The organism is Acidovorax sp. SUPP3334 (genome assembly GCF_030159055.1).
Classification (GTDB): Bacteria; Pseudomonadota; Gammaproteobacteria; order Burkholderiales; family Burkholderiaceae_C; genus Paracidovorax.
The window spans coordinates 1-41,445 of the sequence record NZ_BQXQ01000037.1; the positions used below are offsets into that span (position 1 = coordinate 1).

General features: G+C 68.5%; 41 protein-coding genes and 1 riboswitch. Of the genes, 19 read left to right on the top strand and 22 right to left on the bottom strand.

Annotated elements, in window-relative coordinates; translation table 11 throughout:
* Positions 1-238: 238 nt before the first annotated feature.
* Complete coding sequence (locus AVHM3334_RS18580; protein ID WP_284414778.1) at positions 239-1,516, bottom strand: MFS transporter; 1,278 nt, start codon at positions 1,514-1,516, stop codon at positions 239-241.
* 65 nt (positions 1,517-1,581) lie between these two features.
* On the opposite strand from AVHM3334_RS18580, the gene AVHM3334_RS18585 reads away from it, so the two are divergent.
* On the top strand, positions 1,582-2,592 hold the full coding sequence (locus tag AVHM3334_RS18585) for an AraC family transcriptional regulator (protein ID WP_284414780.1): 1,011 nt from the start codon (positions 1,582-1,584) through the stop codon (positions 2,590-2,592).
* Positions 2,593-2,665: 73 nt separating this feature from the next.
* On the top strand, positions 2,666-3,298 hold the full coding sequence (locus AVHM3334_RS18590; protein ID WP_284414782.1) for a flavin reductase family protein: 633 nt from the start codon (positions 2,666-2,668) through the stop codon (positions 3,296-3,298).
* Between the two features lie 62 nt (positions 3,299-3,360).
* Here AVHM3334_RS18590 and AVHM3334_RS18595 read toward each other — a convergent pair whose 3' ends face one another.
* A complete protein-coding gene (locus AVHM3334_RS18595) occupies positions 3,361-4,617 on the bottom strand; it encodes an MFS transporter (RefSeq protein ID WP_284414784.1) in 1,257 nt (418 codons plus the stop codon).
* Between the two features lie 253 nt (positions 4,618-4,870).
* Here AVHM3334_RS18595 and AVHM3334_RS18600 point away from each other — a divergent pair, with 253 nt between their 5' ends.
* The 5 genes from AVHM3334_RS18600 to AVHM3334_RS18620 all read left to right on the top strand — a co-directional run bounded on the left by AVHM3334_RS18600 (position 4,871) and on the right by AVHM3334_RS18620 (position 8,399).
* A complete protein-coding gene (locus AVHM3334_RS18600) occupies positions 4,871-5,779 on the top strand; it encodes a LysR family transcriptional regulator (RefSeq protein WP_284414786.1) in 909 nt (302 codons plus the stop codon).
* Between the two features lie 328 nt (positions 5,780-6,107).
* Positions 6,108-6,326 (top strand): hypothetical protein, encoded by a 219-nt coding sequence (locus AVHM3334_RS18605; protein WP_284414788.1) that lies wholly within the window; start codon positions 6,108-6,110, stop codon positions 6,324-6,326.
* A 76-nt stretch (positions 6,327-6,402) separates the two neighbouring features.
* Entirely contained in the window at positions 6,403-6,708 is a 306-nt protein-coding gene (locus AVHM3334_RS18610) for a hypothetical protein (protein ID WP_284414790.1), read from the top strand.
* A 118-nt stretch (positions 6,709-6,826) separates the two neighbouring features.
* Positions 6,827-7,414, top strand: a complete 588-nt coding sequence (locus tag AVHM3334_RS18615) for a DUF6932 family protein (protein ID WP_502869939.1) — start codon at positions 6,827-6,829, stop codon at positions 7,412-7,414.
* Positions 7,398-8,399, top strand: coding sequence for a hypothetical protein (locus AVHM3334_RS18620; protein ID WP_284414793.1), 1,002 nt, complete (start codon positions 7,398-7,400; stop codon positions 8,397-8,399). The genes AVHM3334_RS18615 and AVHM3334_RS18620 overlap by 17 nt, the downstream gene beginning before the upstream one ends.
* An 88-nt stretch (positions 8,400-8,487) precedes the next feature.
* Here the strand turns inward: AVHM3334_RS18620 and AVHM3334_RS18625 are convergent, their stop codons facing one another.
* The 13 genes from AVHM3334_RS18625 to AVHM3334_RS18685 all read right to left on the bottom strand — a co-directional run bounded on the left by AVHM3334_RS18625 (position 8,488) and on the right by AVHM3334_RS18685 (position 20,384).
* A complete protein-coding gene (locus tag AVHM3334_RS18625; protein WP_502869940.1) occupies positions 8,488-8,913 on the bottom strand; it encodes a (2Fe-2S) ferredoxin domain-containing protein in 426 nt (141 codons plus the stop codon).
* Positions 8,910-9,914, bottom strand: a complete 1,005-nt coding sequence (gene cobJ / locus AVHM3334_RS18630; protein WP_284414795.1) for a precorrin-3B C(17)-methyltransferase — start codon at positions 9,912-9,914, stop codon at positions 8,910-8,912. Before cobJ ends, AVHM3334_RS18625 begins: the two co-directional genes overlap by 4 nt.
* A 13-nt stretch (positions 9,915-9,927) precedes the next feature.
* A complete protein-coding gene (locus AVHM3334_RS18635; RefSeq protein ID WP_284414797.1) occupies positions 9,928-10,602 on the bottom strand; it encodes an energy-coupling factor ABC transporter permease in 675 nt (224 codons plus the stop codon).
* Between the two features lie 67 nt (positions 10,603-10,669).
* Positions 10,670-11,155, bottom strand: coding sequence for a cobalamin biosynthesis protein (locus tag AVHM3334_RS18640; protein ID WP_284414799.1), 486 nt, complete (start codon positions 11,153-11,155; stop codon positions 10,670-10,672).
* A complete protein-coding gene (locus AVHM3334_RS18645) occupies positions 11,152-11,943 on the bottom strand; it encodes a cobalamin biosynthesis central domain-containing protein (protein ID WP_284414800.1) in 792 nt (263 codons plus the stop codon). Before AVHM3334_RS18645 ends, AVHM3334_RS18640 begins: the two co-directional genes overlap by 4 nt.
* The gene (gene cobI / locus AVHM3334_RS18650; protein WP_284414801.1) at positions 11,940-12,794 is read right to left on the bottom strand and encodes a precorrin-2 C(20)-methyltransferase; all 855 of its coding nucleotides are present in this window, start codon (positions 12,792-12,794) and stop codon (positions 11,940-11,942) included. The genes AVHM3334_RS18645 and cobI overlap by 4 nt, the downstream gene beginning before the upstream one ends.
* Complete coding sequence (cbiE, locus tag AVHM3334_RS18655) at positions 12,791-14,164, bottom strand: precorrin-6y C5,15-methyltransferase (decarboxylating) subunit CbiE (RefSeq protein WP_284414803.1); 1,374 nt, start codon at positions 14,162-14,164, stop codon at positions 12,791-12,793. Before cbiE ends, cobI begins: the two co-directional genes overlap by 4 nt.
* On the bottom strand, positions 14,161-15,285 hold the full coding sequence (locus tag AVHM3334_RS18660; protein WP_284414805.1) for a cobalt-precorrin-5B (C(1))-methyltransferase: 1,125 nt from the start codon (positions 15,283-15,285) through the stop codon (positions 14,161-14,163). The genes cbiE and AVHM3334_RS18660 overlap by 4 nt, the downstream gene beginning before the upstream one ends.
* Entirely contained in the window at positions 15,282-15,977 is a 696-nt protein-coding gene (locus AVHM3334_RS18665) for a precorrin-8X methylmutase (protein WP_284414807.1), read from the bottom strand. The genes AVHM3334_RS18660 and AVHM3334_RS18665 overlap by 4 nt, the downstream gene beginning before the upstream one ends.
* Positions 15,974-17,020, bottom strand: a complete 1,047-nt coding sequence (locus AVHM3334_RS18670) for a sirohydrochlorin chelatase (protein ID WP_284414809.1) — start codon at positions 17,018-17,020, stop codon at positions 15,974-15,976. The genes AVHM3334_RS18665 and AVHM3334_RS18670 overlap by 4 nt, the downstream gene beginning before the upstream one ends.
* Positions 17,017-17,859 (bottom strand): precorrin-4 C(11)-methyltransferase, encoded by an 843-nt coding sequence (gene cobM / locus AVHM3334_RS18675; protein ID WP_502869941.1) that lies wholly within the window; start codon positions 17,857-17,859, stop codon positions 17,017-17,019. The genes AVHM3334_RS18670 and cobM overlap by 4 nt, the downstream gene beginning before the upstream one ends.
* A 109-nt stretch (positions 17,860-17,968) precedes the next feature.
* Positions 17,969-18,202, bottom strand: a riboswitch (cobalamin riboswitch).
* 247 nt (positions 18,203-18,449) lie between these two features.
* Complete coding sequence (locus tag AVHM3334_RS18680) at positions 18,450-19,520, bottom strand: peptidoglycan-binding domain-containing protein (protein WP_284414811.1); 1,071 nt, start codon at positions 19,518-19,520, stop codon at positions 18,450-18,452.
* 108 nt (positions 19,521-19,628) lie between these two features.
* The gene (locus AVHM3334_RS18685) at positions 19,629-20,384 is read right to left on the bottom strand and encodes a class I SAM-dependent methyltransferase (protein WP_284414854.1); all 756 of its coding nucleotides are present in this window, start codon (positions 20,382-20,384) and stop codon (positions 19,629-19,631) included.
* Positions 20,385-20,632: 248 nt separating this feature from the next.
* Between AVHM3334_RS18685 and AVHM3334_RS18690 the strand changes: the two genes are divergently transcribed.
* From AVHM3334_RS18690 to AVHM3334_RS18725, 8 genes are read left to right on the top strand one after another with little or no spacing between them, the layout of a single operon-like run.
* Entirely contained in the window at positions 20,633-22,108 is a 1,476-nt protein-coding gene (locus tag AVHM3334_RS18690; RefSeq protein ID WP_284414813.1) for a UbiA family prenyltransferase, read from the top strand.
* Positions 22,102-23,415 (top strand): FAD-binding oxidoreductase, encoded by a 1,314-nt coding sequence (locus tag AVHM3334_RS18695; protein ID WP_284414814.1) that lies wholly within the window; start codon positions 22,102-22,104, stop codon positions 23,413-23,415. The genes AVHM3334_RS18690 and AVHM3334_RS18695 overlap by 7 nt, the downstream gene beginning before the upstream one ends.
* Before the next feature lie 51 nt (positions 23,416-23,466).
* A complete protein-coding gene (locus AVHM3334_RS18700) occupies positions 23,467-24,237 on the top strand; it encodes an SDR family NAD(P)-dependent oxidoreductase (RefSeq protein ID WP_284414816.1) in 771 nt (256 codons plus the stop codon).
* Between the two features lie 3 nt (positions 24,238-24,240).
* Positions 24,241-25,950: a hypothetical protein gene (locus AVHM3334_RS18705; protein WP_284414818.1), complete on the top strand. Its 1,710-nt coding sequence runs from the start codon at positions 24,241-24,243 to the stop codon at positions 25,948-25,950.
* 44 nt (positions 25,951-25,994) lie between these two features.
* Positions 25,995-26,933: an NAD-dependent epimerase/dehydratase family protein gene (locus AVHM3334_RS18710; protein WP_284414821.1), complete on the top strand. Its 939-nt coding sequence runs from the start codon at positions 25,995-25,997 to the stop codon at positions 26,931-26,933.
* The gene (locus tag AVHM3334_RS18715; protein WP_284414822.1) at positions 26,933-28,273 is read left to right on the top strand and encodes an NAD(P)/FAD-dependent oxidoreductase; all 1,341 of its coding nucleotides are present in this window, start codon (positions 26,933-26,935) and stop codon (positions 28,271-28,273) included. Before AVHM3334_RS18710 ends, AVHM3334_RS18715 begins: the two co-directional genes overlap by 1 nt.
* A gap of 9 nt (positions 28,274-28,282) precedes the next feature.
* Positions 28,283-28,693, top strand: coding sequence for a GtrA family protein (locus AVHM3334_RS18720; RefSeq protein WP_284414824.1), 411 nt, complete (start codon positions 28,283-28,285; stop codon positions 28,691-28,693).
* Positions 28,690-29,622 (top strand): lysylphosphatidylglycerol synthase transmembrane domain-containing protein, encoded by a 933-nt coding sequence (locus tag AVHM3334_RS18725; RefSeq protein WP_284414826.1) that lies wholly within the window; start codon positions 28,690-28,692, stop codon positions 29,620-29,622. The genes AVHM3334_RS18720 and AVHM3334_RS18725 overlap by 4 nt, the downstream gene beginning before the upstream one ends.
* 26 nt (positions 29,623-29,648) lie before the next feature.
* Here AVHM3334_RS18725 and AVHM3334_RS18730 read toward each other — a convergent pair whose 3' ends face one another.
* The 7 genes from AVHM3334_RS18730 to mnmG form a co-directional block, all read right to left on the bottom strand.
* Positions 29,649-31,568, bottom strand: a complete 1,920-nt coding sequence (locus tag AVHM3334_RS18730; protein WP_284414828.1) for a gamma-glutamyl-gamma-aminobutyrate hydrolase family protein — start codon at positions 31,566-31,568, stop codon at positions 29,649-29,651.
* Positions 31,569-31,781: 213 nt separating this feature from the next.
* Positions 31,782-32,705, bottom strand: coding sequence for a ParB/RepB/Spo0J family partition protein (locus tag AVHM3334_RS18735; protein WP_284414830.1), 924 nt, complete (start codon positions 32,703-32,705; stop codon positions 31,782-31,784).
* 156 nt (positions 32,706-32,861) lie between these two features.
* Positions 32,862-33,437: an RBBP9/YdeN family alpha/beta hydrolase gene (locus tag AVHM3334_RS18740; RefSeq protein ID WP_284414832.1), complete on the bottom strand. Its 576-nt coding sequence runs from the start codon at positions 33,435-33,437 to the stop codon at positions 32,862-32,864.
* A gap of 77 nt (positions 33,438-33,514) precedes the next feature.
* Positions 33,515-34,285, bottom strand: a complete 771-nt coding sequence (locus AVHM3334_RS18745; RefSeq protein WP_284414834.1) for a ParA family protein — start codon at positions 34,283-34,285, stop codon at positions 33,515-33,517.
* Positions 34,286-34,306: 21 nt separating this feature from the next.
* Positions 34,307-34,921 (bottom strand): LysE family translocator, encoded by a 615-nt coding sequence (locus AVHM3334_RS18750; RefSeq protein ID WP_284414836.1) that lies wholly within the window; start codon positions 34,919-34,921, stop codon positions 34,307-34,309.
* Positions 34,922-34,951: 30 nt separating this feature from the next.
* Positions 34,952-35,650: a 16S rRNA (guanine(527)-N(7))-methyltransferase RsmG gene (gene rsmG, locus AVHM3334_RS18755; RefSeq protein ID WP_284414838.1), complete on the bottom strand. Its 699-nt coding sequence runs from the start codon at positions 35,648-35,650 to the stop codon at positions 34,952-34,954.
* Positions 35,647-37,653: a tRNA uridine-5-carboxymethylaminomethyl(34) synthesis enzyme MnmG gene (gene mnmG, locus AVHM3334_RS18760; protein ID WP_284414840.1), complete on the bottom strand. Its 2,007-nt coding sequence runs from the start codon at positions 37,651-37,653 to the stop codon at positions 35,647-35,649. Before mnmG ends, rsmG begins: the two co-directional genes overlap by 4 nt.
* A 232-nt stretch (positions 37,654-37,885) precedes the next feature.
* Between mnmG and AVHM3334_RS18765 the strand changes: the two genes are divergently transcribed.
* From AVHM3334_RS18765 to AVHM3334_RS18780, 4 genes are all read left to right on the top strand, one after another.
* Positions 37,886-38,491 carry an NADPH-dependent FMN reductase gene (locus AVHM3334_RS18765; RefSeq protein ID WP_284414842.1) on the top strand — a complete coding sequence of 202 codons (606 nt, stop codon included), beginning with the start codon at positions 37,886-37,888 and terminating at the stop codon, positions 38,489-38,491.
* An 85-nt stretch (positions 38,492-38,576) separates the two neighbouring features.
* Entirely contained in the window at positions 38,577-38,843 is a 267-nt protein-coding gene (locus tag AVHM3334_RS18770) for a YkgJ family cysteine cluster protein (RefSeq protein WP_284414844.1), read from the top strand.
* 326 nt (positions 38,844-39,169) lie between these two features.
* A complete protein-coding gene (locus AVHM3334_RS18775; RefSeq protein ID WP_284414846.1) occupies positions 39,170-40,486 on the top strand; it encodes a DNA cytosine methyltransferase in 1,317 nt (438 codons plus the stop codon).
* On the top strand, positions 40,483-41,358 hold the full coding sequence (locus AVHM3334_RS18780) for an ApaLI family restriction endonuclease (protein WP_284414848.1): 876 nt from the start codon (positions 40,483-40,485) through the stop codon (positions 41,356-41,358). Before AVHM3334_RS18775 ends, AVHM3334_RS18780 begins: the two co-directional genes overlap by 4 nt.
* The last annotated feature ends 87 nt before the right edge of the window (positions 41,359-41,445 follow it).

Genomic DNA, 41,445 nt, shown 5'->3' on the forward strand with positions numbered 1-41,445 from the left:
CGCTCTTGCACTCGCTGCTGTTCATCTGGGGGCGTAAATTCGCAACTGAACTACGGCCACAGACCGGCTGCATCCTGAGCCAACGGCTGTGGGATAGCAACATTGAAATACCAATTTAGCAATCCCCAAAAAGGCTTGAAGCGCTCGCGAAGGCCGGCAGACCTGGCAAGGCCGAACCGGACCGCCCGCCAGCGCGGCCGCCGGTGCCTGCCCGCGTCAGACCGGCGTCATGCCGGCGTCAGGCCGCCATGGGCCGCGATGCGCGGGCCCGTGCCGCCACGCCCGCGCCGACCACGCCGGCCGAGGCCACGCCCAGCACCAGCGCTGCCGCAGACCCGTAGAAGATGCCATGGGCCGCGCCCCGGTCCAGCAGCGCCCCGAAGATCGGCGCCGCCACGCAAAAGCCCAGGTCCAGGCCCGAATACACCGTGCCGTACACCCGCCCCGTCGCTCCGGGCGGCGCGGCGCGCTTGATCAGCATGTCGCGCGAGGGGCCGGCCAGGCCGGTGCCCAGGCCGGCGATCGCGGCGAACGCCACCGCGCCCATGCCGGGCAGCCAGCCCGTGCCCACCAGCAGCAGGAGCACGCCCGTGGCCAGCAGGCACACGGTGATGATGCCCTCCAGCCGCGCCACGCGGCCGGCGAGAAAGCCGCCCACCACCATGCCCGCGGCGCCACACAGCATGTAGCCCGTGACCACCATCGACGTCACGGCCAGCGGCAGGCCGTACATCTGCTGCAGCGCGGGGCTGGCGAAGCTCTGGATCGCGCTCAACGCGCAGGTGGTCCAGAAAAAGAACGAGAAGCACAGCCACACCGAAGGCAGCTTCAGGAACGCCATGGGGTGCTCGGCCACGGCGGCGGCGCCGGCGGCCCCGGGCTTGGGCGCCGGGGCCCAGGCGCCCTGGCGGTCGTCGAGCGCGTCGCGCTGCCACACCATGACGGCCAGCACCACCGCCGCCAGCGCGGCACCGCACAGGCAGGCGATGCGCCACGACCCGGTGGCCGTGGCGATGCCGGCCATGAACACCGGTGCCGTGGCCCAGCCCAGGTTGCCCGAAATGCCATGCACCGAAAAGCCGTGTCCCAGGCGCTGCGGCGACACCCGCTTGTTCAGGATGGTGAAGTCCACCGGGTGGAAGGGCGCATTGCCCAGCCCCGCCAGCGCCGCCGCCAGCACCAGCCCCGCATAGCCGTGGGAAGTGCCGGCCACGAGCCCCGCCACCGCGAAGCTGGAGAGCGCGAAGAACAGGATCGGCCGGGCACCCACCCGGTCCACCAGGAAGCCCGACAGCGCCTGGCCCACCCCCGAGATGATGAAGAACACCGACACCAGCAGCCCGAGCTGCGAGTAGTTGAAGCCGAACTCCGCGATCAGGAACGGAAACAGCGGCGGCAGCAGCATGTGAAAGAAGTGCGAGGAACCGTGCGCCAGGCCGATGAGGCCGATGGTGCGGGCGTCCTGGCGCAGCGTGCCTGCGGGCGCTGCGGCGGGGGGATGTGCGGTGGAAGTCATGGCAGCGATCTTAGGCAGGCGCGCGGCGGCAGGTTGACGATAGACTGCCAACTTCTATCGCGAACATGCCAAGCACCCGATCTTCCGCACTGCCGCGCACCGCCCGCGCGGCCCACTCCGCTGCATCCGCGAGCGCAACGGCCGCGCCTGTCGCGCCTGCATCGCCTGCTTCGCGCGCCCGGCGCGCCGTCTCGTATGTCAGCTCGCTCACGCCCGACCTCTTCGTGCCGAGCGCGCAGCGACCGGTGCGCGCCAAGACCCGCTGGCTGCCGGCCGACACGCAGGTGCTGCCGCACAGCCACCCCTGGGCGCAACTGGCGATCTCGACCACGGGCGTGATCCACCTCACCGTGGCGCAGGGCACCTACATCGTTCCCCCATCGCGTGCGCTGTGGATTCCTCCGGGCGTGGAGCACGCGGTGACCCTGGTGCAGGACGCCGACCTGCGCACGCTGTACCTGCACCAGCCGCGCGGACGGTGCGGGCCGGGCAGGGCTGGGGGCGTGCAGCGCGAGGCGGACGACCCCGCCTGGCGCCAGTGCCGGGTGCTGGAGGTGTCGGAACTGCTGCGCGCCCTGGTGCGCGAGATGCCGTGCGAGCCCGACGGCGCCGAAGTGCCGCCCACGGCCGAGTCGCTGCGGCGCGAGCGTCACCTGAGCGCACTGATCTGCGACGAGGTGCGCCGCGCCGCCGCCCTGCGCCTGGGCGTGGACCTGCCGCGCGACAAGCGCCTGCTGCACCTGTGCGAGGCCGTGCTGGCCGACCCCACCCGCCACGCCACGCTGGAGGACTGGGCCCGCGACACGGGCGCCAGCCCGCGCACCGTGGCCCGCCTTTTCCACACGGAACTGCGCAGCACCTTCACGCAGTGGCGCCAGCAGGTCATCCTGTCCAAGGCCGTGGCGCTGGCGGCCACGCGCGTGCCGGTGGGGCAGATCGCCGCCGAACTCGGCTACAGCGCGAGCGCCTTCAGTGCCATGGTGCGGCGCGCGGTGGGGCAGACGCCGGGGCGGTTCCTGGGGCAGCAACAGCACCCGCAGCAGGGCCCGGGAACGGAGCCGAAAGAGCGGCATTGACGTCCTGCGCGCTCCCGCTTTCGGGCGCAGGCGGTGACCTGGGGGCCGGCGAGGCGGTGTATCGTCGCGCGACATGACCATGACCCAGCCCTCCGACATCCACAGCTACGAACCGCGCCGGGGCCACGGCCTGCCGCACGATCCCTTCAACGCCATCGTGGGGCCGCGCCCCATCGGCTGGATCAGCACGCAAAGCGCGGCCGGCGTGCGCAACCTGGCGCCCTACAGCTTCTTCAACGCCTTCAACTACGTGCCGCCCATCGTGGGCTTCGCCAGCATCGGGGCGAAAGACACTTTGGCCAACGTGCAGGCGACCGGCGAATTCGTGTGGAACCTGGCCACGCGCCCCCTGGCCGAGGCCATGAACCAGAGCTGCGCCGCCGTGCCGGCCGACGTGGACGAGTTCACGCTGGCAGGCCTGACACCGCTGGCCTCGCAGAAGGTGACGCCGCCGCGCGTGGCGGAGAGCCCCGTCACCTTCGAATGCCGGTGCACGCAGATCGTGCAGTTGCAGGGCGCCGATGGCGCCACCGTGCCGACCTGGCTGGTGCTGGGGGAAGTGGTGGCCGTGCACATCGACCGTGCGCTGCTGAAAGACGGCGTGTACGACACGGCGAACGCCGGGCACATCCTGCGCGCGGGCGGGCCGGCGGATTACTTCACGGTCGGGCCGGAGCAGCGGTTCAAGATGTTCCGGCCACGCTGACGGACGGACGCGGCCCCGCTGCCCCGCTGCCCCGCTGCCCCGCAAGGTGCCGGGGCCGCGCCTCAGCCGCCGGTGCGCCGCCCCAGCCGCCCCAGCCGCGCCACCCACGGCACCGCCACCACCGCCAGCAAGGCGACCGCAGCCCCCGCGAAGGCCACGCTGCCCACGCCCCACAGCGGAATGGCCGCGCCGCCCAGCACGGCGCCCAGCGCGATGCCTGCGTTGGCGGCCGATACGTTGATCGTGCCGGCCAGCGCCTGGGCCTGCGGTGCCGACTTCATCACGCGGATCTGGCAGACGGGGTAGAGCGCCGTGTTGGCCACGCCCCAGACCGCCAGCGCGGCGGCAAGCCCGGCCGTCCAGGGCGCCAGCACGACGGACGCCACCATGCCCACGGCCAGCAGCGCGCTGAACGCGGCGGTGGCGGCCAGCGGCCGGCGGTCCACCCACAGGCCGCCCAGCCAGTTGCCCGCCAGGCCCACCGCGCCGAAGCCCATCAGCCACCAGCCGACGTGCCCGGGCGCGATGCCGGCCACCTGCTCCAGCACCTCGGCCAGGTAGGTGTAGCCCGTGAACATGGCGGTGAACACGGCCACCGACAGCAGCGCGTTGCCGGCGAACGCCGGGTTGCGCAGAATGCGCGCCTGCTCGGCGAAGGGCACGCGGGTGGCGGTCCTGGCCATGGTGGGCATGGCGATCTGCAGCAGCACCGCCACCAGCAGCGACAGCGCGGCCAGCAGCCAGAACGCGCCGCGCCAGCCGATGGCGTCGCCCGCCAGCGTGCCCAGCGGAATGCCGAACAGCATGGCGCCCGAGATGCCCAGATAGACCCGCGAGACGGCCCGCCCGGCGCGCTGCGGCCCGGCCAGTTGCGCGGCGGTGTCGCTGGCCGTGCCCCAGAACACCGGCAGCGCCAGCGCGGGAATGACCCGCGCGATGGCGAGCGTCCACAGGTTGGGCGCCATCGCCGCCAGCGCGTTGGAGGCCGCGAACAGCACCAGCACGCCCAGGAACAGGCGCTTGCGCTCGATGTGCGCCAGCAGCGCGGTCAACACCGGCCCGCACAGCATGACCACCACGGCGAACAGCGTGACCAGCTGGCCCGCCGCCGACACCGACACGCCCAGGTCGCGCGCCAGCGCGGGCAGCAGGCCGACCATGAGGAATTCGGTGGTGACGATGACGAAGGCGGCGACGGCCAGCACGGTGATGGAGGCCTGGCCGCCACGGGCGGGGTGTGTGCCGGCGCCGGGCGCGGCTTCGGCCTGGAAGCCCTTGGCGGGGGCGGCCGGGGACGTGTGGGGAGGACGAGCGGACATGGAGCGGAAGGCAAAGAGCGGAGACAGGAGGGAAAGCAGCGGCCGGACAAAGACCAGCACGGATCGACGCAGTAGGTTATTGAAGACTGCGGTTCCGCTGTGTGATGTTTTTTCCTGATTGAATAGAATTTCATTCTCTAATCGGCAGCGGCGCAGGCCACCCACCGTGCCGACCCGGCATCCCCATCCCCTCCCCCTCTCCCTCTCCCTTCCGCCAGTTCGCCAGCCCCGCCATCTCCCGGACACCCCCTCCATGCACAGCTCCGAACGCCTCAAGGGCATCGACGTGTTCGTCACCACGGTGGCGGCCGGCAGCTTCACCGGGGCGGCGGACCGCCTGAACCTCACGGCGTCGGCCGTGGGCAAGAGCATCGCCCGACTGGAAGCGCGGCTGGCCACGCGCCTGTTCGAGCGCACCACGCGCAAGCTGCAGCTGACCGATGCCGGCGCCGCGTTCCACCGCGTCTGCGTGCGCGTGCTGGACGACATCGAATCGGCCGAGCGGGTGCTGGCCGAGGACGCCACCGAACCCTCGGGCCGCCTGCGCATCGACCTGCCCGCCACCTTCGGCCGCCGGCAGGTGATGGGCTGGCTGATGGACTTCGCGGTCGCGCACCCGGCCGTGCAGCCGCACATCTCGTTCACCGACCGCTTCGTCGATGTGGTGGACGACGGCATCGACGTGGCCGTGCGCATCGGCGGCCCCGACCTGTGGCCCGCGAACCTGGGGCACCGCTTTCTGGGCCACGAGCGGCTGGTGCTGTGCGCCGCGCCCGGCTATCTGGAGCGACGGGGCACGCCCCGCACGCTGGCCGATCTGCCGCAGCACGACGCCATCACCTACGGCCGCGCGGACGGCACCAGCAGCCCGTGGCTCATCGCCACCCCGGGCGGCCTGACCGAGCGCCGCGCGGTGGACGGCCGCGTCGTCGTCGGCAACGCCGAGGCCCAGCTCGACGCCGTCATCGCCGGACTGGGCGTGGCGCAGATGGCGACGTGGCTGGCGGGCGATGCGCTGCGCGCCGGCGCGCTGGTGCCGATCCTGGCCGTGCAGGACATCGACGGCCTGCCGCTGCACCTGGTGTGGCCGCTCGGCAAGCAACTGCTGCCCAAGGTGGACGGCTTGTTGAAGCACTTGGCGAAGCACCTGCGGATTCGCTGAGGCGATGGGTGCCGGCCCGCCTTCGGCCGGGAAGGCGGCGCCGCCTTGACCGCCTTGACTCAGCGGTAGCATGGGGGTCGTTCAGTGCTCCAGCGCTTGTTGGAAAAGCGCTAACAGCTATCATTTTCATAGCAATTCACGACCATGGAGCAGCGCCTACGGCCTGGCGCCTTGTCGCGCGCTTGCCGGCCCCTTCATCGGACGCGCTTGGGCTGGCCTGCAGCGCTTATGCTGCCTGCCGCGACTTGCTCGCTTTTTTTGACCTTGGCGCCGTGCCTGTCCTGCTTGAAAGCAGGCGCGCGGCGCCGCATGCGGAAAGCACGACACCATGAACTCCACCCGACTGATTGCCATCGTTTTGATCGTGGCCGGCGCCCTGGGCCTCGCCTATGGCGGTTTCAGCTACACGAAGGACACCACCGTCGTGAAGGTCGGCCCGCTGGAAATCTCGGCCAAGGAAAAAGAGACCGTCAACATCCCGCTGTGGGTGGGCCTGGGCGCCATCGCCGTGGGCGGCCTGCTGCTGGTGATGGGCGCGAAGAAGTGATGCGGCAGCAACGCACCTGCGGTGCCGGGTACGTTGCCCGGTGCGGGGCCGATGCGCTGAACGGAGCCCTGCGCGCATGAGCGCCGCCGCCACCGCGCGCCGCTTCATCGTGCGCTGCTGGTTCGGCCTGCTCTGCACCCTGCTGGGCCTGGTGCCTTTGCTGGTGCTGCTGGTGGGCTGGCCGTTGCTGCGCCTGCTGGGCTGCGAAGGCAACGAGGGCAGCGGCATGCAATGCGCCGGCGCGCCGGGGCTGTCGGATGCCGCGTACACGGTGCTCATGGTCGGCGCGTGGGGGTCGATGTTCACGCTGCCCTCGGCGCTGGGGCTGTACGTGTGCGGCGCCGTGGTGCGGTGGGTGATGCGCTCGCCGATGCAGCGGTAGGCGGCGGTTCAGCCGCCCACCATTTCAGGTCACTCATGGGACGTACCGAATCGGGGAAAATGATTGGCTGCAAAATCCTGCGCTTGCCAATTCTTAAGCACAGATAACCTGCTGCATCGTGATACCAGCTTTCAATCATTCTCACGTTTTGCCTCCTTTCGAGGGAGAGCGTTTGACCAGCGCGCACAGTTCGCCCTATGTGGTGACTACTGCAGAGTTCGTGCAGCGCTTTGCCACCAATGCGGTACGCTGCACAATCGTTGATGGGTTCATGCGCTACCGCGCCGAACTGCGCGTCCTAGGGTTTGTCCAAGGATTTCAGTGGCTCGACGGTAGCTTCGTTGAAGATGTCGAATCTCGTGAGGGGCGCGAACCTAGGGATATGGACATCGTGACTTTTGCTCATCCCCCCGCAGGTATGAGTAATGCACAGATCAGGGACATGATGCGGTCCCGCCCAGAACTCTTCGATCAAGATCAGTGCAAAGCAGTTTTCCGATGTGACACTGCACTCGTCAACCTATCCACCTCACCAGAATGGCTTGTGACGCAGACTCGGTACTGGTATGGCCTCTATTCTCATCGTCGAGGTGATGCATTGTGGAAAGGCATCTTGCAGTTGCCTTTGGACTCGAATGATCTCGAAGGGAATCAAATGCTAGCGGGACTGAATTTTGAAGGAGAGAACAATGCTGGCGCAGCTTGAAAGGCAATTCCTTCAGGCCGACCTTGCGCAAGCTCGGCAGCTACTCGTCGAAGCAGGAGCGCATGACGACCCTTTCGCAGAAAGCCAATATAGCCAGCGAGTGGCGCGACTTGAGCGGCAGTTGACCGAGCTTGCTGTACAAGCCGAAAGTGCTCCGACCGGGATTGCCTTGTTTTTTGGTGGAAGGCCGGTGATTGGATCGCATGGCATTAAGGCTGCCTTCGGAACGCAGGCAGTGGGCCAGTTTCAGAAGTTGATCAGCCAGCGTTACGCGGCAGCAGAAATGGGGCCTTTGGCGTCACGCGGGCGAGTGCCAATGAGTGAGGAAACGCAGCTTCTTGTCACTGATGTAGTTCGAGGATCTTTTGGATTTGTTCTGCAAGGGAATCAGCCAGAAGAAAGTGACTCGACGCTGAAACAGGTAGTGGATGAGGTCGCTGATACCCTCTGTCGAATGGCCAGTCTGGACGATGCTCTGTTTGATGAAGCCTCCGCCGGGGTTGACAGTCGGCAGCTCGGCGCATTAAGAGAGTTTTTCAAACTCCTAGACGATGAAGGGGCAAGCTTGCGTGTCGTGGAGGGTGAGCGGGATTTCGAGTTAACAACGCAAGCGGTACAGCGGGCTCGCCAACGTGCCGACGCCCTTGTGATCGAAGATCGTCTTGAAACATTTGAGGGCGAAATCATCGGATGGGCCGAATACTCCCTTCGCTTCGAAGTGCTCCTACATGCTGATAGAAACGTGATCGTCGGTTCGATGTTGCGTGAAGCAATGCAAAAGCTGCTTAACGAAGGAATTAATCCATTGCATCAGCATGTTCGCGCGAGCGTCAAGGTGCGCGAAGTTAAGCTACGCAATCGAGCTCCTCGGAAAACTTTTGTGCTGCAGTCAGCTGAGCGCATCGGAGCCCCACTAGACTGGGCGGTGAGGGCAACACAACCATCAATTCCTACGTTGTTGAACGATCACGACGCGAACTCTTAGTAGATGGTCAGCGGTGCGTAGTCGCTGAACTCACTTCGTCGTTTGTATGTGACGCCTCCGCCCTGGCCAAGCCAAGGGTTGCCAAGTGTTAACTGGTGTGCCAGCTGGTTTGGCCGCCGGAAGGCCCCTGGTGGAACACCAGGTCGTCCACCGGCTTGCCGCCCACCAGGTGGCTTTCGATGATGCGGTCCATGTTGGCGGGGGTGACGTCGTAGTACCAGGTGCCGTCCGGCTGCACGCACATCACCGGGCCACCCTTGCAGGCGGCAAAGCAGCTCACGCGGCTGCGTTTGACGCGCAGCTCGCCGTCGTTCAGCCCGGCGGCCTTGAACTTGTCGCCCAGGCTGTCGAACAGGGCCTGGGCCTGGCCGTCTTCCGCGCAGCGCGGGCCGGTGCAGATGAGGATGTGGCGGCGGTAGGCGCCGATTTTTGGCTTGATGGCCACGCGCACCCCTTCGGGCGCTGCGGTGGCGGTGTCAGCGGCGGTGCCGGTGGTGGGGTCTTGCTGGCTCATGCCTCTTCCTCGGTGGTGGCGACGGCCTCGGTGGCCAGGGGCTGGGCCAGGGTGTCCTGAATGTAATCGGCCGGCAGGCGGTGGCGCCGGGCCAGGGCCTCGATGCTTTCGCCGGCCGCGTGGTCGAGCTGCAGATTCTCCAGCCAGCCGTTGAGGCCGGTGGAGAGCGAGCGGCCCGGGCGCTCGCCGGCCAGGGTGGTGCCGCCGCCTTCCACGTCGTACTTGTTGGCGTAGCCGCGCGGCGTGACCATCAGGCCGTGCCGCACGATGGTGTTGCTGTTGCCGATGAGCACGGTGCTGAGCATGCCGATGTCGGCATCGCACATGGTGGCCAGCGTGGCGAACTCGATGCGCTCGCGGCGGCGGTAGGCGCTCTTGACGATGGCGACCGGCGTGTCGGGGCTGCGGTGGCGCAGGAAGAGGCGCTGGGCTTCCTCGATCTGGCGCGTGCGGCGGCCGCTCTTGGGGTTGTAGAGCGCGACGACGAAGTCGGCCAGCGCCGCTGCGTCGAGCCGGCGCGCGATGGTGGGCCAGGGCGTGAGCAGGTCCGACAGCGAGATGGCGCAGAAGTCGTGCGTGAGCGGCGCGCCCACGCGGGCCGCGCAGGTGTTGATGGCCGAGGCGCCGGGCACGATCTCCACCTCGATGCCGCCGGGCTCGACCACGCCGTGCTCGTCGAAGGCGGGCGGCGTCCAGCCGGCCTGGAACAGCACCTCGAACGTGGGGCCGGCCATGCCGTACACGCCGGCATCGCCCGAGGAGATGAGCGCGACCTTCTTGCCCTCGCGGGCGCGGGCCAGCGACTCGATGGCGCGGTCCAGCTCTTCGGTCATCGACTTGCGGATGATCTCCTTGCCCTCGATGAGATCGGCCACGAGCTTGATGTAGGTGACGTAGCCGATGATGGTGTCGGCCTCGGCGATGGCCGCGCGCGCGCGGGCCGTCATGTGGTCGGTGCTGCCGGGGCCGATGCCCACGAGCATGATTTTTCCTGCGGACATGTGCGCGGGCTCCTCAGGCGGCGGTGGTGCGTGCGGCGCCAGCGCCGGGGGCGGTGACGCGCTGCAGCGTGCGCTCGTCGATGCAGGCGGCCAGCCAGCGGCTGCCGCGCAGGCGGCGCGCGCCCAGCAGCAGCGCGATGGTGAGCAGCGGCTCGACGGCCACCAGGCTGGCGTAGGAGGCCGCGAACAGCGCCCAGTCGGCCACCGGGGCGGCATCGCTGCTGATCGACAGCCAAAAGCCCACCATCAGCGTCACGCCCGCGTAGTACACGGCGTCGAGCTTGAGCACGTTGGCCACGCTCAGGCGCTGCATGCGCCGGCCCAGCGCGTGGTGCGTGACCACCAGCGGCACGGCCAGGCTCAGGAAGTTGATGGCCAGGTGCGCCAGGTCTTGCGGCTCGAAGACCAGCGCCTGCACCAGCAGCCCCAGGCCGAACCCGAACAGCGTGGGCACGAAGCCGAACAGCAGGTAGATGGGCATGGCGCCCACCAGGTGCAGCTCCGATGGGCCCACGGGCAGGTGCCAGGCCTGCATGAGCAGGCTGAAGAAGAACGCGGCCAGCGCGGTGCGCAGCCAGGCGGTGGGGCTTTTGAGCAGGCCCATGGCGTGCGCGCCCAGCAGCGCCGACGCGGCGGCCGAGGCATAGGCGATCTTGTCTTGCGAGAGGATGCCGATTTCGATGTGCATGGTGTGAACCTTTCGGACGGGGTAGGAAGAGAAAAACGGGAATGAGAAAGAAGGTGGACAGGGGCGGTCAGCCGGTGCCCGCGGCGATGCGTGCGATCGACACCGTGGCGTTGCGTCCGTCGTCACCGCGCAGCCGGTGCTTTTCGACCAGCAGCGCCCGCGCATCGTGCGCGGCACCGGCCGCCAGCAGCGCCGCGGCTTCGCTGACCGAGGGCGTGCCCATGTAGCGCAGCACGGTGTCCGACGGGTTGGGCACCGGCACGGCGGCCAGTTGCGCAGCGCTGTACCAGCGCAGCGGCCAGCCGTGGCGCGCCGCCAGCGAGAGGAAGGCCGCTTCGTCGGCCTTGGCCTCGATGCTGGCCGCGACTGCCACCTGCGCGATGTCGGCGCCGGCCTGGGCCAGGGCCGCGCGCAGGCAGGCCTCGACCGTGGCCTCGGGCGTGCCCCGGTCGCAGCCCAGGCCCACGGCCAGGCGCACATCCAGAGGCTCCCCTGAGCGCGCAGCCGGGTACTCATCCGGGCGCAGGTCGGCGGCGGAATGCGCAGCGCTCATGCCGGGGCGCCGTCCACCGGCGGGCGATAGACCACCAGGCGCTCGTGCAAGGCTTCCCACTGCGCGGGTGGCACGTCGGCATGGGTGACCCACAGCACCGCGCGGTAGTGCGCCAGATCGACATCGGCCAGGCGGTCGAAGCAGGCGATGTTGGCGGGCAGCGGCGTGGGCCGGTTCCACCAGTCGCGGCGGCCGGCCTCCTGCACGACGGCGATGGGCTCGCCGTTGACGACGTGGGCCGACACGCGCGTGATGTTGATCTTGGGCGCCTCCACGCGCCAGCCCAGGTGGCGCCCGAGGATGTCCACGGGAATGGTCTTGCCCACGTCCGACGCGGTGGTGAGCACGGGTGTGGCGCCGATCAGCGCGGCGATGCGCTCGCTCCATTCGTTGGCGCCGCCCACATGGCCCGACAGCACGGGGATGACGAACTGGCCGGCGTCGTCCACCACCGTCACGCCGGGGTCCTCGTCTTTCGACTTCAGCACGGGCGCGATCAGGCGCACGACGGCGCCCAGCGACACGAAGAACACCAGTTGGTCGTAGCCCGCGAAGAGCGGCGCGATCTCGTCGCGCAGCGCGCCTTCGTAGGCCCGCACGGTGTTGGGCAGGCCCTCGAACGCGCTGGCGAATTTGGCGGCGGTGCACACATGGGCCTGCGGCACGTCGCGCGCCAGTTGCGCGGCCTGCGCGGCGCCGTGGCGCGTGATGGCGACGAGGCACACGCGCACCGATTCGGGCGCGATGGCCGGGGCGGAAAGCACCACGGGGGCGGTGGTTGGGGTCATTCGTTGGGCTCCATTGCGGCCGATGGGAAGTCCGCTGCGCCGAGGGGCGGCGCGGCGGGCGAGGTTTTCTTGAGGCAGCCCTTGATGCGCTCGCCCCGGATGCGGTGCGGGTTCTTCACCACCATGAGCGAGAGGTAGCTGACCCTGGTGCCGCGCAGTGCGGGCAGGTCCACGCCGTTCACGCTGCGCTCGTCGGGTGCGCCCACGCGCTCGATGAACTGGGTGTGCGGCAGCAGCTCGCGCCGGGCCAGCCAGTCGATCAGGTCGTCCATGAGTGGCTTGACCTTCATCAGCACCAGCGTGTCGAAATCGGTCAGCAGGCGGTCCACAGCGCTCACGCCGTAGGCGGCGGGCACGATGGCGATGGTGTCGTCCTGCTCGGCCAGGGGCATGCCGCGCGCGGCGCAGGCGGCGGCGAAGGCGTTCACGCCAGCGATCACCGGCGTGTCGATGCGCGCATCCAGCGCACGCACGGTCCGCGCCAGGTGGCCGAAGGTGGCGTAGGTGCTGGCGTCGCCCTCCACCAGAAACAGCACGTCCTGCCCGGACCGCAGCCAGGGCAGCACGGTGTCGGCCGCGCGCATCCACGCGCGGGCCAGCTTGTCGCCGTCGTGCGTCATGGGAAAGAGCAGCGTCTGGTGCGCGGCGGGCGGCACCAGGCCCGCTCGCTGCACGATGTCGAACGCGTAGCTGGGCGTCTTGGTGCTGCGCGCGGGATAGGTCCACACGGCGTCGGGGCGCTGCAGTTGCGCCCACGCGGCGCGCGTGATGAGGCCGGGGTCGCCCGGGCCGAGCGACACGCCGATCAGGCGGCCGAGCGTGGGGTGGGCGGGTGCGGTGCCGCCGGTCATGCCGCGCCCTCCCCGGCCGATGCTGCCGATGCAGCCGATGCAGCCGATGCAGCCGATGCAGTCTGCGGCGGGGCCGCCTGCGCGCAGACGATCCACACCGGGTTCTCGGCCGCCATGCGGTGCATGTGCAGGATGGGCTTGCTGCGCGCGGCCTGCAGCTGCAGCACGTCCCACGCGGCGCCCGCAGCCTGCAGCGCCTGCGTGGCGGCGGCCAGGTTCTCCAGCGTGACGAAGTTCATCACCAGCCAGCCGCCCGGGCGCAGGCGCGCCAGGCACAGGGCGATCAGCTCGGCCAGCTCGCCGCCCGAGCCGCCGATGAACACGGCGTCGGGGTCGTCCCATTCCGCCAGCCCTTCGGGCGCCTTGCCCTGCACCAGCGTGTGATTGGAAACGCCGAACGCCTGCACGTTCTGGCGCGCGATGGCCGCGTCGGCCTCGTTCTTTTCGATGGCCCACACATGGCCCTGCGGGCACAGGCGCGCGGCCTCCAGCCCCACCGAGCCGCTGCCCGCGCCGAGGTCCCACACACGGCTGTCGGCGCGCAGCTGCAGGCGCGCCAGCGACACGGCGCGCACCTCCTGCTTGGTGATGAGGCCCTTGTCGGGCTGGCGCTGGTGGTAGGCGGCATCGGCCAGGCCGAAGCGCACCGGCACGGGCCGCGGGCGCGTGCGCACCAGCAGCACCACGTTGGGGTCGGCGAAGGTCTGGTGCGCGGCGTCTTCGGGCGCGAGCTCGGTCCACACGCGTTCGTCGGCGGTGCACAGGCGCTCGGCCACGGCCATCTGGAAGTCGCCGCCCTGCCCTTCGGCCAGCAGCAGCCGCGCGATGCGGTCGGGCGTGTTGTCGGGGCTGGTGAGCACGGCCAAGCGGTCGTGCGCGCGCAGGGCCTGCGCCAGCGCATAGAGCCCGTGCGAGGGCGCCGCGCCCTGCTGCCACTCGCCCGCGTCCCTGGCGTGGACGGAGACGATGCGCGCGTCCTGCCAGGCCAGCCCCAGCCGGGCGCAGGCCAGCTGCAGCGTGGAGACGTTGGGAATGACCTCGATGGCCTCGATGCACAGGCGCGAGGCGAGGTAGCTGGCGATGCCGTGGCACAGCGGATCGCCGGTGGCCAGCACCACGCTGGTCTGCTGCGCCTCGCGCGCGGCGGCGATCCAGCCGGGCACGGCCGAGAGCTGGCCCGTCAGGTCGCGCCGCGTGGCGCCGGGGGCGATGTCGTCCTCGAACAGCGCCAGCGTGCGGGCCCCGCCGATCACGAGGTCGGCGCGGCGCAGCAGCGCGAGCGCGGTGGCGCCCAGGCTGGCCGCGCCATCGTCGAGCACGCCGATCACGCGGCAGGGCTGGGGGTCGGAAAGTCGGTCGGGCGGGATCATGCGATGGTGGCCGGGCCGCAGACGGCCTCGGTGATCTTGGTGCCGTCGAAATCGCAGACGAGCACGGTGAGGTGAAAGCGGTCGCCGTAGCGGTCGGGGGCGGTCAGGGTGCGCACCACGGCCTGCGCCAGCGCCGTGTGAAAGGCCGGCCCCAGGCCGATGGCCTGCATGCGCTCGGCGCCGAAGCGGGCGGTTTCGGCAGCGGCGATCTCGGCGCAGACCTCGGGCGGAGCGCCCACGCGGGCGGCCAGGCCGGCCAGCAGTTGCGTGTCGACCTCGGCCCGGTTGGCGTGGGTGATGGTCTCGCCCTGCGCTATTTTCGTGAGCTTGCCCACCATGCCGCCGATGACCACCTCGCGCAGGCCCTGCGCCACGGCCTCGTCCAGCGCATAGCGAAGGAAGTCGCCCATCTGCACGAAGCACGCGGCGGGCAGGCCGGGGCGCTCCTTCATGGCGAACTGCTCGGTGCGCCCGCCCGTGGTGAGCACCACCACGCCGTGGCCCAGCGTGGCCGCCACCTGCACGCCCTGCACCACGCTGGCACGGTAGGCGGAGGTGGAATACGGCTTCACGATGCCGGTGGTGCCCAGGATGGAGATGCCGCCCAGAATGCCCAGCCGCGCGTTGAGCGTCTTCTTGGCCATCTCCAGGCCCTGCGGCACGGAGATGGTCACTTCGAGGCCGGCATGCACCAGCAGCGGGCCGCCCACGGCGCGCACGTTGTCTTCGATGTTGCTGCGCGGCACCGGGTTGATGGCCGGGCCGCCCACCGCCAGGCCCAGCCCGGCCATGGTGACGGTGCCCACGCCGAAGCCGCCCGCCAGCCGCACCGCGCCGGCATCGCCGGGCAGGACGCGCACATCGGCGGTCAGGTGGGCCTTGTCGGTGCAGTCGGGGTCGTCGCCCGCGTCCTTGATGACCATGGCGTGCGCGCTGGCGCCGTCGCAGCGGCCGTCGTTCACGGCAAAGCGCACCACGTCGCCGTTGGGCAGCAGGCAGTCCACCGCGTCGGGCACGGCGCCGTGCACCAGCCCCAGCACGGCGGCGCGCGCGGCGGCCGCCGAGCACGCCCCGGTGGTGAAGCCGGTGCGCGTGCCGCGGCGCACGGTCTTTTCCATCATGGCGATGGCGCCTGCGGTGCGGCCGCCTTCTGGCGCGCTTCGGCCAGTGCCAGCAGCGCGTGCAGCGCGGCCACCACCAGCGTGGAGCCGCCCTTGCGGCCGCGAATGACGATCCACGGCACATCGGCCACGCCCGCCATCAGGTCCTTGGATTCGGCGGCGGAGACGAACCCCACCGGCATGCCCACCACCAGCGCCGGGCGCAGGCCCTCTTCGCGGATCAGCCGCACCAGCTCGATGAGCGCCGTGGGCGCATTGCCGATGCCCACGATGGCACCGGCCAGCAGCCCCTGCCGGTGCGCCTTGCGCATGGCCTGCACGGCGCGCGTGGTGTCTTCGGCCTGGGCCTGCGCGATCACGTCGGCGTCGCTGATGAACTGGTGCGTGCGCATGCCGAAGTGGCCCAGGCGCGGCTGCGACAGGCCCGAGCAGATCATCTCCACATCGGCCACCACGGGCGTGCCGCCGCGCAGCATGGCGGCGATGCCGGCCTCCACCGCCTGGGGGTGGAAGTCGGTCAGGCCGTTGAACTCGAAGTCGGCGTTGGCGTGGATCATGCGGCGCACGATGGGCCACTGCTGCGCCGTGTAGGGATGCGGGCCGGCCTCGGCGTCGATGACGGCGAAGCTGTCGTGCTCGATGGCCTGGCCGGCGCGCGTGAGCTGCTCGGTGACGGTGTTGACGGTGCTCATGCGGCGGCTTCGTGCGGGTGGCCGTGCGGGTGGCCGTGTTCGTGCCCGTCGTGGGCGTGCGGATGCGGATGCGGATGTGCGTGCGGGTGCGCAGGGGACGGTGGTTGCGGGTTCGCGGGTGGGTGCCGGTGCACGACCACCTCGGCGCTCGCCACCGCTGCCACCGTTGCGGGCACGGTGGGCTGCACCGCCGGCGCGTGGGCATGCGTGTGTTCGTGGCTGTGGCCGTGCCCCAGCTCGTGGGCGATCTCGCGGTACTTGCAGCCGTCGCATGGCAGCAGGCTGCCGGCCACGCCGCCCAGCAGGTCGTTCACGCGGGTGTCCAGCAACTCGAAGATCTCGCGCTCCAGCCCGAAATGCTGCGACTGGGCGAAGCGCACCTGCGGGTACTGCGCGCGCAAATGCTCCACCTGCCGGGCGATGCGCTGCATCAGCGTGCCGGTGTACAGGTAGTAGGGCAGCACCACGATCTGCCGCATGCCCAGCAGCACCTGGCGCTGCACCACGCGCTCCAGCCGCGGCCAGGTGATGCCGGTGAAGGCGATCTCGACCAGCTCATGGTGGCCGTCTTCCTGCAGCCAGCGCGCCATCTTGGCCACGTCGCCGTTGGCCTGCCGGTCGGACGAGCCCCGGCCCAGCAGCACGACGCCGGTGGTGGTCGGGTCGGGCATGTCCAGTGCGTTCATGCAGCGGCGCAGCTGGCGCTGCAGGATGGCCAGGATCGGCTCGCAGGCGGTGAGGTGCGGGCCGTAGAGAAATTCCACGCCCGGACAGTGCGCGCGCGCATGCTCGATGGCCTCCGGGATTTCCATCTTCACGTGGCCGGCCGCGTTCAGGATGAGCGGCAGCACCAGCACCCGGTCGCTGCCCTGCGCGGCCTGCAGCAGGCCGTCGTGCAGGCCCGGCGGCGCGAATTCGATGAAGCACACCTCGATGCGCCACGCGGGCTGGCGCACGCGCCACTGCGCCACGAAGGTGTGGATCTCGTCGTTGCCTTCGGGCTCGCGCGAGCCATGGCCGATCAGCAAAATGGTGTTTTTCATGGGGCGCGTTCGAGCGGGGGTTGGGGTTCGCGGGCAGGCTCGCTGGCCTGGCGGAAGCGGTGGGTGAAGCTGGCGTCGTACAGCTTGGACTTGGTCAGTTGCGGCCACTGGCGCGCGCCCAGCGTGGGGCTGGCGATCACCATGGCCTGGCTCACCACCTTGGCCTCGCGGCAGCGCTCGCGGATGTCGGCCAGCGTGCAGCGCACGATGAGCTCCTCGCCCGGCCAGCTGGCCTTGTGAACGACCAGCATGGGCGCGTCCTCGGCCCAGCCGGCTTCGCGCAGGCCGGCCTGCACCTTGTGCAGCAGCGTGATCGACAGGAAGATGCACAGCGTGCAGTGGTGGCGCCCCAGCTCGGCCAGCGACTCGCCGGGCGGCATGGGCGTGCGGCCCTCCACGCGCGTGAAGATCACGCTCTGCGTGACCTCGGGCAGCGTGAAGCTCTCCACCGCCGCCGCAGCCGACGCCATGGCCGAGGACACGCCGGGCACCACGCGCACCGGCACGCCCGCGGCGTCCAGCGGCTGCACCACCTCGATCAGCGCGCCGTACAGCGCAGGGTCGCCCGTTTGCAGGCGGATCACGGTGTCGTGCTTTTGCGCCTGCAGGATGAGCCACGCGGCCATCTGCGGCAGCGTCATGTCCTTGCTGTCGGCAATGGTGCAGCCCGGCGGCGCCCAGCGCGTGGCCGCTTCGTTCACGAGCGAGCCCGCGAACAGGATGGCGCCGGCGCGCTCGATGAGCGCGCGGCCCTTGACCGTGATGAGTTCGGGATCGCCCGGGCCGGCGCCGACGAACCAGACAGTGCCGGGCGTCATGGCCAACGGGCCGGCAGGCATGCCAGCGCAGAAAAGATTTGCATGGGGACCACAGGAATGCATTCGCCCGGACCCCTGCCTCCCCGCAGGTTCCGTGAAATGGTCCGCGCTGCCAAGGCATGAACCTTGGCAGCGCGGCCCCCTGTCGGCCGGTCTCCGGGCTGGCGAAAACCGATGGGCCCTTCCCAGATGCCGAGGCATCCAGTGGGCACGTTCCACCGGGTGAAGGCGAGGCCTTCTTTCGCTTACCGTTGCGGGGGCAGCCCAGGTTGGGGAGCATTCCTTGGCGGACGCGCCCTCCCTGGTTCCCGTTTAACTGCGCGGTCGCAATGACCGCGCGAGCACCAACGGGGCGCAGTATAGATCGATTGCAGGTGTTTTGGGCTGCTCGCCCTAGTGATACATGCGCTGACAGCTATTGATTTAATAGCACCCAACACAAGCCTGTTGAAGGATTCCGAAGAGATGTGACGATCGGTAACCCTGTCGCCAGCCCAGCGGGCAAGCACCCGCGGATGGCGGCGGACACGGCGAGCGGCGGCCGTGTCTGCCTGTGGCGCACCGGGTGCGCCGGGCGAGACGGTTCGCCGTCCCTCCCGGTGGCGCCGTGCTCAGCGCGAGAGCGCTTCGGACGTCGCAGCGTCCACGCGGCCCGTGATCGGCAGGCCCTGGCTCTTTTGGAAGCTGCGCAGTGCGGTGGCCGTGCGGGCGCCAGCGGCGCCGTCGGGCGTGCCCACGTTGTAGCCCAGGGCGTTCAGGCGCTCCTGCGCCTCGCGCACCGACATGGCAGGCGCCGCGCCGGCGCCGGCCGGGGCAGGCACGCCGGCACGCGTCTGCGATGGCGCGGCGCCGCCGTCCACGCCCAGGCGTCCACCGCCGCCCAGGCCCTGGCCCTGCACGCTTTGCGCCTTGTAGTTGCGCAGCGCCACGACCATCTGGTTGTAGGCGTCCATGAAGGCAGCGGTGAGCACCTTGCCCTGCGCCGTGTTCTGGTAGCCGCCCACCGCGCCGCCGGCCGAGCCGCCGAACAGGCCGCCGAAGCCGGCGAAATCGCTCTTGGAGGCGCTGCCTTCGGAGGCCGAGATCTGCACGCCCGAGCGGTTGTCCACCAGGGTCAGCATGGCGCTGGCTTCGCGCGTCTTGAGCCCGCCGCCCAGCGCGCCGATGGCACGGCCGCCGCCGCCGCCGATCAGGCCACCCAGCACGCCGCCGATGCCGCCGGCATCGCTGTTGGAGAACACGATCTCAGGCGACAGGCCGTAGTCGGAGGCGACCATCTGGCCCTTGCCGAAGTTGCTGCCGCCGCGCATTTCGCCGGACTGCATGAGCGCGCGCTCGCGGTCCATGGCGGTCATGCCGGAGGCGCTGCGCTCCACGACGATGAAGCAGTTGGATTGCTGGATCAGCAGGCGCAGCAGGTTGGCCGTGGGCGGCAGGCGGTATTCGTTGCGCAGGATGGTGTACCAGCCGGCCTGCTGGTTTTCCACCAGCGAGACGGTGCCCAGGGGCGCGGCGCACTTTTGCAGGTCGCTGCTTTCGTTGGCCGTGGCACCGCCGGCGGCCGCGCCGGTGGCGACCGTCTTGGACTCGGCACTGCCCATCTTCATGTTGGTGGTTTCGCATCCCGTCAGCAGGACGGCGGCGCAGGCGGCGGCCAGCAGTGGCAAGGTCTTCTTGGACATGGGAGGGTTCCTCTCAGGGAAAAGGGTGGAGGCGACGCCTCATGGGCAAGGCGGCACAGAACAAGGGGCAGCGGCCGCAACGCCAGACCTGCCAGGGAAGGCGACGGATCATAGCGCCGCGGCCGGGCGGCTGGCTACCGGCTGGCCGCCCATGCGATAGACCCACACAGCGTGCCCGCCATCCGGCTGCAGCCGGGCATGCGGCGTGGCGCCGGGAACCTCGAACGCCAGGCTGACCAGCCAGGTGCCGGCCGCCATCTCCGCCTGTGCCTTGGCTGCAGCCCGGGCCATGCTTTCGGGGCGCTGGAACAGGTACACCATGGCATACCCGCTCCAGTCGTCGTGCCAGAGATCGCCACGGCGCACCGTCGCCCAGGGGCAGCGCAGCGCGCACAGCAGGCGCAGCGGCACGCTCCACTCCACGCCCTCCAGCCGGGCCGCGGGGTAAACGCGGCGCAGGGCCAGCAGGCCGTCGCCCAGGCCGCACCCGGCATCGAGCACCCGTGCGCCCGTTGGCAGCGCCACCGCAGCGGACAGGCCGCGCAGCGCATCGTGCGGCGTGGGAAAGAGGGGCGCATCGCGCCAGGCGTTGAGCGGGTACACCAGCAGCAGCAGCGCCAGCGGCACCAGCCAGGCCCAGGCCGGCACGCTGGCCGCGCCCGACAGGGCCAGCGACAGCGGAAACCCCGTTGCGATCAGCCCGCGGCGCCACCAGCCCTGGCCCAGCACGCTGGCGGCCGTGCCGACGGCGCAGGCCACGACCAGTGCCGCCACCGGCACGACCCGGCCTTGCAGCCCGAGATAGACCAGCCATGCGGCGGCCCAGGCCAAAAGGGCGGGCAAGGGCCAGGGGAGTCGGGGCATGAGGGACAGGGCGTCGATGCGAACGGGGCGTGCGATCACGAAGAGACGATCACAAGGGAGTTTAGTGAACGGCCGACTGCGGCGTCTTCGCCACAAAGGCCACCGCAGGGTGTAACGCCGGGCACCCGGAACGGGCTGGACGGATACCGGCTTTTACAATGTTCCGTTGCCCTCGCGCACAGAACACGCGCAGAACCCCGTCAGCGCGCCTTCCGTTTCCCTTCATACCTTCCTGCCAAAGGCTTCTTTTGCGCTCGCCCCTCGATACGCCCTTGCCCGCACCGGGCCCGTCTTCGGAACCACCGCTGGTGGTGGACCTGGACGGCACCCTCATCCTGACGGACATGCTGCACGAATCGTCGCTGCAGCTGCTGCGGGACGGGCCGTGGCGCGTGTTCGCCATGCCCCTGTGGCTGGCGCGTGGCAAGGCAGCCCTCAAGCACGAAATCGGCCGGCGGGTGCGGATGGACGTGGCCACCCTGCCCTACAACGAGCCCTTCGTTCAGTGGCTGCGCGCCCAGCACGCGGCGGGCCGCCGCACGGTGCTGTGCACCGCCTCCGACCGCACGGTGGCGCAGGCCATCGCGGCCCATCTGGGCTGTTTCGATCAGGTGATGGCCAGCGACGGCGCCACCAATCTCGCGGGGCCGGCCAAGGCGGCGGCGCTGGTGCAAGCCTTCGGCGAGCGCGGCTTCGACTACGCCGGCAATTCCCAGGCGGACGTTCCGGTGTGGCAGGCCGCGCGTTCGGCCATCGTGGTCAATGCCCCGGGCGGCGTCACCCGCCAGGCCGAAGCGCACGGCAACGTCGCCGGACGCTTCGATCGTGCTCCGGCGGGCCTCAAACCCTGGCGCAAGGCGTTGCGGCTGCACCAGTGGCTCAAGAATCTGCTGCTGTTCGTGCCGCTGGTGGCCGCCCATCGCCTGGCAGACGGCGAGGCCTGGGGCAGCCTGCTGGTGGCCTTCCTGGCCTTCAGCCTGTGCGCGTCGTCGGTCTACGTGGCCAACGATCTGCTCGACCTGGAAAGCGATCGCCGGCACCCGCGCAAGCGGATGAGGCCTTTCGCCTCGGGCGCGCTGGCGGCCTGGCAGGGCGTGGCCCTGGTGCCGGTGCTCACGGCGGCGAGCTTCGTGCTCGCGTGGCAGGTGGGCGTGGGGTTCTTCGGCTGGCTGCTGGGGTATTTCGCCATCACCTGGGCCTATTCGCTGGCGCTCAAGCGCTGGGTGCTGGTCGACTGCATCGCGCTGGCGGTGCTCTACACGCTGCGCATCGTGGCGGGCGCCTACGCCATCATGCAGCCGCTGTCGTTCTGGCTGCTGGCGTTCTCGGGCTTTCTCTTCCTGTCGCTGGCGTTCGTCAAGCGCTATGCCGAGCTGATGGTGCAACAGGCCGCAGGCAAGACGCAGGCGCACGGACGCGGCTACCTCACGTCGGACGCGCCCATCGTTCAGAACCTGGGCATTGCCGCCGGCTACACGGCCGTGGTGGTGCTGGCGCTGTACCTGAACAGCGAATCGGTTCTGCTCATGTACCGCGCGCCCGAGATGATCTGGGCCGCCGTGCCGGTGATGGTGTTCTGGGTGAGCTGGATGTGGCTGCGCGCGGTGCGCGGCGAGATGCATGACGACCCGCTGGTGTTCGCCTTCAAGGACCGCGCCAGCCTGGCCGCCGGCGTGCTGTTCAGCGTGGCGATGGTCGCCGCGGCGCTGGGGCTGCCTTGGTAGCCGTCCGCTCCTGGGGCCGGCTGACCGCCGATGAGCACGACGTGCGCGTGCTGGCGGAACGCCCGCTGGCCCACCTGCCGCTCGCCGCGGGCCAGCACGGGCTGGCGTTCGGCATGGGCCGAAGCTACGGCGACGTGTGCCTGAACCCGGGCGGCGCGCTGTGGTCGCTGCGCGGCCTGGACCGCTTCATCGCCTGGGACGAGGCCACCGGCGAGCTCACCTGCGAAGCGGGCATGCTGCTGCGCGACATCCAGCGCACCTTCGTGCCGCGCGGCTGGATGCTGCCCGTCACCCCGGGCACCCAGCTGGCCACGGTGGGCGGCGCCATCGCCAACGACGTGCACGGCAAGAACCACCACGTGCACGGCTCCTTCGGCGACCATGTGCAGGAACTGCGGCTGCTGCGCACCGACGGGCTGTCGATCCGCTGCGGCCCGCAGCTGCACGCGGACTGGTTCGCCGCCACCGTGGGGGGAATGGGCCTGACCGGCGTGATCGCCCAGGCCACGCTGCGGCTCAGGCGTGTGCCCGGCCCGTGGCTGGACACCGAAACCCTGCCCTACGGATCGCTCGACGAATTCTTCGCCCTGGCCGATGCCTCCGAGGCCGGCTGGGAGCACACCGTCTCGTGGATCGACTGCCTCTCGGGCGCGCGGGCGGGCGCCACGCGCGGCATCTTCCTGCGGGCCAATGCCGCCCCGCCCGAATCCCAGAGCGGCGCCGCGCCGAAAGACCGCCAGCGCACCGTGCCGTTCGCGCCACCCGTCTCGCTGGTCAACCGGCTGAGCCTGCGCCCTTTCAACGCGGCGTACTACCACCTGAACCGGCGCCGCGCGGGCCGTGCCCTGCAGCACTACGAACCCTTTTCCTATCCGCTGGACAACCTGCAGGAATGGAACCGCATCTACGGCCGCCGGGGCTTCTACCAGTACCAGTGCGTGGTGCCCCGCACGCACGGCCCCGATGCCGTGGGCGCGCTGCTGCGCGAGATCACCGCGTCGGGACAGGGCAGCTTCCTGGGCGTGCTCAAGACCTTCGGCGACCGCGAAGCGGTGGGCCTGCTGAGCTTTGCGCAGCCGGGTGTCACGCTGGCGCTCGACTTTCCCAACCTCGGCGATCGAACGCTGCGCCTGTTCGACCGGCTCGATGCCGTGGTCGCCCAGGCCGGCGGGCGGCTGTACCCGGCCAAGGATGCGCGCATGCCGCGCGAGCTGTTCGAGGCCGGCTACCCGAAGCTCGCCCAGTTCCTTCCGTACCGCGACCCGCACATCCGCTCGGCGATGTCGCTGCGCCTCCTGGGCGACTGACCGGTGCGCGCCTTGTCACCACAAAAACGAACGAACGATTTCACCGCCAACATGCAAAACAACCACCACAACGGATCGCAGACCATCGCGATCGTCGGCGCCACGTCGCTGATCGCCCAGCACTGCGCACGCCAGTGGCTGCAGGCCGGCGGCATAGGGCGCATGGTGCTCATCGGCCGCGACGCGGCCCGCCTGCAGGGCGTGGCGGACGATCTGCAGGTGCGCCAGCCCCAGGCCCGCATCGAAGTGCTGGCCGGCGATGTCACGCAGGCGGCGTCCGTCGCCGCGCTGGTGCAGCATCTGGCGGCCCAGGGCGTGCCGGACGTGGTGCTCATCGCCCACGGCAGCCTGCCCGATCAATCCCAGTGCCAGAACGATCTGGCCAGTGCCGAGCAGGCCATGGCCGTCAACGGCCTGTCGCCCGTGCTGTGCGCCGAAGCCTTCGCCGGCGCGATGCTGGCGGCCGGCCACGGCACGATCGGCATCATCGGCTCGGTGGCCGGCGACCGCGGGCGCAAATCCAACTACGTCTATGGTGCCGCCAAGGGCCTGGTGGAGCGCTATGCCGAAGGCTTGCAGCACCGCCTGGCGGGCACGGGCGTGAAGGTGGTGCTGGTCAAGCCAGGGCCGACCGACACACCGATGACGGCGCACCTCAAGGCGCGCGGCGCCAAGCTGGCCAGCGTGGAGCAAGTGGCCCAGGCCATGGTGCGCGGCATGGCCCGTGGCACGCCCGTGGTCTATGCCCCGGCGAAATGGGCGCTGATCATGGCCGTGATCCGCAACCTGCCGCGCGCCATCTTCCACAAAATGGATATCTGAGCCATGCGGTGGACCCCTGAACGCCGCCGCCACTGGGCGGCGGTGGCCCTTGTGGGCTATGCGGCGCTGTTCGCACTGGCGACGGCCGTGGCGGCCTGGCGCACGTTCACCGCTGTCCCGATCTGGGACATGTGGGGTGCGGTGGACTTCTATGCCGACGTGCGCGACGGCGGCGGCTGGAGCGCCTGGTGGAGGCTTTTCAACGAGCACCGCCTCGTGCTGTCCAAGGCGCTGTTCTGGATGGAGTACCGCTGGTTCGGTGGTACTCAGGTCTTCCTGATCGCGGTCAACTACCTGCTGGTGGCGGGCAGCATCGCCACGTTCTGGGCCTTCCTGAAAGCGCGGCTGGGACCGATGCCCCGCGCCACCTCGGTGTCGGCCCTCGTGCTGCTCTCCGTCTGGCTGACGTCTTGGATCCAGCAGGAAAACCTGACCTGGGCTTTCCAGAGCCAGTTCTTCCTCGCCCAATGGCTGCCGCTGGCCGGGCTGTACTGCCTGTACCGCGCCACGCAGTCTCCACAGAGCCTGCGCTGGTTCATCGGCGGCTGCACGCTGGGCGTGTTGAGCATCGGCACCATGGCCAACGGCATCATGGCGCTGCCCATGATGGCGCTGTACGCCGCCGTCGCGCGCATGGGCTGGCGCCGTGTGGCGGTACTGGCGTTGCTGGCCGCGCTGGGCATCGGTGCCTACATGGCGGATTTCGTCGCGCCGACGCCCCGGCCCGGCCTGCTGGCAGTGCTCATGGGCCGGCCGCTGGGCATGCTGCAGTACACGTTGCAATACCTGGGCAGCCCGTTCCAGCACCTGGCCCGGCAGATGGAGGCGATGTGGATCAGCCAGGCCTTCGGCGTGCTGTTCACGGGGCTGACGCTGGCCCGGCTGGTGCCTGCGCTTCGGGCCCCGCGCGCCCATGCGCTGGAGCTGTCGCTGCTCACCTTCGTCGCCTTCGTAGCGGGCATCGCCTTCGCGACGGCCAGCGGCCGCCTGCAGTTCAGCATGGAAGGCTCGCTGTCCAGCCGCTACACCACGCCCACGATGATGGCGTGGGCCGCCCTTGGCGTGTTGTACGCACCCCGCGTGATGGCCCTGCGCGGTCTCGCCCGCGCCGGCTTTACCCTGCTGCTGGTGGCCGTGCTGGCCCAGATGCTGGCGATACAGATGCGCGAAACCAAGCGCAACGACGTGGCCCACCTGCGCATGACCGGAGCCCTCGCGCTCGCGATGGGCGTGCATGACGAACGCCGCATCGGCATGCTGATCTGGGACCGGAACCTGGGCGAGCTCATCGTCGCCAAGGCACAGCGGCACGGCCATTCGATCTTCGGCCAGCCTCCGCTCTCCGACGCCGCCACGGCCCTGGGCTCGCACGTGGACGTGCCGCCCGCCCGCTGCACGGCCTTCGTGGACTGGGTGCAGCGCGTGCCTGGCGACGCGCGCTTCGTCTCGGTGAGCGGCGCGCTGCTGCCCGATGGCGAGGGACCGCCGCCCGAATCGGTGCGCCTCGTCGCGCCCGACGGCACCGTGGTGGGCGTGGGCGTGCCCCACCGCTGGCGCAAGCTGAGCGCGCCGGGCGGTGCCCACGCGCCCGCGCGCTACCTGACCTTCACCGCCTACCTGAAGGCGACGCCCGAGACACTGCCGGCCACCGTGACGCTGACCGCGCCCGGCACCGAGTGCTCGGTGGCCCTCAAGGTGCCGCAGCCGCAATGAGCGTGCACACCGCCTCACCAGACATCGCTGAGAAAAAGACTCCCATGAAGAACGCCAAAATCATCCTGCCGGGAGGCGCCGGCCTCGTGGGCCAGAACCTCGTGGCCCATCTGAAGCTGCACGGCTATCACAACCTGGTCGTGCTGGACAAGCATGCGAGCAACCTGGCCATCCTGCGGCAGGTGCACCCCGACATCGTGGCCGAGGACGCCGACCTGGCCGAGCCCGGCGCATGGGAGCGCCACTTCGAGGGCGCGGACGCAGTGGTCATGCTGCAGGCGCAGATCGGCGCGCCGCAGGCCGACCCGTTCGTGCGCAACAACCTCACCTCCACCGGCCGCATCCTGGCGCTGATCCAGCGCCACCGCATCGCGCACACGGTGCACATCAGCTCGTCGGTGGTGGAGTCGGTCGCGCAGGACCACTACACCGAGACCAAGCGCGCCCAGGAAAAGATGGTGCTGGACAGCGGCATTCCCTGCGTGGTGCTGCGGCCCACGCTGATGTTCGGCTGGTTCGACCGCAAGCACCTGGGCTGGCTGTCGCGCTTCATGCGCAAGGTGCCCGTGTTTCCGATTCCCGGCAGCGGCCGCTACATGCGCCAGCCGCTCTACGCGGCCGACTTTTGCCGCATCATCGTGCGCTGCATCGAGGAGCGCCGGGTGGGCGGCGTCTTCAACATCACGGGGCTGGAGAAGGTGGACTACATCGACATCATTCGCCAGATCAAGGCCGCCACGGGCGCCGGCGCCTGGATCGTGAAGATCCCCTATGGCCTCTTCTCTCTGCTGCTCAAGGTGTGGGCGCTGTTCGACAAGGACCCGCCCTTCACCGCCGACCAGCTCAAGGCGCTGGTGGCGCACGACGAGTTCGAGGTGATCGACTGGCCCGGCATCTTCGGCGTGCGCGCCACGCCCTTCGCCGAGGCCATCCACGAAACCTTCAACCACCCGGAATACAGCCGCGTGGTGCTGGAGTTCTGATGAGCGCGCAAACCCCCTCTCCTTCCGAGGCCGCGGCCGCAACGCCGGGGCAGCGCATCGCCGTGCTGGGCGCCGGCCCCATGGGCCTGGCCGTGGCCTACCAGCTCGCGCGCGATGGCCACCGGCCCGTGGTTTTCGAGGCCGACGACCGCGTGGGCGGCATGACCGCGATGTTCGACTTCGACGGCCTGCCCATCGAGCGCTACTACCACTTCCATTGCACCTCCGACCACGCCTTCTTGCAGATGCTGGACGAACTCGGGCTCTCGGACAAGATGCGCTGGCGCGCAACGCGCATGGGCTACTGGTTCCAAAAGCGGCTGCAACCCTGGGGCAACCCCGTGGCCCTGCTGCGCTTTCAGGGCCTGGGCCTGGTCGCGAAATTCCGCTACGGCCTGCATGCCTTCCTCTCCACGAAGCGCACCGACTGGAAGCCGCTCGACGGCGAAGAGGCCACGGGCTGGATCCGTCGCTGGGTGGGCAAGGAAGCCTACGAAGTGCTGTGGCGCCGCCTGTTCGACTACAAGTTCTACGACCATGCCGGCAACCTGTCCGCCGCGTGGATCTGGAGCCGCATCCGCCGCATCGGCCGCTCGCGCTACAGCCTCATGCGCGAAAAGCTCGGCCATTTGGATGGCGGCTCGGTCACCTTGCTGGACGGCATGGTGGCGGACATTCGCCGCCATGGCGGCGAGATCCGCCTGTCCACGCCGGTCACGCGCGTGCGCATGGACGCCACGCGCGTGCAGGGCCTTGAAACCGCGCAGGGCTTCGAGGCCTTCGACAAGGTGGTGAGCACCATCCCCCTGCCCTACGTGCCCCGCACCATGCCCGACCTGCCGCCCACCCTGCTGGCGCAATATGCCGCGCTGCAGAACATCGCCGTGGTCTGCGTGATCGCCAAGCTGCGCCAGCCCCTGTCCGGCAATTTCTGGGTCAACGTGAACGATCCGGACATGGACATTCCCGGCCTGGTCGAATACAGCAACCTGCGGCCGCTGCAGGAGTCGGTGGTGTACGTGCCGTTCTACATGCCTGGCGAGCATCCCAAGTTCGCCGAGCCCGACGCGGCCTTCCTCGACAAGGTGCGCCGCTACCTGAAGACCATCAACCCGAAGCTGCAGGACAGCGACTTCCTGGCCCTGCGCGCCAGCCGCTACCGCTACGCGCAGCCCATCTGCCCGCCCAACTACCTGGACAGCCTGCCGCCCGTGCAGCTGCCGGTGCGTGGCCTGTGGGTGGCCGACACGTCGTACTACTACCCCGAGGACCGCGGCATCTCCGAGAGCATCGGCTTCGGGCGCCAGATGGCCGCGCAGGCCGCTGCGGCGCGGGTCTAGGGGCCGCTCATGCTGGCGCAGTTCCGATCCCGGCAGTTCGTGGCCTTTCTGGTGACCGGCGGCGTGGCCGCGCTCGCCAACTTCATCGCGCGCATCGTGCTCAACCAGTGGATGCCGTTTTCCTACGCCGTGGTGCTGGCCTACGGCGTGGGCATGGTCACGGCCTTTTTGCTGGCCCGCGCCTTCGTGTTCCAGGGCAGCCAGCAGCCGGTGCACAAATCCGCCGGGTTCTTCGTGCTGGTGAACCTGGTGGCCGTGGCGCAGACCTGGGCGGTGAGCCTGCTGCTGGCACGCCAGGTGCTGCCCGCGCTGGGCGTGACGGCCTTCGTGCCCGAGATCGCCCATGCCGTGGGCGTGGCCGTGCCGGTGTTCACCAGCTACCTGGGCCACAAGCGCTGGTCCTTCGCCGACCGCGCATGAAGCCGGGCCACGCCGTCGCTGCGGCCGGGGCCTGCACGGCGGCCTACGTGGTGGCCCTGGCCTGGGCCGATGCGCGCAACCAGGTCTTCGCGCAGTTGCCGCAGGTGCTCGCCTGGATGCCGTCCATGGCGGGCCTCGCCTTCGCTTCGTACCTGCTGCGCTACCTGCGATGGCGCTGGCTGCTGTCGCGTGCGGGGCACTCCGTGCCCTGGGGGCCGGGCTTTCTCGGGTACCTGTCGGGCTTTGCCTTCACCGCCACCCCCGGCAAGGTCGGCGAACTGGTGCGCGTGCGCTATTTCTCGCGCCATGGCGTGCCGACGGCGCGCACCGTCTCGGCCTTCGTGTACGAGCGCGCGTTCGACCTGCTGTGCGTGGTGCTGCTGGCAGCGCTGGCCATCCCCGCACTGCCGCTGTTCGCCGTGCTGGTAGCCTTCGTGGCGGGCATGATCGGCGCCGTCGTACTGGTAGCGGCACGGCCGGCGTGGCTGCTGCGCAGCGCCGCCTGCCTGCGCCGCTGCGGCTGGCCGCGCGTGTCGCGCGCGGTTAGGGCCTTGGCCATGGGGCTGGCGGGCTGCAGGGCGTGGCTGCATCCGCTGGACCTGGGCCTGTCCCTCGGCCTGGGGCTGATCGCCTGGGGCGTGGTGGCGCTTTCGTTCGCCTGGCTGCTGCGCGGGCTGGGCATCGATCTGCCCTGGCGCGATGCGGTCTCCCTCTACCCCACGGCCATGCTGGCCGGCGCCGCGTCCATGCTGCCGGCCGGCATCGGCACCACCGAGGCCACCCTGGTCGCCCTGCTGGCGCTGCAGGCCGTGCCGATCGGCCTGGGCACGCTGGCCGCCGTGGGCATTCGCGTGGCCACGCTGTGGTTCGCGGTGCTGTGCGGCTTCGCGGCGATCGCGGTGTTGGAGCACCGGCGCGGGCCGGCCTGAACACGACGCTCGATGCCCGCGCGGCATCACCCGACAGGGGCCTCCACGGCGGCTTGCACGGGCTTCAACGCCGCCTTCTGCGCCTGCAGCACGTCGGCCGTGATCGCCGCCTTGTGGCGGTGTGCGGTAGCGGCCTGCGACAGGATCTTCCACAGCGCATCGTTGCCGGGCGACATGTGGTCCAGGATGCCGCTGGCGATCAGGTCGGCCGGATTGCGCAGGCCCACGGCCTTCCGCTCCAGCGCCTGGTTGGATGGCGGGCTGCCGTCGCTGGCCAGGGCGGTCGCTGTCGATGCATCGAAAAACTCAGGATGGAACTGCAGGCCGATCAGCGGCGCCCGCGGCTGGGACGACTCCACCGCCATGACGGCGCGCCAGGCGGTGTCGCCCGTTTCGGAGGGGATCGTGCGGCGCAGGGCGGTGCGCAGGTCCGGCCGCGCCTGTGGATCGTCGATCACCGCCTGGTGGTGATAGACGGCCGCGCGGATGTCCTGCAGCGCGGTGCCGAAGACACCGATCTCGGTCTGCGCGGCCACCGGAGCGCTGGCCCCCTGCGACGCGGGGGCCCGGTCGTCGTCCAGGGTCCGGACGCCCACCTGGCTCCCCACATGCTGCTGCAGCGCCGCGCCGAAAAAGACGTTGGTCATCTGAAAGCCGCGGCAGATCGCCATCAGGGGCACGCCCCGGTGAAAGCACTGGTGCAGCAGGCCCAGTTCGAGCACGGACCGCCGGTAGTCGCCGCTCCAGTCGGTCTGCGGCGCGGCCGGCTGGGCATAAAGGTGCGGCGAAATGTCTTCGCCACCGGGCAGGACCACGGAATCGACATGGCGCGCGAGGACCTCGGCCTTCGCCAGAATCTGCGCGATCTTGGGCAGCGACTCAGGGTTCGCGAGGGCGTCGCTCACCAGGCGCTGGGCCAGCGGCCTGCCGCCGGACGGCTGCGCGGCCAGGCGATCGAGATGGGCATCGACCTCTGCGTCCACTGCCGCCGCCTGCAGCGAGGCCTCTCGCATCTCGACCCGCAGCGGCAGGGTGCCGGCCACGGCAGCGATCTTGGCGCCCACGCGCGGCACCGTGATGCCGCGCACATCGTGCGAGACCAGGGTGGCCGTGGTGGGCCGCGTGAGGCGGGCCGTCTTCTGCGACGCGGCATCGATGCGAAACCGTGCCTGGGTGCCCAGGAACACCGTGTCGGTCAGATCGGAGGCCTCGATGCGCGCATCCCCCACCGACGCGCAGAGGAAATGCGTTCCCGGCATCTTCACGCCCTTGAACACCGAGCCGTCCTGCAGGCGCGCGTCTTCGAAACTGCTGCCGTGCAGATGGCTGGCCTCGAAGCGGACACCGCTCAAGGTCGCATTGAGGAACATCGCCTCCTGAAAGCGGCAGCCGGTGAACTGGCTGTCGCGCAACTGGGCATGGGCCAGCGAAACCTCGTTGAACTGGCAGCCCTGGAAAGCGCTGCCTTCGATGCGCGTGTCCGCCAGCGAACTGCGGTCGAAGCGGCAGTCCTCGAAGGCCACGCCGGACAGATCCCAGCCGCGCAGCGATGGGCTGCCTTCCAGCAGTTCGGCGCCCCTGAGCCGGGGCGCATGGCCCGCAGCGGCCAGTGCCGCGGCCAGCGAGGGCCGGCCTGCATTCGCTGCTGCCGGGTGATCGATCGCCGCCTGCAGCAATTGGCGCAGCAGCGCCGTGTCGCCCGGCCCGCCGGGGCGGGCATTGCCGCCGGCATGGGCGTGACCGCCCGGCGCGAGCAGCGCCGTCAGCGCGGTGCGCAGCCGCGCCGTTTCTGCGCCGAAAGGACGGGGCTCGCGCGCCGGCAGGTCCGGATGGCCGGAGGGCCCCGGGGACGCCGGCCCGCTTTTGCTGGCCGCCGCTGCGCCGTCGCCGCTGGTGGGTTCGGATTGCCGATGCTGGAGCTCGGCAGCGTTCAATGACACTTTCATGGTGGGCCTCCCTGTTCGCCGGCCTTCCTGAGCAGCACAGCGCCGCGAGTGAAGCGATGCCGACGGGGGGTGATCTTTGAACACGGCGATGGCAGGGTCAACGCATGTTTTCGCATAAGGCCCAACGCAAAGCGCTGCAGCGGCGGCACGAGCCCGACCGCCACGCCAGCCCATCGGCCCACCAGACCACCGCCCCACTGACCCGCTGGCGCGTCAGTGGCCCCGCAGGCGCTCGATCAGCCCGTTCAGCGCGTCGACCGAACCGAACTGGATCGCCAGCTCGCCCATCTCTTCGGTGCGGCTGCCGCGCTTGACGCGCTTTTTCACCCGCACCTCGACCTCGGCCATGAGCAGGTCGGACAGATCTTCCTCCACCCGCTTGAGGTCGCGCGACTTGGCGTCCTTCTTGGGCTTTTGCGGCACCAGGCTGAACTCGGCGCCGATCTTCTTGACCAGGGCCTCGGCCTCGCGCACCGACAGCTTCTTGGCGGCGATCTGGTTGCCCGCCGTGATCTGCGCCGCCCGGTCCAGCGACAGCAGCGCGCGCGCATGGCCCATGTCGATATCGCCGGCCATCAGCATCGTCTGCACCGGGTCGGCCAGGTTCAAAAGGCGCAGCAGGTTGCTGGCGGCGCTGCGCGAGCGGCCCACGGCCTGCGCGGCCTGCTCGTGCGTGAGGCCGAATTCCTTGACCAGCCGCGACAGGCCCTGCGCCTCTTCCAGCGGGTTCAGGTCTTCGCGCTGGATGTTCTCGATGAGCGCCATGGCGGCCGCCGACTCGTCGGGCACGTCGCGCACCAGCACCGGCACGGTGTCCAGCCCCGCCAGCCGCGCCGCGCGAAAACGCCGTTCGCCGGCAATGATTTCATAGCGGCCCGCGTGGTCGCCCTGCGCCAGCCGGCGCACCAGGATCGGCTGCATGATGCCCTGCGCCTTGATCGACTCGGCCAGCTCGTACAGCGCGCCCTCGTCCATGCGCGTGCGCGGCTGGTACATGCCGGGCACCAGTTCGGTGAGCGCCAGCGTGCTGGGCGTGCCTTCGGGCGGCGTCGGGGCGGCATCGCCTTTTTCGGCGACCTTGGGGCCCAGCAGGGCTTCGAGGCCGCGGCCGAGGCCCTTGGGTTTCTTGGTAACCATGGAAAGTGCTTTCTGTTGTGCTTCGATAGAGGGGCCGGCCCGGTGGGGCGCTGGGTCTTGCAGCGGCCGGCCGGACAAAGGAATTCATCGATCAGCGGGGGATCGCCAGGACATGGCCAGAGCGGCGCGAGGGCGGCAGGCCCGCGTTGGCAGGCATCATGCCGACGGCCCAGGCGTGGGCGTGGGCGAGGGCGTGGATGAAAACAGCGACTGCAGCAACGCCCTGCCCTCGGCCCAGTCCCCCAGGCCCGACTCGGCATTGATGTGGCCGAGCGCGCCCGCATCGACGAAGCGCGCGCCCCAGTCGCGGCCCAGCCCCTGCACGCGCTCGAAGCTGCAATACGGGTCGTTGCGGCTGCCCACCAGCACGGCGGGAAACGGCAGCGGCTGGCGCGCGATGGGGGCCCAGCCGGGCAGCAGGGGCGCGACGTCGGGGTGCTCGACATCGCCCGGCGCGACCAGCAGCGCACCGCGCACCCGGTGGGCGTTCTTCGAGTGCGCCGCCCACCAGGCGGTGAGGATGCAGCCCAGGCTGTGCGCCGCCAGCACCACGGGGCCGTCGGCGTCCACCACGACCTCTTCCAGCCGCGCGGACCAGTCGCCGCGCAGCGGATGCATCCAGTCGTGCTGCTCCACGCGCCGGTCGCCGTGCAGGCGCTCCCAGCGGCTTTGCCAGTGGTCTTCCCCGGAGTTCTGCCAACCGGGTAGCAGCAGCACGTTGTCTGGTTTCATACTATGTTTTTGATAGCAAAAAGGGCAATGAATACGGCGGCAGAGGGGCGATTCGATTCAAAACCCGCTGCGGCTGGCTACATGCGCTTGACGCGCTTGACCATCTCGCGGGCGAAGTCCACGAACGCCTGGCTGCCCTTGGCGGACGGGTCGAACACCACGCCCGGCAGGCCGTAGCTCGGCGCCTCGGCCAGGCGCACGTTGCGCGGGATCACCGTGTTGAACACCTTGTCGCCGAAATGGTCCTTGAGCTGCTCGCTCACCTGGCTTTGCAGCGTGATGCGCGGGTCGAACATCACGCGCAGCAGGCCGATGATCTGCAAGTCCTTGTTCAGGTTGGCGTGCACCTGCTTGATGGTGTTGACCAGGTCGGTCAGCCCCTCCAGCGCGAAGTATTCGCATTGCATCGGCACGATGACGCCATGCGCGCAGCACAGGCCGTTCAGCGTGAGCATGCTCAACGATGGCGGGCAGTCGATCAGGATGAAGTCGTAGTCCGCGTCCACCTCGGCGAGGGCTGCCTTCAGGCGCCGTTCGCGGTGCTCCAGGGCCACCAGCTCGACCTCGGCGCCGGCCAGTTCGCGGTTGGCGCCCAGCACGTGGTAGCCGCACTTTTCCGACAGCACCGCCGCCTCCTTGATGGAAGACGACTCCAGCAGCACGTCGTACACGGTCAGCTCCAGCGCGCGCTTGTCCACGCCCGAACCCATGGTGGCATTGCCCTGCGGGTCCAGATCGACCATCAGCACCCGCTGGCCGATCTTGGCCAACCCCGCGGCCAGGTTGACGCAGGTGGTGGTCTTGCCCACCCCGCCCTTCTGATTGGCAATGCAAAAAATCTTGGCCATGGATGCTTTCGTTTCGCGAATTTATTTGGTGAGGGCCAGCTTGATGCCGAAGCCGATGAGAAAGACGCCGGCGATCTTTTCCAGCACGCGCGCGATGCGCGGGTTGGCGCGCATGCGCTCCGCCAGGCGGTGGGTGAGCAGCACGACGATCAGGCCGTACACGAAGGTGAGCGCCGCGATGGTGGCCGCCATGGCGCCGAAGGTCAGCAGGCCCTGATGGCGGGCCGGGTCCACGAAAAGCGGAAAGAACGCCATGTAGAACACGATGGCCTTGGGGTTGAGCAGCGTGATCCATGCCGCCTGCTTGAAGTAATGCCGTGGCTCGATGGCGATCACGGGCTGGCTGCCGGGCCGTGCGGTCAGCATCCGAAAACCCAGCCACGCCAGATAGGCCGCGCCCAGCCACTGCACGGCATGAAAGGCCGCCGGGTAGGACGCCAGGAGCGCCGCCACACCGGCCACCGCCATCCACATCAACACCTGATCGCCGGCCATGACGCCCAACGTGGCGGCCAGCCCGGCGCGGATGCCGCCCTTGCCCGTCGAGGTGATGAGCGCCAGGTTGCCCGGGCCAGGAATGGCGAGGAACAACACGATGGCCGCGACGAACGCGCCGTAATCTGCTACGCCAAACATGAAAGCCCCCCGAAAACTGGAGGAGCGAGTTTAAGCGACCGAAGGCGCCGCGCCATCCGTTCGCCGCATCCAGACGATGCAACGCTCTGCATCCAGCCCGGGCACTGCCAAGGGTTCCACGTGAAACACCTGCACATCCGGCGACAACGCGGCGATTTCGTCGTCGGGCCGCTTGCCCTTCATGGCCAGCCACACCGCATGCGGGGCCATCGCGCTGCCGGACCACGCGGTGAAATCGGGCAGCGATGCGAAGGCGCGGCAGCTCACCAGATCGTAGGGACCGGCAAGGTTTTCGACGCGGGCATGGATGCCATGCAGGTTGGGCAGCCGAAGCGTCACCGCTGCCTGCTGAATGAACGCCGCCTTCTTGGCCACGGTATCCACGCAGTTCACGTCGAGGCCCGGGCAGCAGATGGCGAACACCACGCCCGGCAGCCCGCCACCCGAGCCCACATCCAGCAGCCGCGGCGGCAGAGCCGGGTTCGCGTCGATGCCGGCAGGCACCAGTGCCAGCTGGCGGCGCAGCGGCGGCACGGCCGCCAGGCTGTCGAGCAGGTGGTGGGTCAGCATTTCCTGCGGATCGCGCACGGCCGTCAGGTTGTACACCTTGTTCCACTTCTGCAGCAGGGCCAGAAACTCCAGCAACTGCGTGACCTGCCCGCTGGTGAGCCCCAGCCCCAGGGCCTGAGCGCCTTCGGTCAACGCGCCCTGCAATGCCACAGCGCTCATGCCGGCACCTCGTCGGGGGCCGGCGCCGTGGTGAAGCCCTTGAACCCGCCCCGCTTCAAATGCACCAGCAGCAACGAGATGGCGGCAGGCGTCACCCCGGAAATGCGCGAGGCCTGGCCCAGGGTTTCCGGCCGGTGCTTTTGCAGCGTCTGGCGCACTTCGATGGACAGGGCCGGCACCTGCAGGTAGTCCAGATCGGCCGGCAAGCGCAGCGTTTCGAAATGCGCGGCGCGCTGCACCTCGTCTTTTTGGCGGTCGATGTAACCCGCGTACTTGGCGGCGATCTCCACCTGCTCCACCACCGGCAGCGCCAGCTCACCCAGTGTTTCACGTGAAACGTCCGCAGACGCCAGCCGGCCACCATCCATGCCCATGAGGTCGCCGTAGGCCACATCGGGCCGGCGCAGCAGATCGAACAGGTTGTATTCGTGCTCGATGGACTTGCCCAGCACGCGGGCCGATTCGGCCGCAGGCAGGCTGCGCGGGTTCACCCAGGTGGTCTTGAGGCGCTCTGTTTCACGTGAAACCGCATCGCGTTTGCGGCTGAACGACTCCCAGCGCGCATCGTCCACCAGGCCCAGTTGGCGCCCCACTTCGGTCAGCCGCATGTCGGCATTGTCTTCGCGCAGTTGCAGGCGAAACTCGGCCCGGCTGGTGAACATGCGGTAAGGCTCGGTGACGCCCTTGGTGATGAGGTCATCCACCATCACGCCCAGATACGCCTCATCGCGGCGAGGCAGCCAGGCGCCGCCGAAATCGTTGGCCTCGCCCTTGATCTGCCGGCACTGCAGTGCGGCATTGATGCCCGCGAACAGGCCCTGGGCAGCCGCTTCTTCGTAGCCGGTGGTGCCGTTGATCTGCCCGGCGAAAAAGAGCCCTTGCACCTGCCGCGTCTCGAACGTGCTCTTGAGCGAGCGGGGGTCGAAGTAGTCGTATTCGATGGCGTAGCCGGGCCGCAGGATGTGCGCGTTTTCCAGCCCCGCCATGCTGCGCACCAGTTCGTACTGGATGTCGAACGGCAGGCTGGTGCTGATGCCGTTGGGGTAGAACTCGTGCGTGGTCAGGCCTTCGGGTTCCAGGAAGATCTGGTGGCTGTCCTTGTCGGCAAACCGGTTGATCTTGTCTTCCACGCTGGGGCAGTAGCGCGGGCCGACGCCCTCGATCTTGCCGGTGAACATCGGGCTGCGGTCGAACCCACTGCGGATGATGGCGTGCGTGCGTTCGTTGGTGTGCGTGACCCAGCACGGCATCTGGCGGGGGTGCATGGCGGCGCCGCCATAGGCATGCGCCATGAAGCTGAACACCGGCACCGTGCCCTCGTTCACGCCGCCGGGCATGCCGTCGCCGGGCTGCTCCTCGCACTTCGAAAAGTCGATGCTGCGGCCATCGATGCGCGGTGGCGTGCCCGTCTTCAGGCGGCCCTGTGGCAGCTGCAGTTCCTTCAGGCGCGCCGACAGGCTGGCCGCCGGCGGGTCGCCCGCCCGGCCCGCGGCGTAGTTGTTCTGGCCCACATGGATCTTGCCGTCCAGGAAGGTGCCCGCCGTGAGCACCACCGTGCGGCTGCGAAACCGCACGCCCACCTGCGTGACGGCACCCACCACGCGATCGCCCTCGACCATCAGATCGTCCACCGCCTGCTGGAACAGCCACAGATTGGGCTGGTTCTCCAGCATGCGCCGGATGGCCGCCTTGTACAGCACCCGGTCGGCCTGCGCGCGCGTGGCCCGCACCGCGGGGCCCTTGGAACTGTTGAGGATGCGGAACTGGATGCCGCCTTCGTCGGTGGCCAGCGCCATGGCACCGCCCAGCGCATCCACCTCCTTGACCAGATGGCCCTTGCCGATGCCGCCGATGGAGGGATTGCAGCTCATCTGCCCCAGCGTTTCGATGTTGTGCGTGAGCAGCAAGGTGCGCTGGCCCATGCGCGCGGCGGCCAGCGCGGCTTCGGTGCCGGCATGGCCGCCACCGACGACGATCACATCAAATTCCTGGGGGTACAACATGGGACTGCTCCGGGGCCCCGCAGGGCCGTTCATCGACACGGACGCCGCCGCAGGGCGCGGGGCGCGCCCGCCAGCACCGGCGCACGGGCCGGCCCTGCCGGGCTGGAAAATCCTGGATTTTCCCACTTCGGGCCCGCCCCTGCCATCGGTGCTGTTTCACGTGGAACCAAATCTGGCGCAGGGATGGTTTCTTGCAGGTTTCCTGCTGAAGGGGTGTGATTCAATCGCGGCCATGCAAAAACTCCTCGTCTTCGCGGGCAGCACCCGCCAGCAATCGTTCAACCGCCGCCTGGCGCGCGCCACCGCCGACATTGCGCGCGATGCCGGCGCCGACGTCACCTTGCTCGAACTCGCCGATTTCGACATCCCCATGTACAACGCCGACCTCGAAGCCGTCGGCACGCCCCCCGACGTTCTGCGCCTCAAGGCAGCGATGGATTCCCACCCGGGCTGGATCATCTGCTCGCCCGAATACAACGGCAGCTACACGGCATTGCTCAAGAACACCATCGACTGGGCCTCCAGCCCGGTGGCCGGCCACCCGGACTGGAGCGACGGCACCCGCCCCTTCCGCGGCAAGGTCGTGGGCATGCTCAGCGCGTCCAACGGCGGTCTCGGCGGCTTGCGCTCGCAAAGCCACCTGGCACCGCTGCTCATGAACCTGGAATGCTGGCTGGCGCCACAGGCGTTCGCCCTGGGTCTGGCCGCGAGCGCCCTGGACGATCAGGGCGTGCTGGTGCACGAACCCCACCGCCAGCGCGTGCGCGCCGTGGTGGATCAGGTGCTGTGGGCTGCCGAGCGCCTGGGCACCGCCAGCGTGACAGGCCCCGCCGCTTGATCCGCCAAACACTCGACTCAAAGGCAAAATGGCCTCCAGCACAATATCCACTAAGGCACATAGCTATTAATTCAATAGCAAATGCATGGAAATAACCTGCCGCCCCGGTTGCGGCGCGTGCTGCACGGCGCCGTCCATTTCCAGCCCCATCCCCGGAATGCCGCAGGGCAAGCCAGCCGGCGTGAGATGTGTGCAGCGCGACGAGCAAGAGCGATGCAAGATTTTCGACCACCCCGAGAGGCCGGCTGTCTGCGGCTCTCTCCAGCCGTCCCCCGACATGTGCGGCGACAGCCGCGAGCAGTCTATCCGCTGGCTTGGGCAGATTGAGGCCGAGACGGCGCTGAGGCGCTGAGTGTAGACTGCGACCGACTTGCAGCCCGTCGCGAAGGACGAGACGGTCGAAGGAGATACCTTCCACCGCCACAAAGGGCGGCACGGCGGCTCAAGGTCGCTAGGGCGACACGCCACCTTGCGGGCTGGACGCCCCCTCCTCATCCACCCCAATACGCGCCCCAGCCCTCCGATCTTCCCTGTCGGCAAGGCCCAACGGTCGGGCACCCTGCGAGCGGAACGCCGACCGAGTTGCCTTGCAGGCCCCTCCATCGGCTCGGGCTGGACGCCTTGCCTCACGGCTTCGCGGCGGCCCCTGCGACTCGCCCCTGCCGGTAAACTGGCTATATGCACAGCCCACAAGCGCAATCTGACGACGTTCTCTCGTTCTTCTCCGGTGCCGGAGGCTTTTCGTATGGATTTGCATTAGCTGGGTTGAAGCCGCTTTGTGGCGCAGAGATTGACCAAGATGCGTGCGCAACCTATGAACGAAACGTTGGTAGCGACTGCCATAACGTTGACCTTTCGTCCATAGACCCTGAATACTTCCGAAAAATAACCGGTGGGCGTGCCCCCTTTGCCGTTATCGGCGGGCCTCCTTGTCAAGGGTTTAGCACGGCCGGGTCGCGCGACTCAAGCGACCCTCGCAATCGCCTGATATTCAACTATTTGAACATCGTTGACCGGCTACGTCCGCGCTGGTTCATATTCGAGAATGTTGAAGGCCTGCTTACGTCCGGACATGGCGCTGCTGTTTCTTCTCTTGTCAAAGAGTTTCTGCGGATTGGGTATTCGGTTCGGGTTCAGAAGGTCAATCTTGCTGCCTACGGTGTGCCTCAAACGCGAAAGCGCGTTTTGATAATCGGGAATTGCTTGGGGATTGACTTTGAGTTCCCGGCGGAAACGCAGTCGTATGCCTCCGGGAAGTCAAAGAAGCATAGTGGTAAGCCTTTTGCTCCTACGCTTGACGAGGCGCTGGCAGGTTTGCCCATGGCAGGCAAATCTCGGCAGGAGAAACTAAACTATTCGTCCGAAGTTCCAGTCAATGAATTCGACGAGAGAATGAGGTTGGGTAATGAGGTTGGTCTTTTGACGGAGCATTTTCAGAATGTGGATGTCAAGGATTCCGAAATGTATTCGCTTCTTAGGCCGGGTCAGACGATGAAGGACCTGCCTCAAGAACATTGGCATGAGAGCTTTAAACGTCGTGCCTTCCGACGTGTGCAAGACGGGACCCCAACCGAGAAACGGGGTGGCGCTCCATCGGGGGTAAAGCGCTTGACTGGTGACCTGCAGAGCCTAACTATCACCGGAGCTGCGTCCCGAGAATTTATTCATCCACATGAGAATAGGCCATTGACTATTCGCGAGTGCGCAAGAATTCAAACTTTCCCGGATGCATATTCATTTTCGGGCAACGCTGCGAGTGTCATTCAACAGATTGGAAATGCTGTTCCACCGTTGGCAGCATCTGTCTTTGCCAAGCACCTGAAGGCGCTCGACGGGCAATTTGGCTCGGGGGTCGGCTTGCCGCGTAATGGTGATGCGCGACTTCTTGGATACATGCTTACGGAAGCATCCGGTATGAGTGAGGCACTTCAGAAGACCGAGTCGCTTCTGCGGGGTATTCAACAACAACAACAACTTGAATTCAGCGAACTATGAGTGAAACCCCATTACGACTTTCTGCGGAAGAGTCGAAGTTTCTGACCAAAGTGACGACACTAGGTTCTGCTACAGCGCTACCGGTGGTGATGAGTCAAGGTGAATTTGCAAAACTCATCGGCGTGGTCTACTACGATACGGAACGTTTCCCGGAGCTTGAGAAGACGCACCCTGGCCTGGCTGCAAAGATAAATCCCGGGGTTGATTACTATTGCGTTCCAGATGGTTGGTTTGAAGCACCGATTCCATTGGAGGAGCTTGAGCATGTGTCGTTGATGCGCCAAGCCGCAATTGATATACCGGACTTTGTTACTTATCTTAGGTGTTTATCGGAGTTGCACAAACGTCGGACGAAATACTCCAAGATTTTGTCCGCTCAACCAATGCCGACAATGGTTCAGGTGTCTCCCCGTTCACTCATGGAGTATGGGCATGTCGAACCTGAAGCCCTTGCCTCATGGTTGACCTGGCGAAAATTCTTCTATGACCTAGATAACAGGTCGGCGCAGGAGACAGGCTACCTTTTCGAGCCTATTCTTGCAGCCGCTATAGGCGGGGAGCCCAAGGGCTCCCGTTCCAAGGTCGTCAAACGCACCGACGACCCCTCGAAGGGACGTCAGGTGGACTGCTGGAAGGCGGTGCCTGGGAGGCCACCGTTGGCTTATGAATTTAAACTACGAGTGACCATTGCGGCTAGTGGACAAGGGCGAATTGGCGAGGAGCATCAGTTTGCTGTTGACTGCAAGACCTCAGGCGCCGTCCCCGTTCTAGTGATATTGGACCCAACTCCAAATCCGACCATGGCCGGCCTGAAAGCTGTGTATGAGGCTAATGGGAGCCTCTCACAACCCATGTTTGACGAATCCCAATAGGGACGAGTGGGCGCCAGCAGCCGTTTGAATGCGTGATGAGGGCCTGCGGCGGTCTGCGCCTTGTGCATGATGGGCCTTGCAGGCCCG

Bases quoted from the DNA above. Each gene is read 5' to 3' on its own strand.
- AVHM3334_RS18780 (WP_284414848.1), top strand. From the start codon at position 40,483: ATGAGTGAAACCCCATTACGACTTTCTGCGGAAGAGTCGAAGTTTCTG.
- AVHM3334_RS18600 (WP_284414786.1), top strand. From the start codon at position 4,871: ATGCACAGCTCCGAACGCCTCAAGGGCATCGACGTGTTCGTCACCACG.
- AVHM3334_RS18735 (WP_284414830.1), bottom strand. From the start codon at position 32,705: ATGGTTACCAAGAAACCCAAGGGCCTCGGCCGCGGCCTCGAAGCCCTG.
- AVHM3334_RS18665 (WP_284414807.1), bottom strand. From the start codon at position 15,977: ATGAGCACCGTCAACACCGTCACCGAGCAGCTCACGCGCGCCGGCCAG.
- AVHM3334_RS18660 (WP_284414805.1), bottom strand. From the start codon at position 15,285: ATGATGGAAAAGACCGTGCGCCGCGGCACGCGCACCGGCTTCACCACC.
- AVHM3334_RS18740 (WP_284414832.1), bottom strand. From the start codon at position 33,437: ATGAAACCAGACAACGTGCTGCTGCTACCCGGTTGGCAGAACTCCGGG.
- AVHM3334_RS18680 (WP_284414811.1), bottom strand. From the start codon at position 19,520: ATGTCCAAGAAGACCTTGCCACTGCTGGCCGCCGCCTGCGCCGCCGTC.
- AVHM3334_RS18670 (WP_284414809.1), bottom strand. From the start codon at position 17,020: ATGAAAAACACCATTTTGCTGATCGGCCATGGCTCGCGCGAGCCCGAA.
- AVHM3334_RS18595 (WP_284414784.1), bottom strand. From the start codon at position 4,617: ATGTCCGCTCGTCCTCCCCACACGTCCCCGGCCGCCCCCGCCAAGGGC.
- AVHM3334_RS18605 (WP_284414788.1), top strand. From the start codon at position 6,108: ATGAACTCCACCCGACTGATTGCCATCGTTTTGATCGTGGCCGGCGCC.
- cobI (WP_284414801.1), bottom strand. From the start codon at position 12,794: ATGACCGGCGGCACCGCACCCGCCCACCCCACGCTCGGCCGCCTGATC.
- AVHM3334_RS18730 (WP_284414828.1), bottom strand. From the start codon at position 31,568: ATGAAAGTGTCATTGAACGCTGCCGAGCTCCAGCATCGGCAATCCGAA.
- AVHM3334_RS18770 (WP_284414844.1), top strand. From the start codon at position 38,577: ATGGAAATAACCTGCCGCCCCGGTTGCGGCGCGTGCTGCACGGCGCCG.
- AVHM3334_RS18580 (WP_284414778.1), bottom strand. From the start codon at position 1,516: ATGACTTCCACCGCACATCCCCCCGCCGCAGCGCCCGCAGGCACGCTG.
- cobM (WP_502869941.1), bottom strand. From the start codon at position 17,859: ATGCCTGCCGGCCCGTTGGCCATGACGCCCGGCACTGTCTGGTTCGTC.
- AVHM3334_RS18710 (WP_284414821.1), top strand. From the start codon at position 25,995: ATGAAGAACGCCAAAATCATCCTGCCGGGAGGCGCCGGCCTCGTGGGC.
- AVHM3334_RS18705 (WP_284414818.1), top strand. From the start codon at position 24,241: ATGCGGTGGACCCCTGAACGCCGCCGCCACTGGGCGGCGGTGGCCCTT.
- mnmG (WP_284414840.1), bottom strand. From the start codon at position 37,653: ATGTTGTACCCCCAGGAATTTGATGTGATCGTCGTCGGTGGCGGCCAT.
- AVHM3334_RS18635 (WP_284414797.1), bottom strand. From the start codon at position 10,602: ATGCACATCGAAATCGGCATCCTCTCGCAAGACAAGATCGCCTATGCC.
- AVHM3334_RS18590 (WP_284414782.1), top strand. From the start codon at position 2,666: ATGACCATGACCCAGCCCTCCGACATCCACAGCTACGAACCGCGCCGG.
- cobJ (WP_284414795.1), bottom strand. From the start codon at position 9,914: ATGTCCGCAGGAAAAATCATGCTCGTGGGCATCGGCCCCGGCAGCACC.
- AVHM3334_RS18725 (WP_284414826.1), top strand. From the start codon at position 28,690: ATGAAGCCGGGCCACGCCGTCGCTGCGGCCGGGGCCTGCACGGCGGCC.
- AVHM3334_RS18745 (WP_284414834.1), bottom strand. From the start codon at position 34,285: ATGGCCAAGATTTTTTGCATTGCCAATCAGAAGGGCGGGGTGGGCAAG.
- AVHM3334_RS18775 (WP_284414846.1), top strand. From the start codon at position 39,170: ATGCACAGCCCACAAGCGCAATCTGACGACGTTCTCTCGTTCTTCTCC.
- AVHM3334_RS18715 (WP_284414822.1), top strand. From the start codon at position 26,933: ATGAGCGCGCAAACCCCCTCTCCTTCCGAGGCCGCGGCCGCAACGCCG.
- rsmG (WP_284414838.1), bottom strand. From the start codon at position 35,650: ATGAGCGCTGTGGCATTGCAGGGCGCGTTGACCGAAGGCGCTCAGGCC.
- AVHM3334_RS18625 (WP_502869940.1), bottom strand. From the start codon at position 8,913: ATGAGCCAGCAAGACCCCACCACCGGCACCGCCGCTGACACCGCCACC.
- AVHM3334_RS18620 (WP_284414793.1), top strand. From the start codon at position 7,398: ATGCTGGCGCAGCTTGAAAGGCAATTCCTTCAGGCCGACCTTGCGCAA.
- AVHM3334_RS18640 (WP_284414799.1), bottom strand. From the start codon at position 11,155: ATGAGCGCTGCGCATTCCGCCGCCGACCTGCGCCCGGATGAGTACCCG.
- AVHM3334_RS18610 (WP_284414790.1), top strand. From the start codon at position 6,403: ATGAGCGCCGCCGCCACCGCGCGCCGCTTCATCGTGCGCTGCTGGTTC.
- AVHM3334_RS18750 (WP_284414836.1), bottom strand. From the start codon at position 34,921: ATGTTTGGCGTAGCAGATTACGGCGCGTTCGTCGCGGCCATCGTGTTG.
- AVHM3334_RS18720 (WP_284414824.1), top strand. From the start codon at position 28,283: ATGCTGGCGCAGTTCCGATCCCGGCAGTTCGTGGCCTTTCTGGTGACC.
- AVHM3334_RS18765 (WP_284414842.1), top strand. From the start codon at position 37,886: ATGCAAAAACTCCTCGTCTTCGCGGGCAGCACCCGCCAGCAATCGTTC.
- AVHM3334_RS18645 (WP_284414800.1), bottom strand. From the start codon at position 11,943: ATGACCCCAACCACCGCCCCCGTGGTGCTTTCCGCCCCGGCCATCGCG.
- cbiE (WP_284414803.1), bottom strand. From the start codon at position 14,164: ATGATCCCGCCCGACCGACTTTCCGACCCCCAGCCCTGCCGCGTGATC.
- AVHM3334_RS18700 (WP_284414816.1), top strand. From the start codon at position 23,467: ATGCAAAACAACCACCACAACGGATCGCAGACCATCGCGATCGTCGGC.
- AVHM3334_RS18585 (WP_284414780.1), top strand. From the start codon at position 1,582: ATGCCAAGCACCCGATCTTCCGCACTGCCGCGCACCGCCCGCGCGGCC.
- AVHM3334_RS18685 (WP_284414854.1), bottom strand. From the start codon at position 20,384: ATGCCCCGACTCCCCTGGCCCTTGCCCGCCCTTTTGGCCTGGGCCGCC.